This window comes from Candidatus Nitrohelix vancouverensis, assembly GCA_015698305.1.
Classification (GTDB): Bacteria; Nitrospinota; Nitrospinia; order Nitrospinales; family VA-1; genus Nitrohelix; species Nitrohelix vancouverensis.
The window spans coordinates 115,343-170,706 of record CP048620.1; the positions used below are offsets into that span (position 1 = coordinate 115,343).

At 53.2% G+C, this 55,364-nt stretch carries 61 protein-coding genes, 1 tRNA gene and 1 riboswitch (1 of these 63 cut by a window edge); of the genes, 25 read left to right on the top strand and 37 right to left on the bottom strand.

Features of this window, described 5'->3' with window-relative positions:
- The first annotated feature begins 113 nt into the window (after positions 1-113).
- From priA to msrP, 4 genes are read left to right on the top strand one after another with little or no spacing between them, the layout of a single operon-like run.
- On the top strand, positions 114-2,585 hold the full coding sequence (gene priA / locus G3M78_00565; protein ID QPJ63979.1) for a primosomal protein N': 2,472 nt from the start codon (positions 114-116) through the stop codon (positions 2,583-2,585).
- Between the two features lie 43 nt (positions 2,586-2,628).
- A complete protein-coding gene (locus G3M78_00570) occupies positions 2,629-3,216 on the top strand; it encodes a DedA family protein (GenBank protein QPJ63980.1) in 588 nt (195 codons plus the stop codon).
- Positions 3,217-3,229: 13 nt separating this feature from the next.
- Complete coding sequence (locus G3M78_00575) at positions 3,230-3,553, top strand: divalent-cation tolerance protein CutA (GenBank protein ID QPJ63981.1); 324 nt, start codon at positions 3,230-3,232, stop codon at positions 3,551-3,553.
- A gap of 1 nt (position 3,554) precedes the next feature.
- Positions 3,555-4,523 (top strand): protein-methionine-sulfoxide reductase catalytic subunit MsrP, encoded by a 969-nt coding sequence (gene msrP / locus G3M78_00580; protein ID QPJ63982.1) that lies wholly within the window; start codon positions 3,555-3,557, stop codon positions 4,521-4,523.
- Positions 4,524-4,527: 4 nt separating this feature from the next.
- Here the strand turns inward: msrP and G3M78_00585 are convergent, their stop codons facing one another.
- From G3M78_00585 to G3M78_00605, 5 genes are all read right to left on the bottom strand, one after another.
- Positions 4,528-5,229: an HAD-IA family hydrolase gene (locus G3M78_00585; protein QPJ63983.1), complete on the bottom strand. Its 702-nt coding sequence runs from the start codon at positions 5,227-5,229 to the stop codon at positions 4,528-4,530.
- Between the two features lie 59 nt (positions 5,230-5,288).
- Positions 5,289-5,579 carry a hypothetical protein gene (locus G3M78_00590; GenBank protein QPJ63984.1) on the bottom strand — a complete coding sequence of 97 codons (291 nt, stop codon included), beginning with the start codon at positions 5,577-5,579 and terminating at the stop codon, positions 5,289-5,291.
- Between the two features lie 341 nt (positions 5,580-5,920).
- Positions 5,921-6,664: an NTP transferase domain-containing protein gene (locus G3M78_00595; GenBank protein QPJ66718.1), complete on the bottom strand. Its 744-nt coding sequence runs from the start codon at positions 6,662-6,664 to the stop codon at positions 5,921-5,923.
- A gap of 17 nt (positions 6,665-6,681) precedes the next feature.
- Positions 6,682-7,662 carry a terpene cyclase/mutase family protein gene (locus G3M78_00600; protein QPJ63985.1) on the bottom strand — a complete coding sequence of 327 codons (981 nt, stop codon included), beginning with the start codon at positions 7,660-7,662 and terminating at the stop codon, positions 6,682-6,684.
- A gap of 150 nt (positions 7,663-7,812) precedes the next feature.
- Complete coding sequence (locus G3M78_00605; protein QPJ63986.1) at positions 7,813-8,838, bottom strand: tetratricopeptide repeat protein; 1,026 nt, start codon at positions 8,836-8,838, stop codon at positions 7,813-7,815.
- A gap of 199 nt (positions 8,839-9,037) precedes the next feature.
- A riboswitch (TPP riboswitch) is annotated at positions 9,038-9,140 on the top strand.
- Positions 9,141-9,206: 66 nt separating this feature from the next.
- Here G3M78_00605 and thiS point away from each other — a divergent pair.
- The 4 genes from thiS to thiC all read left to right on the top strand — a co-directional run bounded on the left by thiS (position 9,207) and on the right by thiC (position 12,803).
- The gene (thiS, locus tag G3M78_00610) at positions 9,207-9,413 is read left to right on the top strand and encodes a sulfur carrier protein ThiS (GenBank protein QPJ63987.1); all 207 of its coding nucleotides are present in this window, start codon (positions 9,207-9,209) and stop codon (positions 9,411-9,413) included.
- A 26-nt stretch (positions 9,414-9,439) separates the two neighbouring features.
- The gene (locus tag G3M78_00615) at positions 9,440-10,225 is read left to right on the top strand and encodes a thiazole synthase (protein ID QPJ63988.1); all 786 of its coding nucleotides are present in this window, start codon (positions 9,440-9,442) and stop codon (positions 10,223-10,225) included.
- An 83-nt stretch (positions 10,226-10,308) separates the two neighbouring features.
- A complete protein-coding gene (locus G3M78_00620; protein QPJ66719.1) occupies positions 10,309-10,872 on the top strand; it encodes a thiamine phosphate synthase in 564 nt (187 codons plus the stop codon).
- 5 nt (positions 10,873-10,877) lie between these two features.
- Entirely contained in the window at positions 10,878-12,803 is a 1,926-nt protein-coding gene (gene thiC / locus G3M78_00625; protein ID QPJ63989.1) for a phosphomethylpyrimidine synthase ThiC, read from the top strand.
- A 157-nt stretch (positions 12,804-12,960) separates the two neighbouring features.
- Here the strand turns inward: thiC and G3M78_00630 are convergent, their stop codons facing one another.
- Together G3M78_00630 and gpmA are read right to left on the bottom strand one after the other, a co-directional pair.
- Positions 12,961-14,082 carry a trypsin-like serine protease gene (locus G3M78_00630; GenBank protein ID QPJ63990.1) on the bottom strand — a complete coding sequence of 374 codons (1,122 nt, stop codon included), beginning with the start codon at positions 14,080-14,082 and terminating at the stop codon, positions 12,961-12,963.
- A 270-nt stretch (positions 14,083-14,352) separates the two neighbouring features.
- Positions 14,353-15,093, bottom strand: a complete 741-nt coding sequence (gpmA, locus tag G3M78_00635) for a 2,3-diphosphoglycerate-dependent phosphoglycerate mutase (protein ID QPJ63991.1) — start codon at positions 15,091-15,093, stop codon at positions 14,353-14,355.
- A gap of 289 nt (positions 15,094-15,382) precedes the next feature.
- Between gpmA and G3M78_00640 the strand changes: the two genes are divergently transcribed.
- The 7 genes from G3M78_00640 to G3M78_00670 all read left to right on the top strand — a co-directional run bounded on the left by G3M78_00640 (position 15,383) and on the right by G3M78_00670 (position 20,370).
- A complete protein-coding gene (locus G3M78_00640; protein ID QPJ63992.1) occupies positions 15,383-16,372 on the top strand; it encodes an HD domain-containing protein in 990 nt (329 codons plus the stop codon).
- 148 nt (positions 16,373-16,520) lie between these two features.
- On the top strand, positions 16,521-16,934 hold the full coding sequence (locus G3M78_00645; protein ID QPJ63993.1) for a hypothetical protein: 414 nt from the start codon (positions 16,521-16,523) through the stop codon (positions 16,932-16,934).
- A gap of 195 nt (positions 16,935-17,129) precedes the next feature.
- The gene (locus G3M78_00650) at positions 17,130-18,233 is read left to right on the top strand and encodes a transporter (protein QPJ66720.1); all 1,104 of its coding nucleotides are present in this window, start codon (positions 17,130-17,132) and stop codon (positions 18,231-18,233) included.
- Complete coding sequence (locus G3M78_00655; protein QPJ63994.1) at positions 18,233-18,523, top strand: cytochrome c; 291 nt, start codon at positions 18,233-18,235, stop codon at positions 18,521-18,523. The genes G3M78_00650 and G3M78_00655 overlap by 1 nt, the downstream gene beginning before the upstream one ends.
- Before the next feature lie 9 nt (positions 18,524-18,532).
- A complete protein-coding gene (locus tag G3M78_00660; protein QPJ63995.1) occupies positions 18,533-19,069 on the top strand; it encodes a TlpA family protein disulfide reductase in 537 nt (178 codons plus the stop codon).
- Positions 19,066-19,863 carry a hypothetical protein gene (locus G3M78_00665; protein QPJ63996.1) on the top strand — a complete coding sequence of 266 codons (798 nt, stop codon included), beginning with the start codon at positions 19,066-19,068 and terminating at the stop codon, positions 19,861-19,863. Before G3M78_00660 ends, G3M78_00665 begins: the two co-directional genes overlap by 4 nt.
- 12 nt (positions 19,864-19,875) lie before the next feature.
- Complete coding sequence (locus G3M78_00670) at positions 19,876-20,370, top strand: hypothetical protein (GenBank protein QPJ63997.1); 495 nt, start codon at positions 19,876-19,878, stop codon at positions 20,368-20,370.
- Positions 20,371-20,736: 366 nt separating this feature from the next.
- Here the strand turns inward: G3M78_00670 and G3M78_00675 are convergent, their stop codons facing one another.
- The 7 genes from G3M78_00675 to G3M78_00705 all read right to left on the bottom strand — a co-directional run bounded on the left by G3M78_00675 (position 20,737) and on the right by G3M78_00705 (position 26,801).
- The gene (locus tag G3M78_00675; protein ID QPJ66721.1) at positions 20,737-21,453 is read right to left on the bottom strand and encodes a TlyA family RNA methyltransferase; all 717 of its coding nucleotides are present in this window, start codon (positions 21,451-21,453) and stop codon (positions 20,737-20,739) included.
- Between the two features lie 72 nt (positions 21,454-21,525).
- The gene (locus G3M78_00680) at positions 21,526-21,765 is read right to left on the bottom strand and encodes an exodeoxyribonuclease VII small subunit (protein ID QPJ63998.1); all 240 of its coding nucleotides are present in this window, start codon (positions 21,763-21,765) and stop codon (positions 21,526-21,528) included.
- Between the two features lie 36 nt (positions 21,766-21,801).
- On the bottom strand, positions 21,802-22,299 hold the full coding sequence (locus G3M78_00685; protein ID QPJ63999.1) for a hypothetical protein: 498 nt from the start codon (positions 22,297-22,299) through the stop codon (positions 21,802-21,804).
- A 1-nt stretch (position 22,300) separates the two neighbouring features.
- Positions 22,301-22,804, bottom strand: coding sequence for a hypothetical protein (locus G3M78_00690; GenBank protein QPJ64000.1), 504 nt, complete (start codon positions 22,802-22,804; stop codon positions 22,301-22,303).
- Positions 22,791-24,191 carry an exodeoxyribonuclease VII large subunit gene (locus G3M78_00695; protein QPJ64001.1) on the bottom strand — a complete coding sequence of 467 codons (1,401 nt, stop codon included), beginning with the start codon at positions 24,189-24,191 and terminating at the stop codon, positions 22,791-22,793. Before G3M78_00695 ends, G3M78_00690 begins: the two co-directional genes overlap by 14 nt.
- A 181-nt stretch (positions 24,192-24,372) precedes the next feature.
- Positions 24,373-25,221, bottom strand: a complete 849-nt coding sequence (folD, locus tag G3M78_00700; protein QPJ64002.1) for a bifunctional methylenetetrahydrofolate dehydrogenase/methenyltetrahydrofolate cyclohydrolase FolD — start codon at positions 25,219-25,221, stop codon at positions 24,373-24,375.
- 80 nt (positions 25,222-25,301) lie between these two features.
- Positions 25,302-26,801, bottom strand: a complete 1,500-nt coding sequence (locus G3M78_00705) for a sigma-54-dependent Fis family transcriptional regulator (GenBank protein QPJ64003.1) — start codon at positions 26,799-26,801, stop codon at positions 25,302-25,304.
- 216 nt (positions 26,802-27,017) lie between these two features.
- Here G3M78_00705 and G3M78_00710 point away from each other — a divergent pair, with 216 nt between their 5' ends.
- From G3M78_00710 to G3M78_00735, 5 genes are all read left to right on the top strand, one after another.
- Positions 27,018-28,892, top strand: a complete 1,875-nt coding sequence (locus tag G3M78_00710) for a tetratricopeptide repeat protein (GenBank protein QPJ64004.1) — start codon at positions 27,018-27,020, stop codon at positions 28,890-28,892.
- Positions 28,889-30,814, top strand: coding sequence for a tetratricopeptide repeat protein (locus G3M78_00715; GenBank protein QPJ64005.1), 1,926 nt, complete (start codon positions 28,889-28,891; stop codon positions 30,812-30,814). The genes G3M78_00710 and G3M78_00715 overlap by 4 nt, the downstream gene beginning before the upstream one ends.
- Positions 30,811-32,541 carry a tetratricopeptide repeat protein gene (locus tag G3M78_00720; protein ID QPJ64006.1) on the top strand — a complete coding sequence of 577 codons (1,731 nt, stop codon included), beginning with the start codon at positions 30,811-30,813 and terminating at the stop codon, positions 32,539-32,541. Before G3M78_00715 ends, G3M78_00720 begins: the two co-directional genes overlap by 4 nt.
- Before the next feature lie 45 nt (positions 32,542-32,586).
- Positions 32,587-33,063 carry a hypothetical protein gene (locus G3M78_00725; GenBank protein QPJ64007.1) on the top strand — a complete coding sequence of 159 codons (477 nt, stop codon included), beginning with the start codon at positions 32,587-32,589 and terminating at the stop codon, positions 33,061-33,063.
- Positions 33,064-33,169: 106 nt separating this feature from the next.
- Positions 33,170-33,256, top strand: a tRNA-Leu gene (locus G3M78_00735).
- A gap of 425 nt (positions 33,257-33,681) precedes the next feature.
- Here the strand turns inward: G3M78_00735 and G3M78_00740 are convergent.
- From G3M78_00740 to G3M78_00770, 7 genes are all read right to left on the bottom strand, one after another.
- Positions 33,682-34,287, bottom strand: coding sequence for a dihydrofolate reductase (locus tag G3M78_00740; protein QPJ64008.1), 606 nt, complete (start codon positions 34,285-34,287; stop codon positions 33,682-33,684).
- A complete protein-coding gene (locus G3M78_00745) occupies positions 34,284-34,754 on the bottom strand; it encodes an SRPBCC domain-containing protein (protein QPJ66722.1) in 471 nt (156 codons plus the stop codon). Before G3M78_00745 ends, G3M78_00740 begins: the two co-directional genes overlap by 4 nt.
- A 73-nt stretch (positions 34,755-34,827) precedes the next feature.
- Positions 34,828-35,328 carry an SRPBCC family protein gene (locus G3M78_00750; GenBank protein ID QPJ64009.1) on the bottom strand — a complete coding sequence of 167 codons (501 nt, stop codon included), beginning with the start codon at positions 35,326-35,328 and terminating at the stop codon, positions 34,828-34,830.
- Positions 35,325-35,654, bottom strand: coding sequence for a winged helix-turn-helix transcriptional regulator (locus G3M78_00755; GenBank protein QPJ66723.1), 330 nt, complete (start codon positions 35,652-35,654; stop codon positions 35,325-35,327). The genes G3M78_00750 and G3M78_00755 overlap by 4 nt, the downstream gene beginning before the upstream one ends.
- A gap of 674 nt (positions 35,655-36,328) precedes the next feature.
- Entirely contained in the window at positions 36,329-36,646 is a 318-nt protein-coding gene (locus G3M78_00760) for a transcriptional regulator (protein ID QPJ64010.1), read from the bottom strand.
- Between the two features lie 2 nt (positions 36,647-36,648).
- Positions 36,649-36,972 (bottom strand): type II toxin-antitoxin system RelE/ParE family toxin, encoded by a 324-nt coding sequence (locus tag G3M78_00765; protein QPJ64011.1) that lies wholly within the window; start codon positions 36,970-36,972, stop codon positions 36,649-36,651.
- 252 nt (positions 36,973-37,224) lie between these two features.
- Positions 37,225-37,812 (bottom strand): cytochrome P460 family protein, encoded by a 588-nt coding sequence (locus G3M78_00770; GenBank protein QPJ64012.1) that lies wholly within the window; start codon positions 37,810-37,812, stop codon positions 37,225-37,227.
- A gap of 250 nt (positions 37,813-38,062) precedes the next feature.
- Between G3M78_00770 and G3M78_00775 the strand changes: the two genes are divergently transcribed.
- Positions 38,063-38,650: a NifU family protein gene (locus tag G3M78_00775; protein QPJ64013.1), complete on the top strand. Its 588-nt coding sequence runs from the start codon at positions 38,063-38,065 to the stop codon at positions 38,648-38,650.
- Positions 38,651-38,727: 77 nt separating this feature from the next.
- Here G3M78_00775 and G3M78_00780 read toward each other — a convergent pair whose 3' ends face one another.
- From G3M78_00780 to G3M78_00790, 3 genes are read right to left on the bottom strand one after another with little or no spacing between them, the layout of a single operon-like run.
- Positions 38,728-38,886: a hypothetical protein gene (locus G3M78_00780; protein QPJ64014.1), complete on the bottom strand. Its 159-nt coding sequence runs from the start codon at positions 38,884-38,886 to the stop codon at positions 38,728-38,730.
- A gap of 20 nt (positions 38,887-38,906) precedes the next feature.
- Positions 38,907-39,059, bottom strand: coding sequence for a hypothetical protein (locus tag G3M78_00785; protein QPJ64015.1), 153 nt, complete (start codon positions 39,057-39,059; stop codon positions 38,907-38,909).
- 17 nt (positions 39,060-39,076) lie between these two features.
- Positions 39,077-39,247 (bottom strand): hypothetical protein, encoded by a 171-nt coding sequence (locus G3M78_00790; protein QPJ64016.1) that lies wholly within the window; start codon positions 39,245-39,247, stop codon positions 39,077-39,079.
- Positions 39,248-39,482: 235 nt separating this feature from the next.
- Between G3M78_00790 and G3M78_00795 the strand changes: the two genes are divergently transcribed.
- Both G3M78_00795 and hspQ read left to right on the top strand, forming a co-directional pair.
- Positions 39,483-39,917, top strand: coding sequence for a hypothetical protein (locus G3M78_00795; GenBank protein QPJ64017.1), 435 nt, complete (start codon positions 39,483-39,485; stop codon positions 39,915-39,917).
- A 50-nt stretch (positions 39,918-39,967) separates the two neighbouring features.
- The gene (gene hspQ / locus G3M78_00800) at positions 39,968-40,207 is read left to right on the top strand and encodes a heat shock protein HspQ (GenBank protein QPJ64018.1); all 240 of its coding nucleotides are present in this window, start codon (positions 39,968-39,970) and stop codon (positions 40,205-40,207) included.
- A gap of 7 nt (positions 40,208-40,214) precedes the next feature.
- On the opposite strand, the gene G3M78_00805 is transcribed toward hspQ, so the two are convergent.
- From G3M78_00805 to G3M78_00820, 4 genes are read right to left on the bottom strand one after another with little or no spacing between them, the layout of a single operon-like run.
- Positions 40,215-40,988, bottom strand: a complete 774-nt coding sequence (locus G3M78_00805) for a glycosyltransferase family 2 protein (protein ID QPJ64019.1) — start codon at positions 40,986-40,988, stop codon at positions 40,215-40,217.
- 46 nt (positions 40,989-41,034) lie between these two features.
- The gene (locus G3M78_00810) at positions 41,035-42,249 is read right to left on the bottom strand and encodes a CDP-alcohol phosphatidyltransferase family protein (protein ID QPJ64020.1); all 1,215 of its coding nucleotides are present in this window, start codon (positions 42,247-42,249) and stop codon (positions 41,035-41,037) included.
- 14 nt (positions 42,250-42,263) lie between these two features.
- A complete protein-coding gene (locus G3M78_00815) occupies positions 42,264-43,508 on the bottom strand; it encodes a CDP-alcohol phosphatidyltransferase family protein (GenBank protein QPJ64021.1) in 1,245 nt (414 codons plus the stop codon).
- Entirely contained in the window at positions 43,495-43,911 is a 417-nt protein-coding gene (locus G3M78_00820; protein ID QPJ66724.1) for an energy transducer TonB, read from the bottom strand. Before G3M78_00820 ends, G3M78_00815 begins: the two co-directional genes overlap by 14 nt.
- A gap of 767 nt (positions 43,912-44,678) precedes the next feature.
- Between G3M78_00820 and G3M78_00825 the strand changes: the two genes are divergently transcribed.
- On the top strand, positions 44,679-46,037 hold the full coding sequence (locus G3M78_00825) for a DEAD/DEAH box helicase (GenBank protein QPJ64022.1): 1,359 nt from the start codon (positions 44,679-44,681) through the stop codon (positions 46,035-46,037).
- Between the two features lie 62 nt (positions 46,038-46,099).
- Here the strand turns inward: G3M78_00825 and G3M78_00830 are convergent, their stop codons facing one another.
- The 8 genes from G3M78_00830 to G3M78_00865 form a co-directional block, all read right to left on the bottom strand.
- Entirely contained in the window at positions 46,100-46,516 is a 417-nt protein-coding gene (locus tag G3M78_00830) for a biopolymer transporter ExbD (GenBank protein ID QPJ64023.1), read from the bottom strand.
- Between the two features lie 12 nt (positions 46,517-46,528).
- Positions 46,529-46,915 carry a biopolymer transporter ExbD gene (locus tag G3M78_00835; GenBank protein QPJ64024.1) on the bottom strand — a complete coding sequence of 129 codons (387 nt, stop codon included), beginning with the start codon at positions 46,913-46,915 and terminating at the stop codon, positions 46,529-46,531.
- A 41-nt stretch (positions 46,916-46,956) separates the two neighbouring features.
- Entirely contained in the window at positions 46,957-47,637 is a 681-nt protein-coding gene (locus G3M78_00840; GenBank protein ID QPJ64025.1) for a MotA/TolQ/ExbB proton channel family protein, read from the bottom strand.
- A 59-nt stretch (positions 47,638-47,696) separates the two neighbouring features.
- Positions 47,697-48,431 (bottom strand): hypothetical protein, encoded by a 735-nt coding sequence (locus G3M78_00845; protein QPJ64026.1) that lies wholly within the window; start codon positions 48,429-48,431, stop codon positions 47,697-47,699.
- A gap of 4 nt (positions 48,432-48,435) precedes the next feature.
- Positions 48,436-49,476, bottom strand: coding sequence for a TonB family protein (locus G3M78_00850; GenBank protein ID QPJ64027.1), 1,041 nt, complete (start codon positions 49,474-49,476; stop codon positions 48,436-48,438).
- Positions 49,477-49,493: 17 nt separating this feature from the next.
- Positions 49,494-50,777 carry an exo-alpha-sialidase gene (locus G3M78_00855; GenBank protein ID QPJ64028.1) on the bottom strand — a complete coding sequence of 428 codons (1,284 nt, stop codon included), beginning with the start codon at positions 50,775-50,777 and terminating at the stop codon, positions 49,494-49,496.
- 85 nt (positions 50,778-50,862) lie between these two features.
- Positions 50,863-52,944, bottom strand: a complete 2,082-nt coding sequence (locus G3M78_00860; protein QPJ64029.1) for a TonB-dependent receptor — start codon at positions 52,942-52,944, stop codon at positions 50,863-50,865.
- 241 nt (positions 52,945-53,185) lie between these two features.
- On the bottom strand, positions 53,186-53,614 hold the full coding sequence (locus tag G3M78_00865) for a hypothetical protein (protein QPJ64030.1): 429 nt from the start codon (positions 53,612-53,614) through the stop codon (positions 53,186-53,188).
- Positions 53,615-53,909: 295 nt separating this feature from the next.
- Between G3M78_00865 and G3M78_00870 the strand changes: the two genes are divergently transcribed.
- Positions 53,910-54,488, top strand: coding sequence for a hypothetical protein (locus tag G3M78_00870; protein QPJ64031.1), 579 nt, complete (start codon positions 53,910-53,912; stop codon positions 54,486-54,488).
- A 37-nt stretch (positions 54,489-54,525) separates the two neighbouring features.
- Here the strand turns inward: G3M78_00870 and G3M78_00875 are convergent, their stop codons facing one another.
- Positions 54,526-55,364, bottom strand: partial view of a formylglycine-generating enzyme family protein gene (locus G3M78_00875; protein ID QPJ64032.1) — the 3' portion only. 97 nt of this gene lie beyond the right edge of the window; 839 of the gene's 936 nt are visible here — the last part of the coding sequence; the start codon falls outside the window, past its right edge; the stop codon is at positions 54,526-54,528.

Consider the following 55,364-nt stretch of genomic DNA (forward strand, 5'->3'; position numbering starts at 1 on the left):
AGTAGACTAGTGGAAAACCGCCCTGGAGTCAATGCTTTCTTTTCCAACGATCTGCGTCGCAAACCCGCACATAGCCCTGAGAAACAGGCGCCTCTGCCGCTTTCCAAACGATCATGACCGGCAATTCAGACAAAATTTTCGTTGAAGTCGCATTCAATCTGCCCCTGCCCTCTCCTTTCACCTATTCCGTTCCTGTAGGATTGAAAGATCGGGCGCTTCCGGGGATGCGGGCGCTCGCTCCCTTCGGCGCGCGCAGGATCACCGGCTTCATCGTCGCCGTCAAATACCAATGCGATTCTGGGTTTGAAGTCAAACCCCTCGAAGACCTCCCCGACAACATCCCGGCGCTTTCCGAATCCATGCTCGATCTGACTCGATGGCTGGCGGATTATTACCAGTGCGCATGGGGAGAAGCCATCGCCGCGGCAATTCCAGCCGGGTTGGATGAAGCGGGAGAAGACATATTTTCTCTGACAGAAACGGGAATGGAGGCGTTCCAAAGTTCTGCCTCCAGCGATTCCGACCGCGCATTGCTGGAAGTCCTGCGTGAGCGACCGGGCAGTTCCCGCAAACAACTCCAGCGCCGCCTCGGCGCAAACTTCAACGCGCGCGCGCTGAATAAATTCAAATCACGGGAATGGATTCGCGCGCAATCAAAAATAACCCGCAAATCCGTCGACTATCACAATGAAAAATTTGTTCGCGCCCTGCCCGGCCCGTCTCCCGAAGCGACGGAAACCGCGTTGAAGCGCAGTCCCCGACAGCTGGGCCTGCACCGCTTGCTCAGTCAACGCGAATACAGCCTGACCGAACTGAAACAGATCGACCCCGGATACGCCGCGCCGCTTCGTCAATTGAAGGATAAAGAACTCGCCGTCACTGAAACGCGCAAGGTGCGCAAGGCTTCGCCCTGGGATTTCCTCGACGAATCACCGCGCAAGGAAACCCCTCCGAAATTAACGCCGGAGCAGGAAACCGCCTGCAAACCCCTTCTGGCCGCTATCGACAAGGGAGCGTTTCAGAGCTTTCTCATACAAGGCGTCACCGGGAGCGGAAAGACCGAGATTTATCTTCGATGCATTCAGCGGGCGCTCGAAGATGGCAAAACCGCAATCATGATGGTGCCGGAAATTTCCCTCACCCCGCAAACCGCAGAACGTTTCCGCCTGAGATTCGGCAACCGCATCGCCATCCTGCACAGCGGTCTGTCGCGGCAGGAGAAATTCGACGAGTGGAATAAAATTCAAACCGGGCAGGTGTCCATCGCGCTTGGCGCGCGTTCTTCCGTGTTTGCGCCCCTGACCAATATCGGCGTCATCGTCATCGACGAAGAGCACGACGGCTCCTACAAACAGGATTCGACGCCGCGCTATCACGCTCGCGACGTCGCCTTGATGCGCGCAAAGAATCAGGGCGCCGTCGTCATTCTCGGCACGGCGACGCCATCGCTGGAATCGCATAAGAACGCGGTGACCGGAAAATACCAGCGTCTGGTGTTGACACAGCGCGTGAACAACCGCCCCATGCCCTGGATTCAGATCGTCGACATGCGCCAGGAGAAAGAAGAGCGCAGGAATTACTCCATTTTCTCCATCGCTCTGAAAAACGCCATCCGCGACCGGCTGGACAACGGCGAACAAACCTTCCTGTTTCTCAACCGTCGCGGCGCCGCGAATTACGTCTTCTGCAAGGAATGCGGATACGTCTTCGATTGCTCCCGTTGCTCGGTCTCGATGACCTTTCACAGCGAAGACAACAAGATGCGCTGTCATTACTGCAACGGCTTCGCGCGCATCCCGCGCTCCTGCCCGGACTGCAAGGGAGAGATCATCAAATTTCAGGGCTTCGGCACGCAAAAACTCGAAGCTGAAACGCGACGCCTGTTCCCCGGCGCTCGCGTGTTCCGACTCGACCGCGACACGGCGAAGAACGCCTCTGTATTTGAAACCATGCGCGACAAACTGAACGCGCAGGAGATCGACATCCTCATTGGAACGCAGATGATCGCCAAGGGTCACGACTTCCCCAACGTCACCCTCGTCGGCGTGACGCTTGCCGACCTTTCCCTGAACGTCCCGGATTTCCGCTCTTGCGAGCGCACCTTTCAACTGGTCACGCAGGTCGCCGGGCGCGCCGGACGCGGCGATATTCCCGGCAAGGTCATTGTGCAGACCAACAGCCCCGATCATTTCGTATTCCCCTGCATCCAGAACCAGGACTTCGACGCCTACGCGGAAAAAGAACTCGATCTGCGCAAAAAACTGCGTTACCCTCCCTTCGTTCGCACGGTATCTCTGGAAATCGAAGATGCCAATGAACAACGCGGAGCCGAAACTGCGCGGCGCTTGCGCAATCTGTTGAAGGGAGCCTTGACCTCTTTTTCCGACGTCGATCTGCTCGGCCCGGCGCCTGCGGTTCTGTATAAAATCAGCATGAAATACCGCTGGCGTTTGTTGATTCGCGCCGCGACGTCGCAAACGCTCCAGCGGTTTTTGCGTTATGCGCAGGAACAACGCGACCTGAAAAAAGCCGTTCAATCCGGCAGTAAGTTATCCATCGACGTCGATCCCATCAACCTCCTCTAATCGCGACGGAAGACGTTCACTTGAATTCATTCAACGAGGTTTCATGAAGCCATTAAGAAATTTATACGACTGGGTATTGCGTTGGTCGTCCACGCCCTACGCCCTGCCCGCTCTCGCCGTTATTTCATTTGTTGAATCGTCTTTCTTCCCGATTCCGCCCGACGTGCTTCTGATCGCGATGGTTGCGGCGGTTCCGTCCGGCTGGGTGCGTTATGCGTTGGTCTGCTCCGTCGCCTCGGTGCTGGGCGGCATGTTCGGCTACCTGATCGGTTTTTCGTTCATGGAATTGATCGGCAACCAGATCGTACAGTTTTATCATTTTCAGGAAAAATTCGACAAGATCGCCGGACTGTTCCAACAATACGAGGCCTGGGCGGTTGCGGCGGCGGGCTTCACGCCGCTTCCCTACAAAGTATTCACCATCGCCGCGGGCGCCTTCGAAATCAATTTCCCGATCTTTGTTCTGGCGTCGGCGTTCAGTCGATCCGCGCGCTTCTTTCTCGTGGCCTACCTACTCTACAAATTTGGCCCTGCGATACGAGCGTTGATCGAAAAATATTTCAATATTTTCAGCATCGTGTTTTTTGTGCTTTTATTTCTCGGCTTTTATCTTTTAAAATTTGTGCTCTAGGAGGCGCCCAGCGATGAGCGAACATGTGATCGTTTTCATGACCGCCGGTTCCAGCGAAGAAGCGCAGAAAATCAGCCGCGGACTGGTGGAAAACAAACTGGCCTACTGCGTCAACACGGTCCCGTCGATCCAGTCCACCTACTTCTGGGAGGGCAAGGTCTGCACCGACGAAGAGCTGTTGCTCATCGCCAAAACGCGCGCCGACGCCTTCGACAACTTGAAGGCCTGGGTCCTCGACGCTCATAGTTACGACGTCCCGGAAATCGTCGCCATTCCCATCGCCGCCGGACTCGAAAGTTACCTGAAATGCGTCGACGACTGGACCGGGAAAGGCTGACATGAAACTCCGGCGCGCAAACAGGGACTGGGAACTTCGCTCCAGCCGGATCACGCCGGAATCCGTGTTCATGAACCGCCGCGCCTTCATGCAGGGCAGTCTGTGGGCGGCGGGCGCCGCGCTCGGAACCTTGTCGGGCTGTTCATCCGATTCACCCATGATGCAAGCGCCGGAGCCTTCGATGACGGCGCTGGAACAAAGGCTCTATCCCGCCACGCGCAATAGCGGTTATGCGCTCGATCGCCCGATCACCGAGCCGAAAATTGCCGGTAGCTATAATAATTTTTTTGAATTTGGAGAAGACAAGGGCGAGATTCAATTCAACGCCGCGAAGCTGGAGACGCGGCCCTGGACGCTGGAGATCAGCGGACTCGTCAACAAGCCACAGATCTACGACCTCGACGATTTACTGAAACAATTTCCGCTTGAAGAGCGCTTGTACCGTTTGCGATGCGTCGAGGCCTGGGCGATGGCTGTTCCATGGACGGGCTTCCCCTTGAACGAATTGTTGCGTCGGGCCGAGCCGAAATCCAGCGCGACGCATGTCCGCTTCCTGTCCTTTTACAATCCGGTTGTCGCCTCAGGCCAGCGCATGTTCTGGCGCCCCTGGCCTTACGCCGAAGGTTTGACTCTGCCGGAAGCGATGAACGAACTCAGCTTTCTCGCCACTGGGGTTTACGGCAAGCCCTTGCCCAAACAACACGGCGCGCCCCTGCGATTGCTGGCGCCCTGGAAGTACGGTTATAAGAGCGCCAAGTCGATTGTTCGGATTGAAGTGATCGATTTTCGACCGCCGACCTTCTGGTCGACCCTGCAGGGGCTGGAGTATAATTTCAGCGCCAACGTCGACCCAGACGTTCCTCATCCGCGCTGGTCGCAGGCCAGCGAGAAGATGATCGGCACGGGCGAGATTTTCCCCACCCAGCTTTATAACGGCTATCAGAAATATGTAGCGGGGCTATATACCTGACGCTTCAGGACTGCAATTCCAGAAACGAAGTTATTTTCCTGTCGTATCCATCTGAAAAGCGGTTGTTGCGGTCGATGAGTATCGACGCCAGACCCGCTCTGCGCGCGCCCTCCACATCGGTGCGCACCTCGTCGCCGATATGACAGGCGTTCTCCGGCGCGGCGCCGCTCAAGCGCAGGGCTTCCGCGAAGATCATTGAATCGGGCTTGGCGGAACCCACCACCGCCGAGGGCAGAATGAAATCAAAATAGGAAGCCAGCCCGACGTTTTCCAGCGTCGCCGTCAATCGGGAATCCCAGTTGGAGATGACGCCGAGAGCGACGCCCCGCGCCTTTAAATCGGGAAGGATGTTGGATGCGAGCACATCGTCGAAGATATGCCAGTAGTCTTTCTTTTTGAAGGCTTCGAAAATAATTTCAAAGTACTCGTCGAAATTCTTCACGCCGCCAAACTCGTCGAACACCTTGCGCACCAGAACGCTCCAGAATTCGCGTTCTGCCGCATCGCCGGAATTGGAACCCAAGGACTCGATACCGCCCATGCGTTTCCATTCCTTGCGAAACTGATCGTTCAAGGGTTCCACCGGCCCCTCGTAGCCGAAAGACCGCGCATACTTGGCGTAGACCGCGCCGACGGATGGAGTCACCTTGAGCAAGGTGCCGCCCACGTCAAAAAATACCGCCTGATATTCGTAAAGACTCTTCATAATTCCTCCCGTAAACATTGGAGTTAAGATGAAGCGTCTTCACAAATCGATTCGAGCGACTAGCGCCCTTGCTGGAATAATCCGATCACGCCCGCCATCGCCGCCGACACGCCGACGATGAGTATAAAAAACATTCCCGCATAATGACCGCCGAACAATTCCATCCAGAATCCGCGGTTCATGATAATGGTCCAATAAAATATGAAGAAATAGGACATCAGAAATCCTAATTTGTAGCGTCCCTGGATCAGGCAAAAAAAGCTGACGCCCATCAAAATCGTCAGTTGACCCAGAGGCATCACAGAAGACGCGTCTGAATATAATTGCGCTAAGCTTGCCGTCGTTTCCATTACATAACTCCTTGAGTAATCACTTCCGATTCAACGATTTCATACACCTTGCTGAAAGCGGTTCCCGCCAGGGAACCAATAGAGAAAAGCAATTCCGGCGCCGTTCTATCACCCCGGATCGCGCGAATAGCACAAGACACTGAAAACCCGCGGATTAAAATTTCAAAGAATCATTCGAGGACATCAGGCCAGAGCAACGCTTGGAAGGGATACGAACATAAAGTTTGAACAATGGTAAAAAAATCATACCGGGAAGACAGAGCGCGAGCTACGCGAACAAGCATCCGCGAAAACCTTGCGGGGTGAGGGTAAGCGGGATGGATAGGGAGGATTAGAAAATATCAAACGCCCGGGTGGGCCTGGCTCCAGTCGAGCGCTTCCTGATAATCTTCGGCGGTGTCGATCTCGAAACAACCGGGCTGATCGATCGCCCAGAAATGAATTTCGTTAGACTGGGCAAAATCAGAGAAGGGAATTTCCCACAGCGTCTTTTCATAGGCCGCTTCATTTGCGTAATACATTTCGGTGAAGCGCGACGCCGCCTCGCGATTCAGCTTGAAAAAACCAATCGCCTCGCCGCCAAATTTGTAATCCGTTTTCTCCTGTTCCGTCAGCAAGCGCTTGGTGATGAATGCGGATATCACGCCGTTGTCTTTCAGAAGAACCTTGGCGCATTCGGCGTCATTGATGTCCGCTGAGACGACGGCAAACGAGTTGGCATGAGACCGCTCAACATAATCAAGGAAAGTCTCTTGCGGATAGTATACGTCTCCGTCCAGAATCACCACATCCTGATCGGTGCGCTTCAATCCCAATACCAGCGACAGCGTATTGCCAGTGGTGCGATACACTTTGTTGTCGATGAATTCGAGAGGCAAATCCAGATTCAGACCGAGCGCGTAATCCCTGACTGCGTCGTGGTTATGCCCCAGAACCAGCACAGCCTTCGCAACGCCCAGGGCCTGCAAACTTTTCAGGTGGCGGGACAGAAGCGTTTCATTGCCGAAGGGTAGAAAGCTTTTGTGCGCCAGATCATCTCGCCCCAGGCGGGAACCATAACCCGCCAATAAAATCACCGCTTGCATGGAACTGGCCATGCCGATTATTTACAAAAGGCCCAGAAGGCCGCCATCGGTTCATCCGTGCAAAATCGTTTGAACTTCAACAGCGTGTCCAGTCCGTCGCCGGTTCGCTCGACATTGCTGGGTTCGTCAATGAAATCGCCCCAGCCTTCTTTATTCTTATTGTCGATCAACCAGCGAACGCCTTTTTCGATCACCGGAGCGTATTTCTCTTTTTCTTTAAATGTGTCGGATACCAGCATCAGACAACGACACGCATCCATCGTGTGATCCATATTCTCGCTGTCCCAGGAACCGTTCGCCGCCTGTTCAACAACCAGGCTCTCCGCCGCCTCCAGACACATTTTACCGGCAAAGGATATTTTATCCATGAAATAAGCGGGCACCAGCGTGTACTGCATCAAATGTCCCGTCGTCTCGATCCCGGCAGGGTGGAAGGTCTCGTCTTTCCAGATGCCCGAATCTCTCTGCCAGTTGGCGATGTATTCAAAACCCCGAAGCCGCGCATTATTGATGCGCTCGTCGTCCTGCCTGTCCAGCATGACCTGATAAATGGTCTGGAACACCGTGACGGAGCACGTGGTGTCGAGATGCGACCATTCCGGGTCCGCCCAGTGACCGTCTTCTTCCTGCGTTGTCAGCACGTATTCCATCGCCCGGTCCACCGCCGCCGCTATATTCGGATCCCGCAAAATCTGATTGCCTCTGCACAGTTTCAGCCCGACAAAGGTTGTGATCCACATCGAAGTTTTATTATCATGCGACTGCTTCGACCAACCACCGTCAGGATTTTGCACCTTGACGCATTCGCGGAAATCGTCGCCGCGTTCCTTCGTCAGGTTCAGGTGCAGGATACAACGCAATATATGTTCCAACACTTCCATGTCTTGAGGGCCTTGCAACAGGCTCCATTCATTTTTCTTTGAGTCCACATAATTCCATTCGTGCTGGATCATGCGATCGAGTTCCTGCGGGTCAATACTGGTCGCGATGCTTGTCATGGTTGCCCTTATAGTTAATTAAATTTTCTGGAGAAAATGAGGGGATCGTCTGATTAACAGATTTACAAAAAGGAGATTATAGTACGTATGAAAAAGCGGCGTCAACGACAAATCCAAGAGGATTAAACAAGAGAGAGCGTTAGCGGGGAATTATTCCATGACTTTGGAAAATTTTCGGGATACCCAGCCCTTTTTATTTTTGCCATACTCAATTTGGAACCATTCTTTTTCCTCTTTGACATGAGGGTACTTGGAACCTTTGGGCGCTTTGCTCAGAATTTTTCCTTCGCGCGAGGGACGGTCGCGAATGAGCAAGGGACTGGACTTCGTGGTAACGACGACCCACTTCTGTTTTTCGATGACGGGAGCGGGCGCAGGCCCCGGCGAGGTCATAGGCTCGGGCACAACGGGCGCCGCAGGCGCAGGCTCCGATGCCGCCATCGCGTCCGGCATCGCGGGGATCGGCTCCGGCTCCATCACGGGTTCAGGTTCTGTAAGTTCTGGTTCCTCCGCCGCCATCAGGTCTGACAATGCAGGAATTTCCTCCGCCATCATATCTGGCATAGCGGGATCGACTGCCGTTAATTGTTCAGGCATTGTCTCCATCACAGGCTCCGAAGAAACAGGGTCCGCGGCCGTCAGCGGATCGGGCATCGCGGGCGCCCCGGACTCCGCTTTCAATTCCTTGATTTTAGCGCGGGCTTCGTCGGAATTGCCCGGGCTGTCCGGGAATCGCTCCAGAAAATCTTCGTAAGCTTCCAGGGTATTGACGTTTTTCGCTTCCATGAAAATCTGGTCCTGCAACATTTCAATCTGAAAGCCCAGTTTTTCCTTGTCTTTCGCGTTGGACAATTCCGTCGCCCGGTTCAGTTTATTGATCGCCTCGTCGTACTCGTGATTGTCCGCATCCAGCGTGGCCTGAAATTGCAAGGCATTGCGCAGATTGTTTTTGACGACCCCATCGTTCGGCTCAATACTCAACGCGGTCTCGAATTCTGAGATCGCCTGGGGAATCTGGTCGTTGGCGTAATAAGCCAGGCCCAGGTTATTACGCGCTTCAAAAGAGCGCGGATTGTTCTTCAGAAATTCGTTCCAGAATTTAATCGCTTCCAGAATATGCCCTGCGCCCTGCAACTGAAGCGCTTGAGAATACAACTCCTGGTCAGTAGCGGACAATTGCTCCGGCGGCGTATCAAGGAGATTGCCCGGAAGGTTTGCGCACGCAAAAAACAGCGTAAAAATCAGCGGGGAAAAGAAACGGAATGCAGGGGTGAAAACTTTTAAATAGTTGAGCTTCATAGCTTTCAATATACCTTAATTTGAATTTTCGTCAATATCTCTTGACTTGAGACATTTTTAAAGTAATCTGAACAAGCAACTTCACTGGGGGCGTTTTTTTAAACTGAGAGTCCAGCAATGGATAACCCCTAGCACCTGATCTGGATAATGCCAGCGAAGGAAAGTGATTTTGTTGAACGCTCCACTTGAAGCTGCATACCTGTCACAGGTCTGCGGCTTTTTTCATTTGAACAGGAAATCACAGTTTGCTCTTAATTATCAATGGTAAAGAACGAGAAATCCACTCTAGCTCCACTATCGACGAATTGCTAGCGGAACTTGAGTTGACCGCCCCCCATATCGCCGTCGCCCTCAACCAGCAAGTCGTCCCAAGAGGGAAACGTCAATCGACCCTTTTGAATGAAGGCGACCGCGTAGAGATTGTTCATGCCGTTGGCGGCGGTTGCCGCTAGGGGAATTCAACACTAAAGGCTCTTTAATGAATCGAAAAGAATCAACAGAACTTAAAATTGGCGACCGGACTTTCAAGTCCCGTTTGATCGTTGGCACCGGGAAGTACGCCTCATTCGAACAGAACCGCGAAGCGCTGGAAGCCTCCGGCGCCGAAATGGTCACCGTCGCGGTTCGACGCATTGAACTGGACAAAAGCAAGGACTCGATCCTGAATTTTATCGACCCGAAAAAATATCACTTACTGCCCAACACGGCGGGTTGCTACTCCGTCAAGGAAACCGTGATGACCTGCCAGCTGGCGCGCGAAGCCGGACTGGGAAATATGGTGAAGGTCGAAGTCATTGGCGATGAAAAAACCCTGTTCCCGGACAACGAAGCCACGCTCGAAGCCTCTGAAATTCTGATCAAGGACGGTTTTCAGGTGCTTCCCTACTGCTCCGACGACGTGATCCTCTGCAAAAAACTCGAGGCCATCGGTTGCTCGGCGGTCATGCCGCTGGCGGCTCCCATCGGTTCGGGACTGGGCGTGTGCAACCCCTACACCATCAAACTGATACTCGAAGCCGTGAACATTCCCGTCATTGTCGACGCCGGAGTGGGCACCGCCTCCGACGCCTGCAAGGCGATGGAGCTTGGAGTCGACGGCTTGCTGATGAACACGGCGATCGCCGGGGCGCAAAACCCGCTGAAAATGGCGCGCGCCATGAAACTGGCGACCGAAGCCGGGCGACTGGCTTATGAAGCGGGACGCATACCGCGCAAACTCTACGCTTCTGCCAGCAGTCCTCTGGAGGGGATGATAGATATTTGAACAGCGACGCCAGAGAGACGGTTTTTTTTCAGGCCCTGAAACTTTACGTTATCACCGACCGGTCGCTGACCGAACCGGCGGGCATGATTCCCTCTCTGGAACAGGCGCTGGAGGGCGGGGCGCGATGCTTTCAACTGCGCGAAAAAGATTTGAGTCCCAATGCCCTGCTGGAACTTGCGCTGGAAATGAACGAACGCATCACGCGGTGCGGAGGATTTTTAATCATTAACGACCGCGCAGATATCGCCGAGATGGCAGGCGCCGCCGGGGTGCATCTTACGGAAAACAGCGTTCCGGCCAGCGCGGTGAAAAAACAGTTTCCGCGTCTTAAAATTGGCGTCTCCACGCACACGCTGGAAGGCGCCTTGAACGCGGAAAAGAACGGGGCTGATTTCATCACCTTCAGCCCGATTTTTGAAACGCCCTCAAAAAAAGAATTCGGTCCGCCGCAAGGTCTGGATCGATTGAAAGAGGTTATCGAAACCACACACATACCGGTCCTCGCGCTGGGAGGCGTTAAAAAGGGCCATCTGGAAACCATCCTGAATCTGGGCGCGCACGGCGTCGCCATGATATCGGGCATCTGGAGCGGAAGTAATATTGAACAAAACACTTTTGAATATATAAAAATTCTTTCAAGGACATAGCGCTCATGACTTCAAATAATGGCAACGGCGCCAACGACGCCAACGGAACTTCTTTAACATTGACCCGCAAACCGATTTCCCCCAACTCGGAGAAGATTTATCTGCCCGGTCAACTGAACCCGGAAATTCGGGTTCCTTTTCGCGAGATCACCCTCACCAGCCCCATCACCGCACAAGGCAATGGCAACGGGAATGGGAACGGCGGTCAATCTGAAAAAAATGAATCGGTTCTGGTTTACGACACCTCCGGCCCCTACACCGATCCGACCATCGACATTGACGTGCGCAAAGGTTTGAAACCGATCCGCGCGCCCTGGATTGAAGGGCGAGGCGATGTCGAGGCCTATCAAGGCCGCGAAGTCAAATTGATCGACAACGGCTACCGCAATCGCGAAGACCTCGAAGCCATCGAACGATTCCCGCGCGAAGGCCGCAAGGTTCTGCGCGCGAAGAACGGCGGCAACGTCAGCCAGATGCATTACGCGCGCCAAGGCATCATCACCCCGGAGATGGAATACATTGCCATTCGCGAAAATCAAAAACGTTCGGACCTCAAACTCGATGCAGAGCGCGAACAACGCTTGAGCGGCCAATCCTTCGGCGCCTCGATCCCCGACATCATCACGCCGGAATTCGTACGCGATGAAATCGCGCGCGGACGCGCCATCATCCCGGCGAACATCAATCACCCGGAAACCGAGCCGATGATCATCGGGCGCAACTTCCTGGTCAAGATCAACGCCAATATCGGTAACTCCGCCGTCGCCTCTTCCATCGAGGAGGAAGTCGAGAAAATGGTCTGGGCCACCCGTTGGGGCGCAGATACGGTTATGGATCTGTCCACCGGTCTCAACATTCATGAAACGCGGGAATGGATTCTGCGCAACTCGCCGGTTCCGATCGGTACGGTTCCGATCTATCAGGCGCTGGAAAAAGTCGGCGGCAAGGCCGAAGAGCTGACCTGGGAAATCTACCGCGATACCTTGATCGAACAGGCCGAGCAGGGCGTCGATTATTTCACCATCCATGCGGGCGTGTTGCTACGTTATGTGCCGATGACGGCGAAACGCGTCACCGGCATCGTATCGCGCGGCGGAGCCATCATGGCGAAATGGTGCCTCGCGCATCATCAGGAAAATTTCCTCTACACGCATTTTGAAGAGACCTGCGAGATCATGAAGGCTTACGACGTCAGCTTCTCTCTTGGCGACGGCTTGCGCCCCGGCTCTTCCGCCGACGCAAACGACGAAGCGCAATTTTCTGAATTGAAAACGCTGGGCGAACTCACCAAGACCGCATGGAAGCACGACGTGCAGACCATGATCGAAGGCCCCGGCCACGTGCCGATGCACATGATCAAGGAAAACATGGACCTGCAATTGAAAGAATGCGGCGAAGCGCCTTTCTACACCCTCGGACCGCTGACCACGGACATTGCGCCTGGTTACGACCATTTCACCAGCGGCATCGGCGCCGCGATGATCGGCTGGTTCGGTTGCGCCATGCTCTGCTACGTGACCCCCAAGGAGCATCTGGGATTGCCGAACCGAGACGACGTGAAAGAAGGCGTCATCACCTACAAAATCTCCGCCCACGCCGCAGATGTGGCGAAGGGACACCCCGGAGCGCGAGTGCGCGACGACGCTCTCAGCAAGGCGCGCTTCGAATTTCGCTGGGACGACCAGTTCAATCTGTCCCTCGACCCGGAACGCGCGCGAGAGTATCACGACCAGACGCTTCCTTCCGATTCCGCGAAGACGGCGCACTTCTGCTCCATGTGCGGACCGCAGTTCTGCTCCATGAAAATCACGCAGGACGTGCGCGATTACGCTGTGGAACAGGGTCTCAAGAATGAAGAGGAAGCGCTCGAATCGGGTATGAAGGAAATGTCCGAAACCTTCAAGGCCAAAGGCAGTCAGCTGTACGCCTGATCGCGCAAGACAAATTAAAAGCCCCCGCCCTTCACAGGGCGGGGGCTTTTTTATTTGGCTCTATGAGAGCATACCGTCCAGTCCTCACCACAAAAAAAGAGACCGCCCCGGGGTGGGCGGTCTCTTCGTGGTGAGCGGCGTTGGGGGAAAAGGAGTGTTAAACCCCCATCGCCTCGGGGACAAGCGTTAATACTTGACTCTTACCGGCTCGCAGAATCTCCACCTCTACCTTGTCGCCGGGGTGGACTGCCGCGACCGATTTCGGCAGAATATCCATCGCGTCGATGATTTTGCCTGCAAATTTCACGATCACGTCGCCGCGCTTCAGTCCGCCTTTATCCGCCGGACCGCCAGGTTCCACGTCGCTGACAAGCGCGCCTTTCTGGTCCATGCTCAATTGCATGGCCTCTGCAAGTTCCGGGGTGATCTGCTGGATCATCACGCCGAGCCAGCCGCGCGTGACTTTGCCGTCTGTTTTCAAATCATCCAAAATGGTTTTTGCCATATTGATCGGAAGCGCAAAACCGATCCCGATATTGCCTCCTGACTGCCCCGGAAGGATCGCCGTGTTGATGCCGATCACTTCGCCCTGCAAGTTGACCAGCGGCCCGCCGCTGTTGCCGGGGTTGATGGAGGCGTCGGTCTGAATGAACTCATCGTAGGGACCCGCGCCGATATTTCGATGCTTGGCGCTCACAACGCCCACCGTCACCGAATGAGTCAATCCGAAAGGATTACCGATCGCGACCACCCATTCGCCCACGTTCAGGCGATCGGAGTCGCCCAGTTTGATGAAGGGAAACGTTTCGCCGTTTGACGCTTCAATTTTGATCAAGGCGATATCCGTCTTGGGGTCGGCGCCGATCACTTTGGCGTCGTATTCCTTGCCGTCCATCAGGCTGACTTTTAATTTCTGAGAACCGTCGACCACATGGTGGTTGGTCAAAATATAGCCCTGCGCGTCAATTAAAAATCCCGAACCGGCCCCGCCCTGTTGCGGCGGTTGCTGTCCCGGAGGGAATCCTCCGAAAGGCCCGCGGCTCATTTTCTCAAAACCGCTTATCGAACGCACGCCGACCACCGCCGGGTTTTGTTGAGTGGCTATTTTCTCCACGATATTGGTTCCCACCAGTCCCGGTACGCCTGCGTTGCCGGAAACCTCATGGGCCAAGGCCGACGCATGACCCGGAATCGACGGACCGATGATTTGCGCAACTGGAAGGGCAAAAATTCCTATCATCAAAAATGCCGCTAATTTCATTTTCACTAAATTCTTCATGTCTTCCTCCCGCCTGGAATAGATGCAATGCAATTCCGGTGTTTCATTCACCCGAGGCAATGAAACCGTTTCTTGTTAAAACTAGAATAAGGTTTGAAGATTAAAAACCGCTTAAGTGGAAATTAAGATTTTTTAACGCAGAATCCGCGCCCGGGCGAGTCGCCGGAAGCGTTAAAAGGTGGATGCGCCCTGAATTTACAGGGGAACAGAGGGATGAAGAAACTATCGGGGATAAAAAGAAAGGGCGCTCGAAAGAGACGCCCTTGAAAATTATTTGGCCTGACCTTGCTTGGCGACCGCTTCGGCGGCCTTGCGAATCTCTTCGGGATCGCCCAGATAATAATGTTTGACGGGAGTCAAATCATCGTTCAGTTCGTAAACCAGGGGGATGCCCGTTGGAATATTCAGTTCCGTAATGTCTTCCTCGCTGACGTTATCCAGATGCTTGACCAGCGCGCGCAAGCTGTTGCCGTGGGCGCAGATCAACACGCGCTGACCTTGCTTGAGCGTGGGCACGATAGCGTCGAACCAGTAGGGAAGAAAACGGTCCACCGTATCGTTCAGCGCTTCCGCTCGCGGCAGGTTGGGGATTCCCTGATAGCGCGGGTCTTTTTCAGGAAGCCGGGGATCGTTATCTTCCAGCGACGGCGGTTGGATCGAATAACTGCGGCGCCAGATCTTCACCTGATCTTCTCCATGCTTCGCCGCCGTCTCCGCCTTGTCCAGTCCCTGCAATCCGCCGTAATGTCGCTCGTTCAAACGCCAGGAGCGGTGAACCGGAATCCACATCAAATCCATTTCATCCAGAACCAGCCAGAGGGTTCGAATGGCGCGCTTCAAAACCGAAGTGTAGGCCAGATCAAAATCATATCCTTCCTTCTTCAACAAAGCGCCTGCGGCTCGGGCTTCCTGTTGCCCCTGATCGGTCAAATCCACATCGGTCCAGCCGGTGAACCGGTTTTCCAGGTTCCATTGGCTCTGTCCGTGACGAAGTAAGACAATTTTTATCATGAATATCACCCTCTCCAGCTAATACATTGATATTTAAAGAATAACTGTATTTTGTGGGGTCCATTGAGCTGAACCCCATTCTGTGGTGGGCAAGTATAACATAAGCCCTGCAATGTTCATCTTGCGGATTGACAGAATTCCCGAAAGCCCTGCAAAAACAACGCAAAATGATTGACTTTTCGCAAGTTACAGCCTATATTCAAGGCACTCTAAAATTTGAATCGTTAGCGTTGAACGTCTAACTCAACCGGTCTCTATAGAGACGACTCATTTGTGTGGAGAACATGGCATGGATTCCATTGTCCGCTTTTATCGCAAAATCAATTCTGATTTCCTGAACCCAAAATGGAAAGACGGATTTGAGATCCATTATAAAGTGGTCAACGCTGGAGGCGAGCAACGTTTTTTTAAATTCGCTGATTACACTCCCGATATCCACGAACGAATCAAGACCATGCTGGAAAACGCCGACAGTCAGGAGTTTTTCATTCATGAGACCGACCTGATTAAATTCTACAAAAATTTCTATATCGCCGACCTGCAAACCTCGCTGGATCGTCGCGGCTATTCGCCCGCGTTGATGAAACAGGCCTACACCGTCGCCTGTCGCATCATGAAAGAATACTTCGACAATATCGGATCGCCCAGAGTGCTACGCACCCTGACCAGCGTTGTTGACATTATTGCCCAATGCATTTCGCAATGGCGCCCCGGCATCGCCGACATTTATGCGATGGTCGACAAGAGCGCCCACCATCACACGCATTGCGTGAACGTAGGCCTCTACGCTATGACTCTTGCGGTCCGCTTCAAAATGCAGGACACCGCCGTTAAAGAACTGGGGCTGGGCGGCATGCTCATTGATATCGGCAACAAAGAACTCGACGCCGACCTCTTCCAGAAAGACGAACTGGACCCGGACGAACGCAAACTGATCCGCAAGCATCCGTCTGCAGGACGAAAAAAATTGAACGACATGAAATGCTTCAGCCCGGTCATTCTTTCGATGGTCGGAGAGCATCATGAAAAATTCAGCGGCGAAGGATACCCGCACGGTCTGGCTGGCGAAAAAATTTCCCTGTACGCGCGCGTCATCGCAATCATGGACGTCTTCGATGCCCTGACCTGCTCGCGATCTTACCGGGAAGCCCTGCCTCCCAACAAGGCGCTGTCCATGATGAAGTCGGAGATGCCCGGACATTTCGACGAACGCCTGGTCCTCAACTTCATCAAGATCATTGCCGCTGAGAAAAATGACTCCGCAGTGAAAACGACCTGAAACGCTCTATTTGCGCTGTCCCAGCCCTTGCAATTCAGGAGAAACGAAAAGTTTTAACTTGACCCTTTCTCTTTCAAACTGATAGCATGACTCCAAATTGATTCATTATCCGGAAGACCGTATGTTATTTCGTAGTCTCCTCATTCTAATGACCCTTGTTTGCGCGAGCTGGTCCAGCCACGCTTTCGCGCATCCCGGACACGGCGCCATGACCTTGCACGAGCACGACACCATGGTTCCGCACAAGTCTGCGGTCGCCAAACCCCACAACGGTTTGCATGAAAAGGATCACTGCGAGACGCACGGACATTCTAAAACGATGCCCTGTCCCCACACATCGGGCAAACCCGACGGGCTCAGCGAATCCTGCGTGACAAGCCTTTGTTGCGACCATTCGGGAACCCAGGGCGCGACTTCTTCCGGCGCTAATTCTCCATTGCTACACTCTTCACAAGGCCCTGAATCGGGTCCCGGTTCGTCCAGCCAGTCTCTTGGCGCCACAGACGCACCATCGTATTCATGCGACAACGCATCACCCGAACCGCCTCCAAAGTCCCTGTAAACATCCTCTAATTATTTTTTTGGCAGTCGTCTTGCCTGAAACAACGCTGAAATTCCAGCGCAATGATTCAGCTCGACAGAATCATAAATTCGAGACCGTTTGAGTTCCGTTACCCTTTGCATGGGACTTTGATACAGCTTTGAAAGGTTGCTCATGAAATCGATTCGATCTTTGTTATCTATCTTTATAATTTTTATGCTGGGACTGATTCTGTCCCCAAAATCGGCTACAGCCTATGTCGGACTCTGTTGCGCGCATTGCGGCGGCAACATGCCGCTCAATATCATGGGCGGCGGCATTCCTGAAACGCATGAGTTTCGCTTCAAAATCAGCCAGAGCTTCATGCGCATGGGTCCCTATAAAGACGGAAGCGACGACATCGATCCTTCCACCCTGCTCGGCGCGAACAACGGAACCACCTTCGCCGCCGTGCCTGCTGAAATGCGCATGTACATGACCATGGTCAGCGCCGCCTATTCTTTCACCGACGATTTCGCCGCGATGGTGATGACCAGCTACAAACGAAACGACATGCCCATGCTCCTGAACGGAGCGCTCGGCGGTTTCAACATGTTTTCCGAAGGCATCGGCGACACCAAAGTTCTGGGTAAATACCGATTGATGGCGGACGACAATCTCGCTCCGACCCGGCAGATCTCCGCCGTCTTTGGCCTCTCCGTCCCGACAGGGAGCATCGACGAAGGTTTCAAGAATCACCCCAACGCCGCGTTTCAAGGACGCATTCTGCCTTTTCGCATGCAGTTGGGTAGCGGCACCTTCGATCCGATTCTTGGCCTGACCTATCAAGGTTCCAAAGACCCTTACTGGTACGGCGCCAACCTGCAATACACCGGACGCTGGTACGACAACGATCAGGGCTATCATCAGGGTCAGGAAATCGCCCTCGACCTCTACACGATGATGCAGTTTCACCCGAAAGCGGTCGCGCATTTCCAATTGAATAACAAATATGAAGGCAAGTACAGCGCGGAACCCTTCGACCAGCGCATCAAAGGCGAAGGCCACGCGGGCAATATTCCTGCAGGACAATTTCTCAGCCCGCTGTTCGACCCGCACAATTACGGCGGCTATAAACTGACGGCGACGGCGGGCATTCAGTTTCAGCCCATCCCATTGCAGATCGTGGAGCTCGATGTCAGCATTCCTCTGTATCAGGATTTGAACGGCCCGCAACTCGCCGACGACTGGAAAATTCAGGCGACCTGGTATTGGGAAGTCCCGACCAGCAAGAGCCGACGTCACACGGGAACCCATGCTCCGAAGGAACTGGGTTTCTAATGAAACGCCCGATTGCTAAAACGCATTCATTGGCGATAGCGGCGGTCCTTCTGGGACTCGCCGCCTGCGCCGGGATCAATCAGCTTCCCGAAGAGGGAAGCGCGGATGCGGAGCTGTATCGCAGTCGATGCACAAGCTGTCATGGACAACCGCATCCATCGCGCCACACGCCGCAGGAGTGGGAGCATTATGTCGGCCTGATGGAACAGCATATGAAGGATAAGAATATTGAATTTTCACCGCAGGATAAAAAGATAATTCTCAATTATTTGAAACGCAACGCCCGATAGGAAACCGTTATGAAACGCGCCTTCACAATACTTACGATCACCGCAAGTCTGCTGTACAGCGCACTGGCCTGGGCGCATTCTCCCATCTACGAAAAAATGGGAGTGGTGCCGCCGCGTACAGAGAAGGCGGCCCCGCTGTTCACGCTGGAAAACATGCAAGGCCAGACCGTGCAGTTCGATCAGTATTTTGGCAAACCCCTGCTTCTGCATTTCTGGGCCACCTGGTGCGTTCCCTGTCGCGAAGAATTACCGGCCCTGCAAAAACTCTATGAGTCGATCGACCGCAACAATCTGGAAATCGTCGCGATCAACATCGACCGAGGCAACCGCGACCGGGTCGAGGAATACATCGCCGAAATGGGACTGACCTTTCCCATGCTTCTCGATCCCAATCAAAAGGTTCGACGCAATTATTATATCAACGGCCTGCCCACCAGCTATTTGATTGGGCCGGACGGGACCTTTCAGGGATTCATCTCTGGAGCAAGGAACTGGAATCTGCAAGATTCCAACGCTTTATTTTCGCTACTCAAGTCTCGCCAATGAGGAACTCTTTGCGCCCTGCGACTCGACTCTTATCGAGAGCGAACGCGGCGATTCTGATCGGATGGATTGGCAGTATCAGCCTAGCCGTACCGGCGGCTCTGGGCGGCGAAGCGGAAACTATTGTGAAGACGCTGGACGAAAATTATTATTTTCCGCAAGCGCAAGGCTTGCAACATCTTCAGGCCACCGTCTCCATTGAGCAACGCGACATGACGGCGCAGGAGCCGCGTTATTTGAATCTGGCCCCGGCGCGAATGAGTTGGAAGCGGCACATTCGAGCCTTGCAGTTTATTCCTCTGGAAGGCGACAAGACGGACGAGGATTTTATGCAGTCGCAACAATTATTGAACAATTACAAGGAGATGTTTCTCCCTTCTCCATTGCAAACCGTGCTGGAGAACTATGAGGGAACGCTCAGAAAAAAAAGTCAGCACGCCGCGAACCTGCTGTTTCAGGCGAAAAGTCCAGGCGCGCCGATTCGCGCTTATGACCTGCTGGCCGATACCCGGCAAGCCAGGATTCATAAAATGCGCATCGAGCAAAGACGCAACCCGATGGAAGTCACTGTGCAGTTTCGATACATTGAGCGCGAAGGAAAATGGCTGGTAGAAGAGACTCAGGCGGAGTTTGAAATCAACCGCGAATCTTACACAGAATGGACGCGCTACTCCTATACCCAGGTAGACGGTTTTTGGCTGGCGGACGGAATCCTTCAGGAACTCAGCCGGGCGGGGAAACCCGTTCAGTCGTATCGTTTCACGCTGAAAGATTTCAAGATAAACAGCATCCATTGATGATTTGATTTTATGACGCGACTATTGAAAACAGGCAAGGGCTGGATTGCGGCGGCGCTGATGGCGTGGTTTTGTTTCGCCCTGCCCTCGACAACGACAGCGCATAGCATGCATCATGACGCAGGCCTGTTTTCCAACAAACATCAGGCGCATGCCAAAGATCATACGCATGCCAAAGATCTTACGCATGCCAAACATCACGCCGAATCCAAAGGTCCCGACACTAAAGCGCATTGCGCCCTGCACAAACGCTTCAATCCGGGCGCGCTCTGCCCGCATCATATTTCCGGCAACAAGACCGTCGTCAGCCTGACGAACCAATGCGGCAACACTTCATCCAAACATCCACTGGCGCAATCCACCGCTCAGACCAAGGCTTTCCTGAAGGCTGATTCCTTAGAAAGCTCGCTATTGCAGTCCCAACCTTTCTTCAACCCGCTGAAGTTCGTTCCCTTAGCGCACAGAACGCAAGGGCCACCCGAACCGCCGCCAAAGCTCTCTATCTAAATTCGAATATCGATCCTCCTGGGTTGAGGCGGGCGCATGGTCTTCGTACAAGGCGATCCGATCTGTCCTGGAAGCCGCTTCAGAAGTAACGCCTCTGTTTTTTTCATGCTTGAAAACAGAATGCGCGACAACTGAAATTGAAGGCTCCCACTTCAACCCGCCCCATTTGCTTGCCCAGCGCCATTATCCGGGCAAGCCACGAGACCTCCAGGGTTGAGGAATCTGACGCAATCGAAGCAACGAGCGCCTACTCAATGTCTACGATCAAGCTTGCCAGTCGCTACTCCTTCTCCTTTTTCTGACGCCTAACAGAAAAAGGTTTTGCGGCCCATAGCGCGTCGATTCCTCAACCCACTTTCAAAATCATCATTCCGATGAAACCGCCTCAAGGATCGCATTCGATGAAATGGCCTCCGCCCGCCCGGCGCGCACGCAATGGATCAGAAATTCTTTGTTGCCCTTTTGTCCCGTGATCGGCGAACGGGTCAGCCCGCAAATCACCCAACCGTTTTTCTCGACAAAGGCCTGCAACACCTCCAGAACTTTTTTATGTTTGCCCGTATCTTTGATAATACCTTGATGCTCCACCTCATCTTTGCCGACTTCGAACTGCGGTTTGACCAGCGCAAGGATATCGCCCTCAGGATCAAGCGTTCTCCAGACGGCAGGCAAAATCAGTTGAAGAGAAATGAAGGAAACGTCGATCACCGCCAAGTCGGCGGGCTCTCCGATCTGTTCGACCGTCAACGCGCGCGCATTGGTGCGATCCAGCATCTGGACGCGCGGATCGGATTGCAACTTCCAGGCGAGTTGACCATAGCCCACGTCGACGGCGCAGACGCGCCGCGCTCCGCGTTGCAACAGGCAATCAGTGAAGCCGCCTGTCGACGCTCCGATATCTACGGCAAATTTATTTTGAGGGGATACGTTGAATTGATCGAGGGCTTTTTCGAGTTTGAGACCGCCGCGACCCACATAAGGGTGAAGCGCTTCGATCACCTCAACGAGGGCGTCTTCGGAAACGTTGCGTCCGGGCTTGTCGGCGACCTGCCCTTCACAACGGACTTTTCCGGCAAGAATCAGGCGTTGCGCCTGTTCCCGGGAATCGCAGAGTTTTTTTTTACCAGCAGTTGATCCAGGCGGAGCTTGCCGGGCTTATTCGACATCGTTCGGCTCGCTGGGGAACAGTTCGGTTGCCAGGTCGCCCTGATTGTTCTGGGTCAACTTTTCTATCTTCGATTCCGCCTCGGAGAGTTTCTTGGAACACAGGCGCGACATCTTGATGCCCTCTTCAAAAATCTCCAGGGACTTGTCGATATCCAGCTCTCCCTTTTCAAGATCTTCGACGATCTGTTCCAGGCGTTGCATCGCTTTTTCAAATTTGATCTCCGACATAAACCGCTCCTCAATGGATGGATAGAATATAGGATCTTACTTTTTTACTGCGTCGTTTTGAACAACGATCTTCTTCTGTCTAGCCAGCACGGCGCCGGTGACCCAGGCCAGGGTCATCGTGCTTGCCGCAACCAGCGGCCACTCCGTCGATTGTATCAGGGGAATCTTGATCGGTTCCCAATAAAGCGGCCACAGCATGAAATACAATCCCGGCCCCAAATGATGCTGAAACACATCGAATACTTGATGCAGAACCCAGCCCGCCGTGATCGCCCAGAAAACAAGATAGCGTTGCTCGCGCACGAACAGACAACTGATAAACAGAGCCTGAAAAAAACAGGCCGCAGGCGTATGAAAATATTGCGCGATCATCGTCGCGGCAGGAAACAACTTCATGACGCCGCGAGAAATGATGTCCGGTAAAAAAACGCCCAGCATCGCCATCGCAAAAAATGATCGAGAAAACACTCGACTCTTCACAAAACAATTTTTGACGACATAAAGCGACGCCGCGTGGCTTATCAAGTCAGGCATGTCACTCAAACTCTTCCAGGCGACAGCCTTTAGGCCCCAGCCTCAGCGAACGAACAAGAATACCAAATAAAAAAGCCAACGCCAGACCCGAAAGCCCAAATTTCCATCGCATCAACGAGTGTTCTTCAAAGGCTTCCACTTGAAACAAACGCTCGCTGTCCAGACTTCCCTTGAGAATCACAAACGGTTTCTCTTCCAGTCTGGGAAACGGATTCTTGAAACGAGCGACGCCGCCGCTCAAATCGAACACCTGCGCGTAACCTGAGTTTCCAAGGGGGCGCATCGCCCCGGTGATGAACGCGCTCTCGCCGTTCGGGGCGAGATTCGCCAGCAGTTCGCTCGCCAACCGATCCCGGGCCACGCTCGCATCAAACGCCATCATTCCAAGAAACAATAAAAATAAAGATACTAGCCCAACCCAGAAAGGCTGATCTTCCAACCAGCCGCGCATGCGCTTCATCGAACTGCCCGCCGGATAATGAGAAGGCTCTTCATTTCTCTTCAACCTTGCATTTCAATTGCCCCTGCGCCAGACGAATTTCCACCGAGTCCCCCGCTTGCACCTTCTCGCTGTCCTTCAAAGCCTTGCCCTCATGCGAACAAATGCTATAGCCCCGATCCAGCACCGCCAGCGGACTCAGCGAATTCAACCGACGCGCCAATCCTTCGAAACGTTCCTGACGTCTCTCAAGCAATACCGGCATGCGCGTTTCGAGTCGTCGCGCGCTGTTGCGCAAACGCTCCTGCCCCGTCTGCGTCAACAGAGAAGCGCATCGCGTCAATTGACGGCGGCGCGAATCCAGACGTTCCTGCATGCGTTCGATCATTTTCAAAGGCGAACCGAGAAGCAGACGCCGCGCGGCGTTTTCCAGACGTTTGCGTTGAAACAAGGCCCATTGATCCAGGCCGCGCATCAGGCGCCGGTCCAGATCGTCGAGCTTCTGCGCCTTGAACGCAAAAATTTCCTGCGGATTGCGAAATCGCCGACGCTGGGATAGTTGCAACAAGCGGACGTTTCGCTCTTCCAATTGACGACGCATGACGTTGATCAATTGATTCGTTTCCGAACGCAACAGCGCGACCATTTCCGACAATTCAGGAACCACCAGTTCCGCCGCCGCAGAGGGCGTGGGCGCTCGCAGGTCGGCGACAAAATCGGCGATGGTGAAATCCACCTCGTGGCCAACCGCCGAGACCACCGGCAGTTTCGAATTAAAAATAGCGCGCGCCAACACCTCTTCATTAAAGGCCCATAAATCTTCCAGCGAACCGCCGCCGCGACCGACTATGATCACGTCCACATCGGGGACCTGATTCAAGGCCTGAATGCCGCGCGCCACTTCCTCCGCCGCGCCTTCGCCCTGCACCTTGGCGGGATACAAAAGAACGGATGTTTTGGGATTGCGCCTGCGAATGACGTTGAGCATGTCGCGGATCGCCGCGCCGGTGGGCGAGGTGACAATGCCCACCTTCCATGGAAATTCCGGCAGGGGTCTTTTTCGCGCTTCGTCGAACAGACCTTCCTCTGACAACTTTTTCTTCAACTGATCGAAAGCCTTCTGCAAGGCGCCCAGGCCGTGCGGCTCGACCCTCTCGACGATGACCTGGTACTCGCCGCGCGCCTCGTAAACCGTGGCGCGACCGAACAGGACCACATGGTCGCCGTCCTCCGGGCGGTACTTCATGCCTGAGCGATAGCCTTTGAACAAAACGCATCGCACCTGCGCGGCGTTGTCCTTCAGAACAAAATAGGAATGACCTGAGGAGGGCGTGCGTAAATTGGAAATCTCGCCTTCGATCCAGACCGAATCAAAGGCCGCTTCCAAAATCGCCTTGGCGTCGCGAGTGAATTCGCGAACCGTGAATATTTTTGGTTCTTCCAGGGTTGGCATGGGGAATCCTGGGCGATCCCGCTTATAAACCGTTTTAGCCAGGGAACGCCGTGTTGTTCATCAGAAGAGGGCCCATCATTGAACCCAAGCCAATCGGCTTTATAAACCATATTGGCTACGGAACGCCTTGAGCGTGTTTTTCAACCACAGAACGGCTCCATCGACTCCACACGATCCGGTTTTATAAACCGTTTTGGCTACGGAACGCCTTGAGCGTGTTTTTCATCAGAAGCGCGATCGTCATTGGCCCCACGCCGCCCGGTACGGGCGTGATGAAAGCCGCTTTTTCAGCGACCTCGTCAAAAGCCACGTCGCCGACCAGTTTTCCGTCCACACGGTTGATGCCGACGTCAATCACCGTCGCGCCTTCTTTCACCATATCGGCGGTCACAAAATTGGCCTTGCCTATCGCCGCGACGAGGATGTCTGCCGACGCGGACACTTCCTTGATGTTTTGCGTGCGCGAATGACAGATCGTGACGGTGGCGTTGCGTTGTAACAACAAGATGGCGGCGGGCTTGCCGACAATATTACTGCGCCCGAGAACGACAGCGTTCTTGCCTTCGACGGGGATCTTATAATAGTCCAGCAGTTCCATGATGCCAGCGGGCGTGCAGGGAGCCAGATCGGAAATGCCGGTGACCAGCGCGCCCACGTTGCGCGGATGAAAACCGTCCACGTCCTTCGCGGGATCAATCGCCTCCAACACCTTTTGCGAATCGACGCCGTCCGGCAAAGGCAATTGCACGAGAATGCCGTTGACCTTTGGGTCTTCGTTCAGTTGCTTGACGAGAGCCAGCAAGTCCGCTTCCGTCGTTTCTTCAGGAAGGTCGTGCGACAACGAAACAAATCCGGCCCGCTCGCAGGCTTTTTTCTTGTTGCGAACATACACGGCGGAGGCCGGGTCGTTTCCGACCAAAACCACGGCCAGTCCGGGGGATTTTCCAGCTTGCTTGTTCAGCGCTTCGACTTCGACGCGCACGCCTTCAATGATTTCCGTAGAAACTTTTTTTCCATCGATCAAATTCATAGGGCTACGTTATTGAGGATTACGGGGTTTGTCAATTAATTTGCGACGCGCAGAGGGCGCGACGGGAACTGCAAGCGCGATTATAATTTATCTTCGCGGATATTCAATTCCTTTATCAGGCGGGAAAGGTAAGAACGTTGAATATCAAGGATATTGGCGGCCTTGGTGCGGTTGCCCTGCGTGGTCTTCAAAGTGTTTTTGATGAAGGTGCGGCGGAATGCGTCGTTGGCGTCCTTGAGCGTGGAACCCACATTGATTTCAACCGGCGCCTGCGCGCCTTCCAGCGGGAACAAATCATTGGTCAATTCGTCGCCGTCGCTCAACACAATAGCTCTTTCAACAGCGTTTTCCAATTCGCGGATATTGCCCGGCCAGGAATAACCCATCAAATGCGAAATCAGGCGCTTGTCGAATTTCTTCGGGGGCGTCCCTTCAGGGCTGTACTTTTTCACAAAATAGGAAACCAGATCCGAAATGTCTTCCTTGCGCTCGCGCATGGAGGGAAGTTTCATATTGATCACGTTGATGCGGTAAAACAGATCCTGACGAAACTCTCCAGACTGCGTCATTTTCTCAAGGTCGCGATTGGTCGCGGTGACGACGCGCACATCCACCTTGATCGTCTCCGTGCCGCCGAGCCGCATGAAGGATTCCTCCTGCAGTACACGGAGCAGTTTCACCTGCATGTCCAGCGGCATCTCGCCGACTTCGTCCAGAAACAGGGTGCCGTGATCCGCCGCTTCAAACAAGCCGATCTTGCGGCTGTCCGCGCCGGTGAAGGCGCCTTTCTCATGACCGAATAATTCGCGCTCCAGTATGGACGCGGGCAAGGCCCCGCAACTGACGGAAACAAACGGCCTGTTCTGCCGCGGACTGTGGTCGTGAATGAGATGCGCAAACAATTCTTTGCCGGTTCCGCTTTCTCCCGTAATCAAAACCGCCGCTTTGGAAGGCGCCACTTTCTCCGCAAGACGAATGCATTGCTGTACCGCATCGCTCTCGCCGACAATCAGATAGCGTCGCATGTAATTTTCGCGCAGGCGATCAAACTCAGCGCCCAACGCCATTCGATTCTTAGAAATTTGAAAGAACTTGGCCATCAAGGCGGTGAAACGCTCTAAAACCTCGACCTCCAAATCAGAAAACGGCGTGTCGTCGCGCTTGTCCAAAAACTGCACCACGCCCACTACCGTGTCTTCAACGATGATTGGAAAACAGGCGATGGAATTGACCTTGAGTTTGACGATGTCGCTGACCTTGCGATACCAGCGCGGATCGTTCTGCACGTCGTTGGATATGATCGGCTTGCCAGACTCTGCCACCAGTCCGCTGATACCCGTCTTCAACGGAATCTCAAAACCCGCCAGTTTCCCCTTGTTCTTGCCGGTCGCCTGATAAAACTGCAACTTCTGGTCGTCGTCGCTGATGAGGAGCAAGGACGTGTTGCGGGCGCCCACAATCTCGCTCGCCGTGTCGATCACCATGCCCAGCAGTTCGTCCACCTCGACGGAAGTCGTGCTGAATAAAGACGAAATTTTTCGAATGGCCTGTATATTTGCGTAACTGTCTATATGTCTCATTAAATAAAAACCAATCCGTCGACAAAGTGGACTATTATTTACATTATTATTACTACTGTATACACCTTTGCTATATTTCAAGTCAAGTTTTAAAAAATTCACCACCCAATAACTTCATTGAAATTTAAGGTTTTTCCTGAAGTTATGTACAATGGGGCCGTAAAATAGCTCAGTCCTTTTCTTTGGTGTCCTGATCGATTCAATCAAGGGTTTGCGATGAACCAGCCTTCTTTACAGACCAATCTGATACGCTCTGGAGTCATTGCAAGTCTCTGTATTATCGTCTATTTCAATTCCCTGATGGGACCGTTTCAATACGACGACAAGGAGGCGCTTTCGCGGAGCTGGGTCGCCAGCATCTCGGCGTTTTCAAATGAAGTGAGCTGGCTGGAAGTCGCCAACCGCCCGGCGTTGATTTTTTCTTTCGCCCTGAACAAGGAACTGGGCGGCAATCAGACCCTGGGCTTTCATCTCGTCAACTTATTTTTACACTGCGCCATCGCGATTCTGACACTGTCTCTTTTATTACGCATTCGGCGTTTGCGCGCTTTGGCTGGCTTTGCAATGCATCCGGCGATCCCTTTCGGAGCGGCGCTCCTGTTCGCGGTTCATCCTTTGCACAGCGATTCGGTCTCCTATATCTCCTCGCGCTCCACCCTGCTCGCGACCTTTTTCTATTTGCTCAGCTTGCTTGCATTTTTCCGATTATTTTCAACGGAGCGCGCTGGCCGGAGTCGACCGATCATTGCGCTCTGCGGACTCTTGATATTCGCGTATCTCGCCGTCGCATCCAAACTCATCGCCGCGACGCTCCCGATCGCCTGTTTTTTTCTCTTTGTATTCATTATAGGGCCGCGCTGGCGCCCGCGACTGGCCGCACAATTGTCTCAGCCCAAATGCATCGCCGCCTATATTGCGCTGGCTCTTGGCGCGCTGGCTTTCGCCCTCTTCGTTCCTGAATCGATCTACGCGCCGCGCGATCAGGGATCGCAGTTTTTTTCGCGCGCGGACTATTTATGGATGCAGATTGAAATCATCGCCCTGTTTTATGCAAAGCTTGTTTTTCTACCCTTCAATCTGAACGTGGACATCGGCTACCCGCTGGCGGCGAGTCTGCCCAATTGGAATTCTCTGATCGCGCTCTCCGTTCTTCTGAGCCTCGCCTGGTTTGCCTGGCAACGGAAAGATTTCTGGATCGGCGCCGGGCTGATCTGGTTTGTAACGGCGCTGGCGCCGACGTCGAGCGTGATCCCCCTGAGCGATCTCGCCGTGGAACATCGGACCTATCTGCCGATGACGCTGGGATTCACCATGGTCGTCGTCTCCCTGCTGAACGGCGGCGGCCGCCGCGCCTTCGTCTTCCTGCTCCCGGTCGCGCTGATCTTCAGCCTGTTGACGGCGGAGCGCAACCGCGCCTGGACGAGCGAGGAGGCGCTGTGGAAAGACGCCGCATTGAAAACGCCGCATTCGCCGCGCACGCACAACAATCTGGGCCGCGTCTATTACGATCAGGGCGACGCGAGAAAAGCGCAGGAACATTTCCTTCAGGCGATTCAGAATATTGAGCTGAGCAATCGCCAGCGCGGATTCGATATCGCCGAGCCGCATTACAATATCGCCAGCCTCTATCTGGATCTCAATCAGTTGAACGATTCTCAGAAGGAATACGAAATCACTCTTTCCATTCAGCCGGAAAATTTCAAGGCGCATCTGGGTCTGGGTTCGGTTTACAATCGCAAAGGAGATTTAACGAAAGCGCTGGAACAATTTGATCGCGCCCTGGAATTGCGACAAGCGCAGGCTCCGGGACGGGACTATCCGCTGGCCCGCATCAACCGCGGCGAAGTGTTTGGCAAGACCGGACGTTTCGAAGAAGCCGTCAGGGAATTTGAAATCGCCATCGAGTTCGATCCTTCGTCTCATGTCGCGCATCACAATCTCGGCGTCGCCAACATGGCGCTGACTCGTTTCGAGAAGGCGGAACGCGCCTTCCTCGAAGCTCTGCGCCTGAAACCCGGCTTCGCGCCCTCCAGCGCGGGACTGAAGGACGCGCGCCTGCAATCGCAACGAAAGAACGCAACGCATCCATGAACGCCGCTCAAATCAAAAACCAGATTCTCTGCATCGGACTGCTGACCCTGCTTGGCCTGATCGTCTTCATGGGAAGCCTGCGCGCTCCCTTTATCTACGACGATTTGCACGCCATCGTCGACAATCCCTACATCCAGAATCTGGAAGAATTCCAGAAGCGAGTCGGCATTGAAAATATTTTCAACCGCTCCGTTTTATTGCTGTCCTTCGCTTTCAATTACGCGCTAGGACAAAACGACGTGCTCGGCTATCACCTCGTCAATGTCTGGCTCCATCTTGCCTGCGTTCTACTTCTGTATTGTGTCGCGCGCGAGGCCTTGGCGCTGGCGCCGCCGGAAGAACGGGCCCGTCTGCGCTCCCTGCCCTTCCTCGCCGCCGCCCTGCACGCCGTCAACCCGGTGACCGTCGAGTCCGTGGTCTATCTGTCCAGTCGCTCTTCCCTGCAAGCGACGTTTTTTTATCTGGCGTCTTTTCTATGCTTCATGCGTTATTGCAGGGAAAAGGAATCTCAGAATCGCTCCTTGCATTTGGGCGTTCTGCTCATTTTGTGCGCCTTGTGTTTTTTCCTTGGCGTCGGCACGAAAGAAATCGTATTCACGCTCCCCGTGATCGCGATGTTTTTTTTGTGGCTGAAAACCGACGCGGCGCATCGCCGACAGATTTTACTTCCCGCCGGAATCGCGGGGGTCTGCGTCGCCGCTTATCTGCTCCTGCGCTACGTCAAGCTGGGCGCGCTCTTCAGCGCCACCGCCGACCCGTCGGCGGGCATGATGGATCGCGGCGTTTATTTCATGACGCAGATCAAGGTCTGGGTCAGCTATTATCTGAACAAGCTGATGTTCCCGATCAATCTGAATCTGGAACCCGATGTGATTCCCGTCGCCGGCTGGAGCGATCCGGGGTTTCTTTGTTCTCTGGGTTTTCTCATCGCGCTGGCGGTTCTTGTGTATCGTCAGCCCTCGCGATTGCTCTGCTTTGCCTTTCTGTGGGCCGCCGTCACCCTGCTCCCGACCTCCAGCATCGCGCCGCTCAAACAGTTCGCGGTCGAACGCCGCGCCTATCTTCCCGGAACGGGATTCAGCATCGCCTTCGCGTACTTGTTCCTGAACCTTGTTAAATCCGGCCCGCGAATCGCGTATTTCGCGATGGCGGTGTTGGCGCTTTTTTCCCTGCTGACCGCGCACCGTGCGCATGATTTCCGCTCCAGCCTTTCCATCTGGCAGGACGCCGCGCACAAATCACCCAAAGTCGCCCTGACGCACAACAACCTTGCGCTGGCCCTGATCGAGCGGGAGCAAGCGGACGAAGCGCAAAAGGAACTGGAAACGGTTCTCAAACTGGAACCGCAACACAGCGAAGCTCTGATCAACCTCGGCCACATCCACTCGCGTCGCCAGCAATGGGCGAAAGCCCTGCCTTATTTCGAACGCGCTCTGGCGCTGGGCTCGGAGCGCGCCGAAGTGTTCTACAACATCGGCTCGGCTAAAATCCAACTGGGCCAACCGCGCGAAGCCTTGAGCTTTTTGAAGCAGGCGGTCAGCAAAAAACCCGGCGTTCTCGAATACCGCCTCCTGCTCGCCAACACCTATCGACAGTTCAAAGACTACGACAATGCTCTCCTGCAATACCGACTGGTCCTGCGCGACCACCCGCAGAACATGGACGCGCACAACAACATGGGCGTGATCTTCTGGAACCTGCAAGCCTTCAAGCTGGCGGAGTCTGAATTCCTCAAGGCGCTGGAGATTCAGGAAGACCAGGCCGAAATCCACGGCAATCTGGCGAGCCTCTACCTCATCACCGACCGACCGCAGGACGCGCTGAAACATCTCGACCGCTGGCTCGAACTGGAACCGGACAACGCCCGCGCCAAAGAATTGCAAGGCGTCGCGAGCAAACTTGCGTCGCAATTATCGAAATGAAATCACGGCTTAACATTTTTCATCCCGTCGGCGTCTGCGCGGCGCTGATCCTGACCGGGATCGCCGTTTACGCGAATCACCTGAACAACCCCTTTCAGTTCGACAGCATCCGCTACATTCCCAACCACCCGCTCCTGCAAAACGCGGAACAGTATTTCACCTGGGAGATGCTGGAACGCGAGTACAAACACCGCTGGCTGTTGATGGCGACGCTTGCGGGCAACGTTCTGCTCGACGGCTTCCGCCCCTTCGGTTTTCATCTGGTCAACCTGACGATTCATATATTCAATTCTCTGCTTGTCTTTTGCGTCGCTGTGACCTGGAGCCGAAAATTTTATCCTGACGATGCCACGCCGCCGCAAGCCATTGGCCTGTTCACCGCGCTCCTGTTTCTGGCGCACCCGATGCAAACCGAATCGGTGATCTACGTCATCAGCCGAGGCGGCGCGCTCGCGACCTCCTTCTACCTGCTCGGCTTCCTTTGCTTTCAGCATCTACTGAAAGCGGAAGCCAAAACCGCGTCGCGCATCTTCGCCGCACTGGGCATCGTCGCCTGCATGATCCTTGGCTTCAGCGCCAAGCAGACCCTCATCACTTTGCCCGCGCTGTTGTTTTTCTATTATCTGTTCTGCGGCGACTCCCGCCAGCGCGTATTGAACTGGATGCGAAGACGTCTGCCGATTCTGATCGGCGCGGGGCTTGTAATATCTGGCGCGCTCTTATGGAAACTGCTCACGGATGAGGCTTTCCTGATCGGCCCCTCCAAGGCTGGGGAATCGATCGGGCGATTGAATTTCATGTTCACGCAACCCGGCGTTCTCGTAGGATATTATTTACGCCTCCTGTTTTTGCCCTTCAATCTGAACGTGGACCCGGACATTCCGCTGGTCACCTCCGCCCTGTCGTTTTCGCTGTGGGGCGCGCTTGCAACGCTGGCCCTGCTGTTTGCGCTAGCGGTGAAGGCGGCGCGGCGCGGCGCGACGGTCTACCTGTTCTGTCTCGGCTGGTTTCTGCTCGTCATTTCTCCGTCCTCATCAATCATCACTCTGGAAGACCTCGCCGCCGAGCGCAGGGTCTACCTCGCCAGCCTCGGATTGTTTTTCCCTTGCGCCGCCCTGCTGTTGCGCGGTCTTTATTCTTACCCGCGACTGCGCCTGCTGGTCCCGATCCTTATCGTCGCCTGTCTTTGCGCGACCACGATGAAACGCAACGCCGTGTGGTCGAGCGAATCCCGACTGTGGAACGACACGCTTAAAAAATCGCCGAACAAGATTCGACCGCTGGTCAACCTGGCGCGCGCCTACACGACGGAAGGCGACCCGAAACAAGCCGTCGCGCTTTATGAACGCTCATTGCGGCTCAATCCAAATATTTTTCATTCGCATTACAACCTCGGCAACCTGTACTGGGCGGAGGGAAAAACAGAACTAGCCCTGCATCACCTCCTGCAAGCGCGACAACTCGAACCTTCGATTCCCGAAACGCATGGCAGGCTCGGCGAACTGTATCTGGCATTGAAACGCTTTGAAGACGCCGACCGCTCCCTCAGGAAAGCCGTCGAACTCTTCCCGCAATACGCCGTCGCCTTGCGCAATCTGGGCCTGCTGTATTATTTCGAATGGAAACGACTGGAGGAAGGCCGGGCGTTTTTTCAGCTCTCCCTGTTTCTGGATCCGAATCAACCCGACGCCGACTCCCTGCGCCAGATCATCAACGCCCCTCGCTAGAAAAGCCCTGTTGCGCGCCGATCGATTCGCCCCTAAACTGTTTGTATGAAACCACCCAGATACAGACAACTGCCGCTCTGCCTCGCCGCCTTTCTGCTGACGGCGCTCAGCGCCTGCGCCGGCTTGGGAACGCAAAGCGAGCCGCACAACCCCTATCACCTGCAAAAAATTTCGGATTTGCAATTATGCGTCGTCTTTGGAGGCTTTGAAGACGACTGGGCGGGACGCGCCTCGCGTGAGAAGGTCGAAAGCGAACTGCATCGCCGGGACCTGCTGACGAAAAACGAGTGGATTCTCGTTCGCGAGCATCGGATCGCTCGCGGAATGAGTCTGTGCGGGCTTTACGCCTCCTGGGGGCCGGAAATCTCCCGACAGGAAAGCCAGCTGGAAAGCGAAGCCATGCGTCGGCATTACTTCCATTGCACGACCTGCGAGCCGCTGACGGTGTGGACGCGGGACCAGCGCGTCGTCGGCTGGGAACTGCCCGGCGAACCGGAAACCTACCCGCGCAAAATCAAATGAGAATTCGCGAATTATCCACTTGAAAGCGAGCTGGCAATCGATATAATAGGGGTTTCGACAGGAACGCCCTGTTCCTGCTCGCCGGTTGCAAACACATCCGAATCATGCCGAAGTGGTGAAATTGGTAGACGCGCTGGACTCAAAATCCAGTGGGGGCAACCCCGTGACGGTTCGAGTCCGTCCTTCGGCACCATCTTTTTTGTCCCCCTCCAATTCGCCAATGAGCGAGAAGGGGAACGAGATTGAGACGGTTTGAAAAGTCTTATCAAAACTTTCCAAAGGCCGCCCGCAATTTTGGATTTTTTCCTTTAAAACTATATTCTCTTCTTCCAGTTTTTTAACCTTATTTTCGTAATTTGTAATCAGTGCAGGGCTATCCGTATCAACTATGCGGTCCAAAAATTGTCCTGCGAAATCACCGGCACCAACCATCCAGATATTATTATCATTAGCCGCTTCAACCATTTCTGGATAAAATTCTTTTATTTCGCCACAGCAAAAATGAATATCAGCATTCTCAATCAATGGAAGTTTACGGCTAGATAATACCCATGTAGGCTGGGTATACGGCCACGTTGAACCAGTCTCTTCTTCGACCTTCTCTTTATTGTTATATATTCATATGTTGAAGAGCCCATCACTTTGCGTCTGGTCGCGGTAGGTGTTGACAAGGACACCACTGGGTGTGCTTTGCGTTCCAACCAGCGTGAGGCCGTGCGTTGGAACACCATTTCCGAACAGTCGTTTTCCGTCGCCAAGCACTACCGGAAAGACCCATAGGCGATGCTCGTCAATAAGTTTGGTGGCGATGAGCGTTTGCAGCAACTCACTACTTCCCCATACATGCAATTCAGAGCCATTTGATAACTTCAATCGACGAACTGCCTCTGCAATGTCTCCATCTATGCGCTGTGAATTTTTCCAGCTGAGGTGATCGTTGCTGTGCGTGGCAACATACTTCGTCGCTTTATCGAAGGCCATGGCGATGGGATTATCACCCTGGTTCGGCCAATAGGATGCGAAGATATCATAGGTGCGGCGACCCAACAGCATGTCAAACTCACCAGATATGATCTCGTCAATGACCTGATTCAAAGTGTCATCCACAAAAGGCATGGCCCAGCCTCCGTGAGCAAAACCATTACTTGGGTCTTCCTTCGGCCCGCCGGGCACCTGCATAACGCCGTCAAGTGTGACTTGTGTGATGGCAATCAATTTTCTCATAATTGTTTCAGCAATTCTTCCAGTTGTTCAAGTGTTCCTGTCCAACCTTGCGTCATGCTTGCTGCACCTTCTTGGAAAGCTTCGTATTCGGCATTTACAGCTTCATGAGATTTCAAAATGAGGGTGATTTTGGTTTGGTTTTTTATTTCTTCGAAAGTAATGGTTGAGTGAATCAATAGCGGCCATTTATTATTCCAAGGATTGTGTACAATATTCGCATTCTCATCAGCGAAAGACATTAAAAAGACCATGTTTTTCGATTCTTGAATATCCAAAAACTTCCAACGCCCCCAATAAGAGTCTCCCTCCGGCGTTTTTAAGCCATAGTGGTATATGCCTCCGACTTTCAAATCCATGATGTTTTGCAGGATATCGTTACCTTTGGGCCCGAACCATTTTTGCAACTGCTCTGCTTTTGTCCATGCGTCCCAGACTTTTTCAATTGGGGCATCGAATGTACGGTCAATCGTGAAATAAAAATCTTTTGCCGATTATCGTTGTGACTGTGTCATTTTCATTGTCCTTTTACAATTAGCTTTATCATAGCTGCTTCAGTAGCTCTTCGAGTTGCGTGATCGTTGTTCCCCAGCCGTCATGGAAGCCCATGTCTTCATGCGCCTTTTTCTGCTCGGGCGCGTTGTGCATCGCATGGGCCGTGTAGCCGGTGCCGGATGACAGCACTTCAAGCTCTATAATGGCGGTCATGGCGATATGAGCACATTCTTTATCGCCGGTAGCTGGGGAAGGCGCAGGCCGGTAATCGGTGTGTAAAACGCTTGTCCAAACTAAACGCTTTTCTTCTATAATCTCCAGAAAACAACCCGTGTTCGGAAATTCATTACCTTCCGGGTCTTGCATAACCGTATAAAATTCTCCGCCCGGACGCAGGTCAACACGGCAGTCTGAAATGCTCCATGGTTTTGGAACAAACCACTGCTTTAAAAGCCCCGGCTCGGTCAGACCGCGCCAGACAAGATTAACAGGGACAGCCAGTTCTCTTTTTAAAACCAGATCCAGTTTTGCATCAACGGGTGTTGTCATTTGTTTTTTCCTTCCGGTTTATAATGTTCTTTTAAAAGTAACGCGTCTAGTGCATCAAAACGCTCACTCCAGAATTTGCGCATCTGATTCAGCCATTCCCACATTTCATCAACTCCTTGCGGGTTTAAAGAATATATCCGCTGCTGCGCCCGTTTTTCCATTTTTACTAGATCAGCCTCCCGTAAAACTTTCAAATGCTGGGAGACAGCCGGGGCACTTATATCAAATTCATTACTTATGTCTGTCGAAGCCATTTCACCGTTCGCCACGATCAATTCAATCATGCGGCGGCGGTTAGGTTCTGCGAGGGCTGCAAATCTATCCATATCTTTATTATTAAGCATATGATTAATTAAGTCAATGGTAAAATAATGAGGGGGGGGGTGCGCGTAGGAACTACCCCTTGCCCTGAATAGCCTCAATTGTTACGGTCGTCATATGACAGAATTAATTTCAACGGTTTCGTGCTCCGTGAAGATTGCGCCGCGTTCCTCCAGAACTTTCCCTAACGCCTGATAATCTTTGACCGGGCGCGTTTCCCGCGTGATTTGATTTTTGGAAGCTCAGAATGAAATAACCGGGAATGGGTATAGGCTCCTATAAAGACAAACCTCCGGGGGCTGCTATATTTTGATAGAATCATCCGTCAGGGAGACGGCGTTAGATCAATGGATGAATCCTTGAGTATGGTGTTCCAATTCGCTAAAATCTGGAAAAGTTGGTTCGAAGTTTTTCCCTCTAGGCGCACTCCTTCGCGGAGGGCGCAATGGCCGATTCCAGAAAATATTTCTGGTCAGACTAGATAGCTTTGCGTCGAGTCCAACCTTAGGCGCACCTTCGCCCCGTAGCGGGGAAATGATGAATCCATTCCGATTTTTCGTTTAGACCGCACCCTACAGACAAGCTTAATTTATTGCGAACATTCACCAATGGACTGACCAATAAATGCCAGGTTCATCAGTCGCACACCAGTCTCGTTTGATTTATAGCCAAGCAAAATTTACCGCGTAGTCTTCACTTCGAAATGCACGCCTTCTTTTTTTTGGAGGGTGTGGATGATGCCAAACAGATTGTTGGCGGTGGGGTTGCCGCTCGGGCTGAACATGCGCATGAGGCTTTTAGGAGATTTTTGTACGATCACGCCCAGTTTTTCGAAACCAATGGTGGCGTTGATATAATCCCGCAATATCATTTTTCCGGTTTCCGGGTCTCCCGCTAACATGCTTTCAATACTTTCTTTAAGCAAACCGTGACGAAATTCAGGATCGCGCAGGGCACGCGCCTGTATCGTTTCTTTAAAATTTTTTGTTATCGCCATTCTTAGGTTTCCTTTTTCCGCTTTTTATACTCCCGCCAGAGAAGCTTTGCTCGTTCTATATCCTTCTGCTGACGCTTCTTGGTTCCGCCACCCAGCAAGATGATCAGTTTGTCGCCATCTTTACCCAAATACACACGGTAGCCCGGCCCCCAGTCGATAACACATTCATGCACGCCAGCGCCGATGCTTTTAACGGCAGACACATTCCCATTGCCTATCCGCGTGATATAAGTATTCACTTTGAGCGCGGCTTGCGCTTCCAACCCATCAAACCAGTCGGCAAAAGGACTGCTTCCATCTTCGAGAAGGTATTCTCTAATCTCCATCACAAAGGTAACCTATAAGTTACTTCTATGCAAGTTTGAATTGAAACCCCGACGCGCGAATCCTGTCAAAAATAATAACCTAAACCGATTATTTTTTGTACAGGAGACACGATTTACGAAACTGTCCCTGCGGGAATAAAAATTCATTCTCAAGTTTAAAATTAGATGGGAACTCGTATTCACAAGTTCCAAGCGGGCAGGTGTCGCCTGCCCGCTTGGGATTGTGTGCGGCGCGGTTGGTTTGGCGCGGGATCACTTCTTTTGTAGCGCGAGGTAGCCGAAGGTGTAGATCCATTTATCGGCATCGTGGGCTTCTTTGGGGGCCAGCTCTCTTGCCGGGAGGTGGCAGGAGACGCAGTCTTTTTTGTAGTCGGTCGAGGACGTTTTCTTCGGGCTGTCTGCGCTGAAAAAGGACCAGCCCCAGCCGTCGCCCCAGAGTTTCGACTCGGCGAAGCGGCCCTGCGTGTCGCGCACCAGAACGAACCAGCCCTTGATGGAGGTAGCGTGGCTCACCGCTAAACCGGTGGTCATCGGCATGGTTTTCGTCGTCAGCAGTTCCTTGACCAGCACGGCGCCGTCGGGGAAGGCTTTGTGCTTGCGGTAATATTCAATAGTTTCCGGTTGCGTGTAGACGACGTGAAATTCCTGGGCGCCGGGCGCTTCGCCTTTTTCATTGGCGTGCGACCAGGTTCCCAGAGTCGCCCAGCTCGTATAATCTTCGGGGACTTGTATCGCTCCGGTCTTCATATTCACATTGGGAGCGTAAGCGGACTCGGCGGACACGCTGGCGGCGGTCATGAATCCGGCGATTGTTATCAGGGCGATTGCATATTTAATCATCGAAATACTCCAGAATGGGTTGGTGAAATGAGTGAAGTCGTGCGCCCCCTGCCTTCCTTACAAAATGCGTTGATTTTATTTTGAACCGGGCGCTTAATCGACGAGCGCGGACCGTTTGGGGATTTTTTTCGATTCTTTTCTTTTCAGATACCATCCAAAGAGTATAGACTGGGCGGGACAGAGGTTATTTAGATAGCTACCGACTCGGCGCCGAAGCCTCGGGCCGTTCTTAATAGAGGAAGTGAAATTTATGAAAATACTGGAAGTTCAGGAAACGCCGAACCCGGCGGCAAGAAAGTTTGTGATGGACGGGCCGGTGACGGACAAGAAGACGGAATCCATCGCCATTGAAGAGGACGAGGAATACAACGGGGACAACCCGCTGGCGCGTGAAATTTTTAAATTTGGCGCGACGGAGTTATTTTTCTGCGGCAACGACGTTTCGGTGACGATGTTCAACGAAACCGCGTGGAAATATTTCATGAACGACGTTCTCCACGCGATTGAAACGCAATTATCGCCGGAAAACAAGGCGCGCATCGAGCAGGAGAAGAAGGAGTCCGTCGTCAACCGGATCGACAAGGAAACCTTTCCGAGTTTACCGGACGAGGACAAGCGGATTATCGTGGAGGAATTGATGGATGAGATGATTCGCCCTGCATTGGCGAACGATGGCGGCGGATTGGAGATTTTGAACGTCGAAGGAAACGACATTCATATCAAGTATCAGGGAGCTTGCGGGAGTTGCCCAAGTTCAACCGGCGGAACCTTGCGGGCGATTGAGAAAACGGTTCGGGGCTATCTGAACCCCGACATGGCGATCGTCATCAAGCATTGATGCCGGCTACTTTGCCTTTGTCGCCAATGAGTTCCCTGTCTTAAGCCAGGGCGGCATTGGGATGAGGCAGACGCATCTTAATAATTGCGCGCTTGCGGCTTGCCACGCAGGATTTTCTTTACCAGTTGTACATTTTCTTCGATCAGTTCGCTCTCGTTTTTGCCAGCCAGTTCTTTCAAGTTCGAAGAGAACCAGTCTGTTTTTTGCGATTTGGCTTTGTCTTTTTTCAGTTTCATTTCGTTTCTCCGTTTGAAGTTTATTTGCATTTATCCAGAATTCGGATGCCGTAAATATTCACCAGCGCCCACAGATTCCATTCATAGAGATATTTGTCGTGCTTGCTGATGCGGGGGTTGAAATCCGCGAAGGTCTTGCGTTTTCTTGGCGCTTCGTTTTTTTCTGATTTCATTGTCGCCTCCATTCGGTTCAAGCCTTCAAACCTTGATAGTGTTCAGGAACCTGGCCGCCAAACAACTGCTTCATTAATTTCATATTTTCCCTGTCCAGTTCTTGCTTTATTTTTTCAGCCCTATATAATTTCTCCTGGTTCAGAGAATATTCTTTAAGTTGTTGAGTTCCATCAGCGTTTTGTTTCATCGTTTCCTCCTTGAACCGTAGTTAAGTGATATATCGACATGTAAGAGCAAGAGCTGTACCATTTTCGATGAAATTTGAAATAAAATTAGATAAGCCTTTAAATATCAATACTTAAAGAGCCTCTTCTGGGACGCAATTGCGGATTCGATTCGGGAAGGAAACTTTTTTGACGCAAAAAGACTCTCAAAATCTTGACGCAGGGCTTCTGAAGCCTCAGCAATTTCCGGGTAAGCTCATGAAAAATTGGGCGCTGGCTGGAATATTGACGGTCTTTCTGGGGGGATGTTACAGTTTACCGGCGGCGCTCTCAGGCGGCAATTCGGAGACGGTTAAAAACCTGGATGCCCAGACGCTGTGCGTGGCTTATTATGGTTCGATTCGGCACGATCTGCCGACACAACATGTTGTGGAAGAGATCAATCGCAGGGGTTTGCTGAACAAGGATGAATGGACCTTTGTACGGATGCAACGCATCTATACCGGCATGAGGACCTGCGGCGTCTATGCGTCCCTGGGGGCGCCGGACACACAAAGCCCGACGAAAGACGCGATAGAGGAAACGCCGGCGCCGCCGGATCGTATCCAGTTGATTTACCAGAAATGGAGCCGCACCTGGAAGACGATCGTCACGATCGAAAACGGCTTCGTCACCCACTTCACCGATCCCTGATCCACAAGCTGGGTGTTGAAATTTTTCAAAAATTATTTTTAAATAGAACTATGAGCGCAACGAAAGCAAGATTTCATATCGGTCAACAGATTCTGCACAAGCGGTTCAATTACCACGGCATCGTCATTGGCGTTGACCTTCAGTTCAATAGCAGCGAAGAGTGGTATGAACTGGTTGCCACCAGCCGACCCCCGAAAGATCGTCCCTGGTACCATATCCTCGCGCATGACGGGCGTCGCACCTATGTGGCGGAACGTCATCTCGACCCGGACCCGCACATCAATAACTGAACGACTTCTAAGACTCCGCCGATCCCGTCAAACGTTTTCCTTCTTTGTTGAAGAGCCGGTTGGGGAGGAAGCCCCATTTGTGCAGGAGCAATTGCAGGGTTCGCGAGACCACACCCAGACCATAGATCACGCTTCGCTGGAAGTTGATCGAAGAGGCCTCCTCAAAATATTTGGTCGGGCAACTGAGTTCGCCGATCTGGAAGCCAAAATAATGTGCCTGCAGAATCATCTCGTTATCAAAAATAAAATCGTCTGAATTTTCTTCCAGCGGCAGGGTCTCCAGCACTTCGCGACTGAAGGCGCGAAAGCCGGTGTGATACTCCGACAGTTTGGCCCCCAGCAAAAGATTCTGAAACAGGGTGAGACATCGGTTGGCGATGTATTTGTAAAGAGGCATGCCCCCGCTCAGCACATTGCCGCCGATGATTCTCGACCCCAGCGCCATATCGTATTCACCCGAAGCGATCAACGCTCCCATGGCGGTGGTCAGTTTCGGCGAATACTGGTAATCGGGATGCACCATGATGACGATATCCGCTCCCAATGCCAGGGCCTCGCGATAACAGGTCTTCTGGTTGCCGCCGTAGCCCCGATTGTGAGGGTGCGTGATGGTCTTCAAACCCAGATCCCTCGACAATTTGGAGGTGTCGTCCTTGGAATGATCGTCCACCAGAATCACTTCGTCCACGTATTCGTGAGGCAATTCACCGTAGGTCTGCTCCAGCGTTTTTTCCGCGTTATACGCGGGGAAAACCACAATGACCTTTTTTCCTAAAATCATCCAAACCACCCTTCTTTAGTGACTACAATTTCCGAACACATACGCGTCAAGCCTGCGACGCGTCCTTGGACGCCTTCCATCGGGAATAAATCAGGTAAGCGGCAAAAACGTTGGCGCCAATCGCCGTCAGACCGATGAACAGATGCGTTTGTCCCAACAGGGCGAAGATCAGCAGGAAGTAAGTGAAATCCCGATTCGCCAGTTCATCCTCCGGTTTTTTAGAGCTCGAGGGAGCGCTCGACGTGGAGGCGCTCGCTTTCGATTTTTGCTCGATGATGCCCGAACTCAAGATAGAAAATGACAGCAGGTTGCCCATAACCGCCAAAGCGCCAAAGGTTCGATACCAGTCGTTCTGTGTTTCAAAATACAAACCCATTCCCATGCAAAAGAATATCGAGACATGGACAATATTGTCGCAGAGAATATCCAGCTCCCCGCCAATTTTTGACTCCATGAACTTGAGACGCGCCACCTCGCCGTCCACGCAATCCACCCAGGCGGAAATTTGCAACAGCAGGGCGCCGGTCAAACCGCCCCAATAGCCGCCTTGAAGAAAGCACAGGGCCGAGGCCATGCCAATCACCAGGCTCCACAAGGTGATTTCATTCGGAGACGCCGAAGTCTTTAAAATACGCCGGGTCAGAAAACGCGAAACATGTCGCGTCACCAGGCGATCTCCGAAACTATCATTACTCAAGCCGCAGGCCTGCAACATGGCCTCCTCGGTCGATGCAAAATCCGAAAAACTGCGAAGCTCTGAATCCGGCCTGCGAAAGGCCAGGACAGTTCCCTCTCCACCTTCAGAAACGCCTGCAGGAAATTGCAGCGATTCCGCAAATTCACGCAACTGTTCTGCGCCCATAGAAATCATTTGATAATCGGAAGGAAGCTGTTCATCCGGCAACTTTTGAATTTTCATCAAATCCCCCTTGTCATGCAAGTCACTGCCATGAAAAAGAGCCGTTTTATTACCAGCATCGCTCCACAACTCCCAGTCGCCCACATCGGCAAAAGTCGTTTGGACTCGAACTCGGGGATCCTCCAAAGCGCGCTCCAGTCGCGCGCGCTCTTCGCCATGGCACAGAGATTGCGGCGCGATCACCCAGATATCCTTCCAGCCCGCTCTCTGCAAACTGAGCACATTGCGCAATAAGAGCGAAACTTCAGCGACCGGTTTCAAATACCAGTCGGCAAAAGGTATCGCATCAGGAGGCGACGTCAAAAAGATCGCGCCTCGCTTCAATAAGTCTTTATCCTTCATCTATTGAGAATCTTTCATGATCGAACCGGAGCCTTCGTATTCCGCCAGGCAATGAACAAAATCAGAGCGAACGCCAGCGAGCCCCAACCCGCCAGCCAGAGAAAGGCTTCGATTTTACCAAAGACCGCGAAAAGAAGAATGACGTAAATAAAATTGCGGCTGGCAAGGACCATTACCACATCGTGCATCGGGCTATCCTTGAAACCCGCGCCTTTGCCGCCGCCGGGAAAATAGATCAAACAAAAAATTGCAAAACCGCCCACCGCCAGCATTGAAAAAGGAATCAAAGCCGATTGCAATCCCTCAACGCGCGCAACGCCCAGCATCATACCCGTAAAAATAAAAACGTTGATGAGATTATCGCAAGCCGTGTCCAGCCGTTCGCCAAAATCCGATTGCATGAACTTCAAGCGAGCCACGTCCCCGTCGCAACAATCCCAGATCGCGGTTAAGGCGAGAAGAATACCTCCCACCAGCCCTCCCGCGTAATCGCCGCGCGAAAAACAATAGCCCGCCACAATCCCTATCACCAGGCCAAACAAGGTCAGTTGATTCGGCGTCACCCGGGTTTTCACAAACAAGGCCGACAGGCGAAGCGAGAAAATCGAATTGAACCATATGTCCATCGCCTGATGATAATGGTGTCGATGCAATGAAATGTATTTTTTTTCCGCGACCCGCAACTGGGAGATCGTCTGCACAAGGCTGAAATAATGCCGGTCGCCCGGAAGACTGGACACTGCCGGATTCAGGTTTTCGCCTTTCAGCCATTGTCGCAACAGGTCCGCCCGACCTCTGGGCGCGATCCATAAGGGAGCAAGTCCGCTTCCGGTCAGACGCAATTGCGCCGCCTGATCTTTCTCCAGCGCCTCCTGCGTGTCTTCTGAGCGGATGAACGCCTTCAAGGTGTCGGGGAAAATGATAGACGGCCCCCGCACGAGAAGGCAGGGAGAACGGCTCCATCGCTCTGTCCAATCCCCCAAAGGATCTTTCGCCCAGGACACATGCCCCTCGAAGCGCGAATCGGACTGTAACTCGCGGACCAGTTCCTTGCGCTCGGTTTCCGCCAAATCGTGATCAACAACTTGAATATTGACAACCCCCGCGCGACTCAAAGCGATCGCCATGCGTTTAAACAGGGTCAAACCCGCGACGTCCTTTTCAAAAGCGACAAGACGCGACGTCGACTGCGGAAACAAAATCACCGCATTCAATGCGCCCAGCGCAAGGCTCTTTCCTGGAGGATCAACGATCTGCATGAACAAAACGGGGAGTGTATTCGAACCGCGCGGCGATTGAAATTTTTTCTTTAGAAATGGTGATCGGGAATGGATAAAACGGAGCCGCGTCTTTCACCGCCTTGATCGCGGCCAAATCCAGCATATTCGAATCCGAAGTTTCCTTCACCCAGACGCCCGCCAGGGTGCCATGCTTGTCGATAACGAAACGCAAAACCACCGCGCCCTGAATTCCACGTTGCGCCGCTTCGATGGGGTAAGCCCAAACCCGTTCGATCTGGTGTTTGATACGGGCAAAATAAGAAGCGTACTTCACTTCCTTGGTATCGAGAGAAATCGATTCGCCGTCGTCAAGATCTTCCAAGGTCGCTTCCGTTTCCGAAGCCGCGTAAGGTTCCGGATCAAAACCGTCCAGCAGAGACATCAATCCCCCCGATCCAGAGACGGAATCCCGCGTCTCGCCCTGCCCGGCCTCCGCCTGAGTTTCCTCTTCAGGAAGAAACGGGATCGCCGCTACGGCAGGATTCGGCGTTTTATCCAGGGGAGTTGTTTTTGATTTTTTAGCCTGAGACGATTTTCCGCCGCGTTTCTCCGCCTTGTCGCCGATTCGCTTTGGCGCCGCGCGTTTATTGCGCTCATATTTTTTAGCGATCTTTTTCTCATCCGCATGAGCCCGGCTACTCACATTTGCCTGCAAGCTCGCCGTATCCGGTGGAGGCTCGACCTTTTTCGGCTCGGCAATCTCAACCACATCGCCCGGGCTGTCGATCACGTCAGGGGCGTTGACCGGAATGTATCGAACCCGAATCGGCTTTGGTTTTTTAGGAAGCTCGGGTTGAAAGACGGGTTGGGCCTGCACATACAAGATAAGCGCATGCGCCAAAAGCGACAGGACGATGAACTTGCCCGGAGATGTTCGCTCTATAATGCTCTTATACAATAATAATACCCTTTAAAATCAATATTTAATCGGATCATTGTATTACAAATCCAAACGCTTAACGAGAGAAAAACAGGTCCTGAGAGGCTGAAAAGACGCCCTTTCACCCGAATCGACGCCCTGCACTCCCCTCATCCCAGGCGCAAGGTCATAAAGAAACATGACACAACGTCATAATTTTTAAAGCTATCTGCATAAATAAGTGATATGATGGACGTTTTACTTACCTACAATTATTACCCAAGGAAAACATGCTAGCATCACCCCCTACTCCTTCTCGCGAGGAGTTCCAATTGTTGAATCTAATTGCGCCTTTGTGTCGCGCCGTTCGCGAGGAAAAATACTCACAACCCACACCCATCCAGAAACAAGCGATTCCTTACCTTTTAGAAGGAAGAGACTTGATGGGTTGCGCACAAACTGGAACCGGTAAGACGGGCGCTTTTGCCCTGCCGCTCCTGCAACGCTTATCAGAACGCAACAAGCCTCCGCGAGCGAAAGGAGTCAGCGCGCTGATACTGACACCCACCCGGGAATTGGCTCTTCAAATCAGCCAGAGCTTCCAGATCTACGGACGCTATCTGAAAATCAAACACGCCGTCGTTTTCGGCGGTTCGAGTTATAAAGTGCAAATTCGCTCTCTTGCCCGCGGTGTCGATGTTCTGGTCGCCACTCCGGGACGTTTGCTGGATTTGATCGAGCAAGGTTATGTGCGTTTGGACGAAGTCAGCATTTTCGTTCTCGATGAAGCGGATCGCATGCTGGACATGGGCTTTCTGCCCAATATTCGCCAGTTTTTACAAATGATGCCGGCGGATCGACAATCGATGTTGTTCTCCGCGACCCTGCCAAACGAAATTGCGCGACTCGCAAAACAGTTTTTAAACGATCCCGTCACCGTGAGCGTCACTCCGCAGTCCAGCACGGCGGAAAAAATCGACCAGCGCGTTTTGTTCGTCGACCGGGAAAACAAAAGCGATCTGCTCGAATCCGTATTGCAGGACCCGGACATTCAGCGCGTTCTGATCTTCACGCGGACTCGACATGGCGCGAACAAAATCGCGGAAAAACTGAAGAAAATTCGCATCAAGGCGGAAGCCATTCACAGCAACAAATCGCAAGCCGCCCGTCTCGATGCCTTGAAAAAGTTTCGTTCGGGTAACGCGCGCGTTTTGGTCGCTACGGATATCGCATCGCGCGGCCTCGACGTTGACGGCATCACGCATGTCATCAACTACGAGCTTCCCAACGAACCGGAAAGCTATGTGCATCGCATTGGACGTACGGCGCGCGCAGGCAAAGAGGGAAAAGCCATTTCCTTTTGCGACGCCGGCGAACGCGGATTCTTGAGAAACATTGAACGCGCGATCAAGCAGAATGTCGCGGTTGTGGACGATCATCCCTTCCATTCCATTACGGTTGCGAACCAGAAAGTGCGTAACGCTTCCGGCGACAAAAAGTCGTTTGGAAAACGCTACTCAGGGAAGCCGTCTTCAACGCAGGATGCGCGCCGCCCGAGCCGACGCCCCAAAGGCAAATTCAACGGCAGCGCCATGAGCTTCAAAAACAAAAAACCCCGAAGAGCGACTAAAACCGCGCGACAGGGTTAAGTAAATCAGCTGAACACTGAGCAGGCCGGATGGATCATCTCGCATGATCTGCCCGGCCTGTTTTAGTTTCTGCCTTCGCTTTCCAGACGGTCGGTGGCAAAGATAAACTCTTCGACGCCAGACTCCCGCGCCCGTTCGATCACCTGCCCGAAAAATTCAAACTCAACATCCTTGTCGGACTGAATTTCCAAAGCGCCCGGTTTTCCTTTCTCCACTTCAGTGACTAACGCCCGCCCCAGAGCATCCAGATCGACCGGCTTGCCTTCGTACTCCAGAGCCTGATCTTTCGAGATTCGCACCAGATGGTGTCGCTTCTCCAGCTGTTCCGCCGATTCGGCGTCGGGCAAGTCCACCTGCAGTCCCGATTGAATGGCCGTCGAGGTCAGCATGAAAAAGATCAACAACAGGAACACGATATTGATCATCGGCGCCAGGTCAAGTCGGAACGAATCTTTTCTTTTTTGTTTAAACTGAATCATGGATCGGTTTCGTTACATGACGATTGCAAAATCGGTCGCGCCCGCCAGACGCGCCCTGTCAAATACGCCTGCGAATCGGTCGTAAGAAGTTTTCCCGCTGGCGCGAATTGATAAAGCAGTGTCGCCTCTCTCTTGAAACGCATCTTCCAGCCGTTCGGTCAAACGCTCCAGAGGCACCGATTCGCCGCCAAGGAATATCGCCCCCTGCGCGTCGATTTCGATTTCCAACGGAAGCTTGTCCGAGACTTCGCCGCCGCCATTGGGAAGGCTGACGTCCAGGCCCTGCCCCGGCGTTGCGAAGGTGAGCATGAAAAAAATCAACAACAGAAACACCACGTCGATCAGGGGCGCCAGATCGGCGCGAAATTTTCTTTTTCTTTCTGGGGAAATCGCTAGCATTCCACTATCCTGAATTGGCGTTGCGCAGAGGGGAAACCGGATCAGTAAGAAGCGTTGGACGTTTCACGTTCCGCCGTCTTCGCGCCTCGATTTGCATCGAGGAAGTGAACAAACAACTGTCCGTATTTTGCAAGCTGGAAGGAAATGGTTTCGATTTTCTTTTCAAAAAAATGCAACATGACAACGGTTGGAATCGCCACCGCCAGACCTGCCGCCGTCGTGAGCAGAGCTTCCCAGATGCCGCCAGCCAGCAAACCTGGGTCCACCTGGCCTTTGTATTGCGCGACTTTATTGAAGGCCTGCACCATTCCCACAACCGTTCCCAGCAGACCCATCAAAGGAGCGATGGTCGCGATCACTTCCAACCCGCGCACATGCTTGCCGCAAAGGTTGATCTCTTCCTGTCCGGCAAGCGTCAGGGTTTCTTCCAGCTTCCAGCGCGGCATCTCCGTCTGCTCGATTCCCGGAATCATCATGCGACCCAGCATATGCGGTTCATCCCGACAATAAGCCAGCGCGCTGTCCTTGCGCCCGCCTTCCAGCATCGAACGCACTTTGGCGTAGTAAGATTCAAAATCCTCAGACACGCGCTTGAAAAAAACCAATCGTTCGATCACTATCGCCAAGGCAATCACCGAACACAACAGGATCGGAAACATCACGACCCCGCCTTTGCCGATCAATTGCAGGGTCGACGCCCACAAACCCGTCGTCTCATCCATCGTTCACTCCGATCTCATTCCAAAAAATTCTTGATCCAATCTGCCGATCAAACTTTCGTTCATTGCTTCTCAACCATATCGGGTTTGCCGTCGAAATTCCGATCCATACTCACTTCCAGCAACTTGCCGGAAGAGTCGTACTGCTCCCAGCGATCCGCCTTGCCGTCTGCATTCGTGTCGTACTCGACCTTTTCGACTTCTCCCGTTCGGGAAAAATATTGCCATTGTTCCGCCCGACCATCCCCATCGGTATCGAAAGCGACTTTCTCTACAGCGCCCTGAGAATCGAAGTAATCCCAGCGATCTACAGTACCGTCGCCGTTCGAATCGCGCTCGGCGCGCAAGGGTTTCTGGTCGGGACTCAGATAATGCCAGGAGTCGGTCCGCCCATCGCCGTTATCGTCGGTTTCAACCTTCTCCAACCGACCTGCGCTGTCGTAAATTTCGGTGCGGTCAATTTTCCCGTCCAGTTTCACGTCGCGTTCGATGCGCTCCACCACGCCCGATTTGGAGTAAGTCTGGATATGATCCATGACGCCGTCATGATTCGTATCGAACTCGGCGCGCTTCAACTGGTTTTCGCCCTGGTACCATTCGATCTGATCCACCTTGCCGTTCTTGTTGTTATCAAACTCAATTTTTTCGAGTACGCCCGCGCTGTTGGTGTGCCGCCATTGATCGATCTTGCCGTCAAAATCCGAATCCACCTGCGCGGTCCCGGCAAGCGCCGACGCGGAAGATATCAGCGTCGATGCGACTACCGCCATCATTGCGTTTTTAATTCGATGCTTCATCGCATCACCTCACTGAAAAAGTAATGGGAAATCTCAAGGAAACCGTTTGCTGGTTTAACGATTCGGGAATGGGAGGGTACGGGGACGCCTTCTCAATCGCCTCCAGAACCGCCTCGTCCAGAATGTTGGAACCTGAAGAGGTTTGCACCAAGAGCTTCATGATGTCGCCTCGCCTTCCAATATCGAACTCCACCACAGCCCGTCCTTCGACATTGCGGCTTCTTGCGGATTCGGGATAAGCCACCTCGCCAATTTTTTCCCGAACGATCGCGAAATAGCGACCGATGATTCGCTTCAACTCTTCATCGGAAAGCTGGGGCTGTTTCGGCGGCAAGGGTTTGGGAGCGCGCGGTTTCGGCTCGTTCGAGAAACTCGCCAGTTGATACATGGGAACGATCCGGGAACTTCCCCGATCCGGCGTCGCCTGCCGACGGACCGAACCCGAATGAGCTTTAGGACGCAACTGCGCCTTCGGAGCAGGATCACTCGTGAAACCCGTAACTATTCTGGCTTGTGGCCCTGTGGAAACGCTCGACCGGGCCGTTGACTTTCCGGTCAGCGCTCGCGGCGACGTTGCGACTGGAGCCATAGAAATCGCCGAATACGAAGCCTTCTGAATGCGCGCACCCGACCGTGAAACTGCATCGGCCTGACGCATGCGCGGCTGAATGGCCTGCGCCGGGATCATGGACACGGGAACAACCTGCGCTGGCGCCAGTTGACTCGCCGGTTTCGCGGACGGCATCGCCGTAGGCTGGGCTTTCGGAATCGCCTGCACGACTTGATGAACGACCGGCTCGATCTTCGGCTGAACCGGCAGGGCCTTCTCTGGCGGCGCCTTCGGCTCCGTCTTTTTTATTATCTTCTGCTCGGCGGGAGCGCTCGGTTTCTTTTTGATTTCCAGTCGCGCCGTTTCCCATATCCGTTCCGGCTTCGCTTCTTTCAGGATCGTGTCATCCGCATTGAAGGGAATGAATGGAAACAAAAACAAATGCAGGCCCAGCGATACGCCCGCCGCATGTTTCAATTTAAAATTCATATTCATGATGAACCTCGTTGTCATTAAGGTCGCTCGTTTGCCAGCCGCCCGCGACACAGCACGGCGAGCGGTCCTTCGTCCGTCAGCTCCGTCCAGGTCGCGTAAATCCTACCGCCCGCGCCGGAATGCAACAGGGGATACGATACGCTTCCGCCAAGGGACGGAACTTTCTGTGGAGCCGACACGGAACCTTTCGCCGGAATTTTGACCAGCCAGGGTTCGGTGACTCCCCATCCTGATTTTGAATCGGGATCGCGCCCTTGAAAGATCGCCCAGGCGTCGCCGTCGATCATCTGCAATTCAGGGTGATTGGCGTCCAGCACAGCGCCCTGCACGCCTTCAATCACTTCAAAACTCTTGCCGCCGTCGCTGGAGCGCGCCGCGCGCAATACCGCTTCATTGGTCGCTCCGGTGTACCATGCAAGAAACAACGTCCCGTCCGCATAAGCCATTGAAGGCCCCGAATGCGGACAGCCGTTGATCTTCCAGCCGTCGGCGGTGACGGGTGTCCCCGTAGACCAGGTCAATCCCTTGTCTTCTGAAGAGGCCACCACCACCACGCGGTTGTTATCTGCGTGGACGGTGCGCCAGGTCGCAAACACTTTGCCTTTTTCATCGAAGGCGATCGCGGGCCGACAGCACGGGCAAACGTCCCCGGCGATTCTAATATTCTTTTCGAAGGTCGCGCCGCGATCCGTCGAACGCCCCAGGTACAAAGAGGAAGAACCCGGAATATTGGAATCTTTATCCCGTCCGTCCAGCCAAATCGCGTAGATGGTTCCGTCCGGCCCGACTTCCATCGTTTGAAACGAGTGGTAGCCCTGCGCGCCTTCATCGTTCACCTGTATGGAAGGAGTGAAACTGCGGCCAAAATTCATTGATCGTGAAAATTTGATATCTTTTCCGCTATCCCATGCCGCGAACATGCCGATCCCTGCGCCCGGTCGAAGCAAAGGATTGTTTTCTCCGTGCGAACTGATCTCGCCCGGCTCGCTGTTCACCCGATAAGGTTTGGAAAAGGTATCGCCAATATTGTGCGAACTCTGATACATCAAATTTTGTCGTCCCGTCTCATCCATCGCCGCGTAAAGCAGACTCATACCCTCAGAGGCTTTCATCAACAATTGCGGGCCGCTTCCCTTACCGATCAGAACAGGTTTCTCTTCCCAATGCGCCAGAACGCCGTCGGACGAAGGCGCATTGTCCAGGGTCGAACGGTTCATCGCCGATTCTGAACCCGCGCAAGCCAACGCTGTCGTTAAAACCGCTCCGAGCGCCAGAATTTTATGTTTAGCCAATGTCTGCATACCCGCTCCATGAATGACTGTCGTAAAAAACATCCAGTGAATCAGGAAGGACTCCCGCCAGGAGCGGAGTCCCTCCGATTCCCGTTTAGAACTTAAGTTGAACGCCCCCAAAAAATCGACGCGTGTCTCCCGCATAATACAGAGAGGACGTCGAAGTCGCGTTGACCGCCGTCGAAAAGTTGGAGATATAATGTTTGTCGCCAAGGTTTCTGGCGTCAAAGAAAAAGCTGACTTTATCGTTCATGTCATAACCCGCTCCCACGCCGTAAATCGCATAGCCCGGGGCCGTCGTGGTGTTGGTGTAATCGACGTCGGCGCTGCTCGCCGCATCCACGCTCAGATTGACAAACCAGCGCTGGGGATGGTCGTAACGCAACTCCGTATGATAGAAATGCGGCGGTTGACCGGGTAAGTCGTTGTCGCCGTACTGCTTGTCGCCGTCGAAATAGAAATCGCTGTAGGTGTAGGAATTGCTCCATTCCAGACGGTCGCCGGCATACAACATATTCTCACCGGCGAGCACGCTCCAGCCAACCTCGGCGCCCTGATGGACTGTGTCTTTCGCGTTGAAAGTCGTCGAAGGCACGCCGCCGCCGACGGTGAATTTCAACAACTCATCTTCCAGCCAGGCGCGATAAAGACTGAGGTCCCAGGCGAAACGCCCGTGTTCACCGCGCGTACCCACTTCAAAAGTCCAGGCCTTTTGCGCTTCCACAGGAGAGAATCCCACCGTGCCGCCCTGGGTCAAATCGCTGAAATCCGGCGGCTCAAAACTTTTACTGACGTTCGTGAACAATTGAACTTTTTCGCTGTATTGATACAGAGCTCCAATTTTAGGATTGAACGATTCGTAATAATCGCTGTCCGTTTCGCTCGGCGTTATCTTGTTGAACACGCGGCGATTCGCCCACACGTATTGCAAGCCCGTAACAAAAGCAACGTCGGGGACGATGTACAAATGATTTTCGCCATAGCCGACAATATTCTGCGTGGTTTGATCCGTATTGCCCGTCACTCTGCCCGGTTGCCCGCCATTACTGCTCCAGACTTTGGCGTCGGTGCGACCGATATGCGTGGTGAGTCCCATGCGGTACTTGTTTTCAAAACCGGCCAGTTGGTAATTGCCGGAACCTTCCGCGAACAGGCCATACTCGACGCTCTCCTGATCGATCACGCCGACAACTGCAGTGATGGGATGAAACAAATCCTTGTAATTGACGAAAGCGCCCACATCCAGCAAGGTTCCATCGCCCAAATCAAATGTGGTCTTATTCGAAACACGATAAGACATCATGTCGCGACGCTGGTCTGCAGTGAACGCCGCCGCAGGAGAGTCTTCAGGATTCGAAAGCGCATTGGACAGGGTCGCCGTCGAAGGCAATTCCAGATTGATATTGTTGGCGGTGAAATAAAATCGCGTCTCTGCGTTGGCGTTCAGCTTGCGCCCGACGTTGGTGTTGAATTTGATATTGTCCTGATCCGCATGACGTCGAAAACCGTCGCTGACCGAACCCGTCAAACTCAAAAACAGGTCGCCCTTTTCAAAAATCTGCCCGGACTGAATGTGTCCGCGAAAGGTATCGTCCGAACCCATTTCCAAACGCAGTTCATGCCCCGGATTGCTTTGTCCCGTTTTCGAAATCATGTTGATGCCGCCGCCCAGCGTGGTTCCGCCAAACTGCATGGCGTTGGCGCCTTTATGCACTTCAATGCGTTGGAGCACCAGAGTGTCGATTTCCTGAAAGTCGCCGCTACTGTCCGCTTTGTTGAAAGGGATGCCATCCTGCAAAGCGTTCAATCCCTTCTGATGAAAGGTTCGTTCCAGTCCCGATCCGCGAATGGAAATACGAACTTCTTCCGCAAAACGCTTCGTCGCATACACGCCGGGAACCAGCGCCAGGGTGTCCTCGAAATTGATGGAGAAGGTCTCCTCCAATCGTTCCGCCGGAACGATGGCGACGCCGCCGGGCGTCCTGTGCATTTTCTTCAACGCATCCATGTTGCTGGGAACGGTCAGAGTACCGCGCTGTATTTCTCGCGGCGCCGTCACTTGCAACTCATCCAGCGTGAAGACCTGTTTTTTTTCAACCGCAAAAGCGGATTCGCTACATAGAGACGCAAGCAAACATGCTCCCGTCATCCATCTCTGAAATGAACTCGATGCCATTTAAAAACTCTCCTGAAAAAAGTACCTCAAATAACGAGGTCTCATCTTGCAATTTGGAGAACGCACCCAGTCGAAAGGCAGATCATAATAAAGTCGAAAAGCGCCGCATCACTTCAAGAAAACCCGAAGGACTCAAATCATTTGAAACAGTCGTCCTTCCAACGGAAAGACTGCTTCAGCGATACACTATTGTCTTTTTTTAACTGGTACGTTCGCGTGATAAAAACAAAAGATATTTTTATCAGGAGCGGGGAGGAGGATCGACAATGCCAAAAACCCCAAGAACGGGCTTCGCCAGCAGGTCCAACGTATGAGAGGAATTAAACTGAGGATTCGCGTTTAAAGCGACCAGTTCCATCGGAAAATTAGCCGCAGAATTATTGACCGGAACGGTATAGGGAGCCGTCCCGCCGCAATCAACGCTGATTGCGTCGTTGCCGTGACGTTCAGCAGATTGCTTTGAATGAGGACAATTACCTTCATGATAATGCCCATTGAGCACGCAATGCGGCGTGCGCGCCAACCCCTTTTCCGCGAACGGAGATTCAACGGCATGCGTCAAATCCATCTCATGATGCATGGAATGCGAATGATGCCCTTCCATGCCCCAAGCGTCCGAAACGATCAGGAGCGTTGCGCCCATCACAATATATGCGAGCAATGTTTTCAAGCAAAGACCTCTGCTAAGAAGCTAAAACGGTTTTTTCAATGACTTGAGTATATAAACCTTTCAAAAATATTGTCAAGTCCTTTGATTCCTCAACGAACTCAAAGACGAAATAGGCTTAAAAAACATCCACTGAAAAACCGCCGTCTAGCCAAATTCGTAAGGTAAATGCATCGTCGAAATTGACTCCAACCTAAGACGCTGTTAGCTTAAATTCATAGGCATCAATACGGCGTATCACTCCGGGATTTTTTTAAACCAATTCTGTGAAAATTATTGAAAGGTTTAGAGGATATTCATGATAAATAAAAATAATCTGCACAAGAGACGACACCGCCTGACGAACTTTTTGATCGCATTCTTTGCCTGCTTGATCCTCGCCGCTCCCTCCACCGCCAAAGCCGCCAGCGCAGATGAAATCAACATCGGCGTCGACAACGCATTGGATCGTTTCAAAAATGAAGTCGCGGGAGCGGAACGTTTTCTCGCCAAGGCGAAGGGCATCCTGGTCTTCCCAACGGTCTATAAAGCGGGTTTTGGAATCGGCGGCGAGTACGGCGAGGGCGCCCTGCGCATCAATGGGAAAACGGCGGAATATTACAACACCATGGCCGCCTCCATCGGTTTTCAGTTAGGCGCGGAAGCTAAAACCATCCTGCTGATTTTTACCGAGAACAAAGCGCTCGACAGTTTTAGAAACAGCGACGGCTGGAAGGTTGGCGTCGACGGTTCGGTCGCGCTCATCACCATCGGGGTCGGCGACTCGCTCGATACGGTGAACACGCAGGACCCGATCATCGCGTTTGTTTTTGGTCAGAAAGGCTTGATGTACAACTTGACGCTGGAAGGTTCCAAATTCACCAAGATGGTCAAATAAGCGCCGATTTGCGCAAGCAAACAGGCGGCGTCAATCTCTAGGGTTCCGTCCAGACACAGCGAAAGCCGATGGATGGATTTCGGATGTCGGGGCGTACCGCGTTGCGGTTGGAAATTTTGCTCGATTCCGCGTTCGACGACCAGCCGCCGCCTTTGACCATTTGCGGCGTCAAGCCTCCCTCGCGTTCAGGACTCAGACGAGGACCATAGGGAGAGGCGACCCACTCCCACACGTTTCCCGCCATGTCCCACAATCCGCTTGGGCTGGCGCCTGAAGGAAACGAACCCACCGGAGCCGGCCCCGCATAGCCGTCGGACTCGCCATGCAGATTGGCGCGTCCTTCCTGATAGACCAGCCCCCAGGGCCAGTTTCGATTGTCCTTGCCGCGCGCGGCGGCTTCCCATTCCAGTTCTGTAGGCAGACGCTTGCCCGCCCAGCGACAATAACTTTGAGCCTTCAGCCAGGACACTCCCATCGCCGGACAGCTCGGGCAGGCTTGCCCGTCGTTGAACGGTTTTTCATCGTACTTGGCGTCGAAGCGTCGGTACTGCTCGACGGTGATCTCCGCGCGATCCATATAAAATTCAGACATGTGGGTGAATGCAATTTGCGCCGAATCCCGCGCCGCCGATTCCAGAGAGCCTATCAGGTAACGACCGCCTTCGATGCGAACCAGCACCGACCGATCCGCTTCGTGAATGCGCGTGGGCAGAGACGCCAGCCCGCCGTCGCTCGGCGGCTTGAGTCGCTGGCTCAGCTTGTCCACCTGATGCGCCGCGACCGGCTCCTCGCGTTGCGCCTTGCGTTGCCGCTCGATCTCGGCGCGCTTCTTCAAAATATAGGCGCGCGAATAGCGTTTCTTTTTGGATTTCGGGG

Bases quoted from the DNA above. Each gene is read 5' to 3' on its own strand.
- priA (QPJ63979.1), top strand. From the start codon at position 114: ATGACCGGCAATTCAGACAAAATTTTCGTTGAAGTCGCATTCAATCTG.
- G3M78_00570 (QPJ63980.1), top strand. From the start codon at position 2,629: ATGAAGCCATTAAGAAATTTATACGACTGGGTATTGCGTTGGTCGTCC.
- G3M78_00575 (QPJ63981.1), top strand. From the start codon at position 3,230: ATGAGCGAACATGTGATCGTTTTCATGACCGCCGGTTCCAGCGAAGAA.
- msrP (QPJ63982.1), top strand. From the start codon at position 3,555: ATGAAACTCCGGCGCGCAAACAGGGACTGGGAACTTCGCTCCAGCCGG.
- G3M78_00585 (QPJ63983.1), bottom strand. From the start codon at position 5,229: ATGAAGAGTCTTTACGAATATCAGGCGGTATTTTTTGACGTGGGCGGC.
- G3M78_00590 (QPJ63984.1), bottom strand. From the start codon at position 5,579: ATGGAAACGACGGCAAGCTTAGCGCAATTATATTCAGACGCGTCTTCT.
- G3M78_00595 (QPJ66718.1), bottom strand. From the start codon at position 6,664: ATGCAAGCGGTGATTTTATTGGCGGGTTATGGTTCCCGCCTGGGGCGA.
- G3M78_00600 (QPJ63985.1), bottom strand. From the start codon at position 7,662: ATGACAAGCATCGCGACCAGTATTGACCCGCAGGAACTCGATCGCATG.
- G3M78_00615 (QPJ63988.1), top strand. From the start codon at position 9,440: ATGAATCGAAAAGAATCAACAGAACTTAAAATTGGCGACCGGACTTTC.
- G3M78_00620 (QPJ66719.1), top strand. From the start codon at position 10,309: ATGATTCCCTCTCTGGAACAGGCGCTGGAGGGCGGGGCGCGATGCTTT.
- thiC (QPJ63989.1), top strand. From the start codon at position 10,878: ATGACTTCAAATAATGGCAACGGCGCCAACGACGCCAACGGAACTTCT.
- G3M78_00630 (QPJ63990.1), bottom strand. From the start codon at position 14,082: ATGAAGAATTTAGTGAAAATGAAATTAGCGGCATTTTTGATGATAGGA.
- gpmA (QPJ63991.1), bottom strand. From the start codon at position 15,093: ATGATAAAAATTGTCTTACTTCGTCACGGACAGAGCCAATGGAACCTG.
- G3M78_00640 (QPJ63992.1), top strand. From the start codon at position 15,383: ATGGATTCCATTGTCCGCTTTTATCGCAAAATCAATTCTGATTTCCTG.
- G3M78_00645 (QPJ63993.1), top strand. From the start codon at position 16,521: ATGACCCTTGTTTGCGCGAGCTGGTCCAGCCACGCTTTCGCGCATCCC.
- G3M78_00650 (QPJ66720.1), top strand. From the start codon at position 17,130: ATGCTGGGACTGATTCTGTCCCCAAAATCGGCTACAGCCTATGTCGGA.
- G3M78_00655 (QPJ63994.1), top strand. From the start codon at position 18,233: ATGAAACGCCCGATTGCTAAAACGCATTCATTGGCGATAGCGGCGGTC.
- G3M78_00660 (QPJ63995.1), top strand. From the start codon at position 18,533: ATGAAACGCGCCTTCACAATACTTACGATCACCGCAAGTCTGCTGTAC.
- G3M78_00665 (QPJ63996.1), top strand. From the start codon at position 19,066: ATGAGGAACTCTTTGCGCCCTGCGACTCGACTCTTATCGAGAGCGAAC.
- G3M78_00670 (QPJ63997.1), top strand. From the start codon at position 19,876: ATGACGCGACTATTGAAAACAGGCAAGGGCTGGATTGCGGCGGCGCTG.
- G3M78_00680 (QPJ63998.1), bottom strand. From the start codon at position 21,765: ATGTCGGAGATCAAATTTGAAAAAGCGATGCAACGCCTGGAACAGATC.
- G3M78_00685 (QPJ63999.1), bottom strand. From the start codon at position 22,299: ATGCCTGACTTGATAAGCCACGCGGCGTCGCTTTATGTCGTCAAAAAT.
- G3M78_00695 (QPJ64001.1), bottom strand. From the start codon at position 24,191: ATGCCAACCCTGGAAGAACCAAAAATATTCACGGTTCGCGAATTCACT.
- folD (QPJ64002.1), bottom strand. From the start codon at position 25,221: ATGAATTTGATCGATGGAAAAAAAGTTTCTACGGAAATCATTGAAGGC.
- G3M78_00705 (QPJ64003.1), bottom strand. From the start codon at position 26,801: ATGAGACATATAGACAGTTACGCAAATATACAGGCCATTCGAAAAATT.
- G3M78_00710 (QPJ64004.1), top strand. From the start codon at position 27,018: ATGAACCAGCCTTCTTTACAGACCAATCTGATACGCTCTGGAGTCATT.
- G3M78_00715 (QPJ64005.1), top strand. From the start codon at position 28,889: ATGAACGCCGCTCAAATCAAAAACCAGATTCTCTGCATCGGACTGCTG.
- G3M78_00720 (QPJ64006.1), top strand. From the start codon at position 30,811: ATGAAATCACGGCTTAACATTTTTCATCCCGTCGGCGTCTGCGCGGCG.
- G3M78_00725 (QPJ64007.1), top strand. From the start codon at position 32,587: ATGAAACCACCCAGATACAGACAACTGCCGCTCTGCCTCGCCGCCTTT.
- G3M78_00740 (QPJ64008.1), bottom strand. From the start codon at position 34,287: ATGAGAAAATTGATTGCCATCACACAAGTCACACTTGACGGCGTTATG.
- G3M78_00750 (QPJ64009.1), bottom strand. From the start codon at position 35,328: ATGACAACACCCGTTGATGCAAAACTGGATCTGGTTTTAAAAAGAGAA.
- G3M78_00755 (QPJ66723.1), bottom strand. From the start codon at position 35,654: ATGGATAGATTTGCAGCCCTCGCAGAACCTAACCGCCGCCGCATGATT.
- G3M78_00760 (QPJ64010.1), bottom strand. From the start codon at position 36,646: ATGGCGATAACAAAAAATTTTAAAGAAACGATACAGGCGCGTGCCCTG.
- G3M78_00765 (QPJ64011.1), bottom strand. From the start codon at position 36,972: ATGGAGATTAGAGAATACCTTCTCGAAGATGGAAGCAGTCCTTTTGCC.
- G3M78_00770 (QPJ64012.1), bottom strand. From the start codon at position 37,812: ATGATTAAATATGCAATCGCCCTGATAACAATCGCCGGATTCATGACC.
- G3M78_00775 (QPJ64013.1), top strand. From the start codon at position 38,063: ATGAAAATACTGGAAGTTCAGGAAACGCCGAACCCGGCGGCAAGAAAG.
- G3M78_00780 (QPJ64014.1), bottom strand. From the start codon at position 38,886: ATGAAACTGAAAAAAGACAAAGCCAAATCGCAAAAAACAGACTGGTTC.
- G3M78_00785 (QPJ64015.1), bottom strand. From the start codon at position 39,059: ATGAAATCAGAAAAAAACGAAGCGCCAAGAAAACGCAAGACCTTCGCG.
- G3M78_00790 (QPJ64016.1), bottom strand. From the start codon at position 39,247: ATGAAACAAAACGCTGATGGAACTCAACAACTTAAAGAATATTCTCTG.
- G3M78_00795 (QPJ64017.1), top strand. From the start codon at position 39,483: ATGAAAAATTGGGCGCTGGCTGGAATATTGACGGTCTTTCTGGGGGGA.
- hspQ (QPJ64018.1), top strand. From the start codon at position 39,968: ATGAGCGCAACGAAAGCAAGATTTCATATCGGTCAACAGATTCTGCAC.
- G3M78_00805 (QPJ64019.1), bottom strand. From the start codon at position 40,988: ATGATTTTAGGAAAAAAGGTCATTGTGGTTTTCCCCGCGTATAACGCG.
- G3M78_00810 (QPJ64020.1), bottom strand. From the start codon at position 42,249: ATGAAGGATAAAGACTTATTGAAGCGAGGCGCGATCTTTTTGACGTCG.
- G3M78_00815 (QPJ64021.1), bottom strand. From the start codon at position 43,508: ATGCAGATCGTTGATCCTCCAGGAAAGAGCCTTGCGCTGGGCGCATTG.
- G3M78_00820 (QPJ66724.1), bottom strand. From the start codon at position 43,911: ATGTCTCTGCTGGACGGTTTTGATCCGGAACCTTACGCGGCTTCGGAA.
- G3M78_00825 (QPJ64022.1), top strand. From the start codon at position 44,679: ATGCTAGCATCACCCCCTACTCCTTCTCGCGAGGAGTTCCAATTGTTG.
- G3M78_00830 (QPJ64023.1), bottom strand. From the start codon at position 46,516: ATGATTCAGTTTAAACAAAAAAGAAAAGATTCGTTCCGACTTGACCTG.
- G3M78_00835 (QPJ64024.1), bottom strand. From the start codon at position 46,915: ATGCTAGCGATTTCCCCAGAAAGAAAAAGAAAATTTCGCGCCGATCTG.
- G3M78_00840 (QPJ64025.1), bottom strand. From the start codon at position 47,637: ATGGATGAGACGACGGGTTTGTGGGCGTCGACCCTGCAATTGATCGGC.
- G3M78_00845 (QPJ64026.1), bottom strand. From the start codon at position 48,431: ATGAAGCATCGAATTAAAAACGCAATGATGGCGGTAGTCGCATCGACG.
- G3M78_00850 (QPJ64027.1), bottom strand. From the start codon at position 49,476: ATGAATATGAATTTTAAATTGAAACATGCGGCGGGCGTATCGCTGGGC.
- G3M78_00855 (QPJ64028.1), bottom strand. From the start codon at position 50,777: ATGCAGACATTGGCTAAACATAAAATTCTGGCGCTCGGAGCGGTTTTA.
- G3M78_00860 (QPJ64029.1), bottom strand. From the start codon at position 52,944: ATGGCATCGAGTTCATTTCAGAGATGGATGACGGGAGCATGTTTGCTT.
- G3M78_00870 (QPJ64031.1), top strand. From the start codon at position 53,910: ATGATAAATAAAAATAATCTGCACAAGAGACGACACCGCCTGACGAAC.